This is a genomic window from Paenibacillus qinlingensis, from assembly GCF_031455095.1.
Lineage (GTDB): Bacteria > Bacillota > Bacilli > Paenibacillales > NBRC-103111 > Paenibacillus_E > Paenibacillus_E qinlingensis_A.
In genome coordinates this window covers 1,210,556-1,268,226 of record NZ_JAVDSB010000001.1, presented here as the reverse complement: position 1 = coordinate 1,268,226, position 57,671 = coordinate 1,210,556, and the positions used below count along the sequence as shown (strand labels likewise).

The 57,671-nt window shown below is 44.1% G+C and carries 54 protein-coding genes, 1 pseudogene and 2 other annotated features (2 of these 57 running past the window's edge); of the genes and pseudogenes, 15 read left to right on the top strand and 40 right to left on the bottom strand.

What is annotated here, in order from left to right:
- The 3 genes from J2736_RS05770 to J2736_RS05760 all read right to left on the bottom strand — a co-directional run.
- Window positions 1-769: the 5' portion of a type 2 periplasmic-binding domain-containing protein gene (locus J2736_RS05770; RefSeq protein ID WP_310224321.1), read on the bottom strand. The gene continues 854 nt to the left of window position 1, outside the view; the window shows 769 of its 1,623 coding nt (coding positions 1-769); its start codon is at window positions 767-769; its stop codon lies off the left edge, out of view.
- Between the two features lie 132 nt (window positions 770-901).
- Window positions 902-1,789, bottom strand: coding sequence for a carbohydrate ABC transporter permease (locus J2736_RS05765; RefSeq protein WP_310224319.1), 888 nt, complete (start codon window positions 1,787-1,789; stop codon window positions 902-904).
- Between the two features lie 16 nt (window positions 1,790-1,805).
- A complete protein-coding gene (locus J2736_RS05760) occupies window positions 1,806-2,735 on the bottom strand; it encodes an ABC transporter permease (RefSeq protein ID WP_310224317.1) in 930 nt (309 codons plus the stop codon).
- Between the two features lie 186 nt (window positions 2,736-2,921).
- Between J2736_RS05760 and J2736_RS05755 the strand changes: the two genes are divergently transcribed.
- The 3 genes from J2736_RS05755 (at window position 2,922) to J2736_RS05745 (ending at window position 5,627) form a co-directional block, all read left to right on the top strand.
- The gene (locus tag J2736_RS05755) at window positions 2,922-4,307 is read left to right on the top strand and encodes an extracellular solute-binding protein (protein WP_310224315.1); all 1,386 of its coding nucleotides are present in this window, start codon (window positions 2,922-2,924) and stop codon (window positions 4,305-4,307) included.
- A gap of 160 nt (window positions 4,308-4,467) precedes the next feature.
- Window positions 4,468-4,611: an N-acetylmuramoyl-L-alanine amidase gene (locus J2736_RS05750; RefSeq protein ID WP_310224312.1), complete on the top strand. Its 144-nt coding sequence runs from the start codon at window positions 4,468-4,470 to the stop codon at window positions 4,609-4,611.
- A gap of 14 nt (window positions 4,612-4,625) precedes the next feature.
- Entirely contained in the window at window positions 4,626-5,627 is a 1,002-nt protein-coding gene (locus J2736_RS05745; RefSeq protein ID WP_310224310.1) for a metallophosphoesterase family protein, read from the top strand.
- A gap of 92 nt (window positions 5,628-5,719) precedes the next feature.
- On the opposite strand, the gene J2736_RS05740 is transcribed toward J2736_RS05745, so the two are convergent.
- The 6 genes from J2736_RS05740 to J2736_RS05715 form a co-directional block, all read right to left on the bottom strand.
- On the bottom strand, window positions 5,720-7,060 hold the full coding sequence (locus tag J2736_RS05740; RefSeq protein WP_310224308.1) for a sugar phosphate nucleotidyltransferase: 1,341 nt from the start codon (window positions 7,058-7,060) through the stop codon (window positions 5,720-5,722).
- A 37-nt stretch (window positions 7,061-7,097) separates the two neighbouring features.
- Window positions 7,098-7,901 carry a DUF6492 family protein gene (locus tag J2736_RS05735; protein ID WP_310224307.1) on the bottom strand — a complete coding sequence of 268 codons (804 nt, stop codon included), beginning with the start codon at window positions 7,899-7,901 and terminating at the stop codon, window positions 7,098-7,100.
- A gap of 122 nt (window positions 7,902-8,023) precedes the next feature.
- Window positions 8,024-9,115, bottom strand: a complete 1,092-nt coding sequence (locus J2736_RS05730) for a toxic anion resistance protein (RefSeq protein ID WP_310224306.1) — start codon at window positions 9,113-9,115, stop codon at window positions 8,024-8,026.
- Between the two features lie 15 nt (window positions 9,116-9,130).
- The gene (locus J2736_RS05725) at window positions 9,131-9,790 is read right to left on the bottom strand and encodes a hypothetical protein (RefSeq protein ID WP_310224304.1); all 660 of its coding nucleotides are present in this window, start codon (window positions 9,788-9,790) and stop codon (window positions 9,131-9,133) included.
- 119 nt (window positions 9,791-9,909) lie between these two features.
- Complete coding sequence (locus tag J2736_RS05720) at window positions 9,910-10,518, bottom strand: LysE/ArgO family amino acid transporter (RefSeq protein ID WP_310224302.1); 609 nt, start codon at window positions 10,516-10,518, stop codon at window positions 9,910-9,912.
- Window positions 10,519-10,557: 39 nt separating this feature from the next.
- Window positions 10,558-11,433 (bottom strand): DUF3221 domain-containing protein, encoded by an 876-nt coding sequence (locus J2736_RS05715; RefSeq protein ID WP_310224300.1) that lies wholly within the window; start codon window positions 11,431-11,433, stop codon window positions 10,558-10,560.
- A 154-nt stretch (window positions 11,434-11,587) separates the two neighbouring features.
- On the opposite strand from J2736_RS05715, the gene J2736_RS05710 reads away from it, so the two are divergent.
- Complete coding sequence (locus J2736_RS05710; RefSeq protein WP_310224298.1) at window positions 11,588-12,016, top strand: DUF1801 domain-containing protein; 429 nt, start codon at window positions 11,588-11,590, stop codon at window positions 12,014-12,016.
- A 40-nt stretch (window positions 12,017-12,056) separates the two neighbouring features.
- Here the strand turns inward: J2736_RS05710 and asd are convergent, their stop codons facing one another.
- The 3 genes from asd to J2736_RS05695 form a co-directional block, all read right to left on the bottom strand.
- A complete protein-coding gene (gene asd / locus J2736_RS05705) occupies window positions 12,057-13,142 on the bottom strand; it encodes an aspartate-semialdehyde dehydrogenase (protein WP_310224297.1) in 1,086 nt (361 codons plus the stop codon).
- 154 nt (window positions 13,143-13,296) lie between these two features.
- Window positions 13,297-13,559, bottom strand: a binding site (T-box leader).
- Window positions 13,560-13,620: 61 nt separating this feature from the next.
- Complete coding sequence (locus J2736_RS05700) at window positions 13,621-14,898, bottom strand: L-cysteine desulfidase family protein (RefSeq protein ID WP_310224296.1); 1,278 nt, start codon at window positions 14,896-14,898, stop codon at window positions 13,621-13,623.
- A gap of 152 nt (window positions 14,899-15,050) precedes the next feature.
- Window positions 15,051-15,359: a hypothetical protein gene (locus tag J2736_RS05695; protein ID WP_310224295.1), complete on the bottom strand. Its 309-nt coding sequence runs from the start codon at window positions 15,357-15,359 to the stop codon at window positions 15,051-15,053.
- 160 nt (window positions 15,360-15,519) lie between these two features.
- On the opposite strand from J2736_RS05695, the gene J2736_RS05690 reads away from it, so the two are divergent.
- The gene (locus J2736_RS05690) at window positions 15,520-16,644 is read left to right on the top strand and encodes a stalk domain-containing protein (RefSeq protein WP_310224294.1); all 1,125 of its coding nucleotides are present in this window, start codon (window positions 15,520-15,522) and stop codon (window positions 16,642-16,644) included.
- Window positions 16,645-16,743: 99 nt separating this feature from the next.
- Here the strand turns inward: J2736_RS05690 and J2736_RS05685 are convergent, their stop codons facing one another.
- From J2736_RS05685 to J2736_RS05660, 6 genes are all read right to left on the bottom strand, one after another.
- Window positions 16,744-17,295 carry a VanZ family protein gene (locus J2736_RS05685; protein WP_310224292.1) on the bottom strand — a complete coding sequence of 184 codons (552 nt, stop codon included), beginning with the start codon at window positions 17,293-17,295 and terminating at the stop codon, window positions 16,744-16,746.
- A gap of 39 nt (window positions 17,296-17,334) precedes the next feature.
- Window positions 17,335-18,201, bottom strand: coding sequence for a M15 family metallopeptidase (locus J2736_RS05680; protein ID WP_310224290.1), 867 nt, complete (start codon window positions 18,199-18,201; stop codon window positions 17,335-17,337).
- A 95-nt stretch (window positions 18,202-18,296) separates the two neighbouring features.
- The gene (locus J2736_RS05675) at window positions 18,297-19,385 is read right to left on the bottom strand and encodes a HAMP domain-containing sensor histidine kinase (protein ID WP_310224289.1); all 1,089 of its coding nucleotides are present in this window, start codon (window positions 19,383-19,385) and stop codon (window positions 18,297-18,299) included.
- Window positions 19,378-20,073 (bottom strand): response regulator transcription factor, encoded by a 696-nt coding sequence (locus J2736_RS05670; RefSeq protein ID WP_310224287.1) that lies wholly within the window; start codon window positions 20,071-20,073, stop codon window positions 19,378-19,380. The genes J2736_RS05675 and J2736_RS05670 overlap by 8 nt, the downstream gene beginning before the upstream one ends.
- A gap of 135 nt (window positions 20,074-20,208) precedes the next feature.
- Complete coding sequence (nasC, locus tag J2736_RS05665; RefSeq protein WP_310225224.1) at window positions 20,209-22,344, bottom strand: assimilatory nitrate reductase catalytic subunit NasC; 2,136 nt, start codon at window positions 22,342-22,344, stop codon at window positions 20,209-20,211.
- A 221-nt stretch (window positions 22,345-22,565) separates the two neighbouring features.
- Window positions 22,566-24,719, bottom strand: a complete 2,154-nt coding sequence (locus J2736_RS05660; RefSeq protein ID WP_310224285.1) for an alpha-galactosidase — start codon at window positions 24,717-24,719, stop codon at window positions 22,566-22,568.
- 155 nt (window positions 24,720-24,874) lie between these two features.
- Between J2736_RS05660 and J2736_RS05655 the strand changes: the two genes are divergently transcribed.
- Window positions 24,875-25,702 carry a helix-turn-helix transcriptional regulator gene (locus tag J2736_RS05655; RefSeq protein ID WP_310224284.1) on the top strand — a complete coding sequence of 276 codons (828 nt, stop codon included), beginning with the start codon at window positions 24,875-24,877 and terminating at the stop codon, window positions 25,700-25,702.
- A 12-nt stretch (window positions 25,703-25,714) separates the two neighbouring features.
- Here J2736_RS05655 and J2736_RS05650 read toward each other — a convergent pair whose 3' ends face one another.
- On the bottom strand, window positions 25,715-27,217 hold the full coding sequence (locus J2736_RS05650; RefSeq protein WP_310224282.1) for a hypothetical protein: 1,503 nt from the start codon (window positions 27,215-27,217) through the stop codon (window positions 25,715-25,717).
- Window positions 27,218-27,688: 471 nt separating this feature from the next.
- Here J2736_RS05650 and J2736_RS05645 point away from each other — a divergent pair, with 471 nt between their 5' ends.
- Window positions 27,689-27,814 (top strand): hypothetical protein, encoded by a 126-nt coding sequence (locus tag J2736_RS05645; RefSeq protein ID WP_310224280.1) that lies wholly within the window; start codon window positions 27,689-27,691, stop codon window positions 27,812-27,814.
- Window positions 27,815-27,842: 28 nt separating this feature from the next.
- Here the strand turns inward: J2736_RS05645 and J2736_RS05640 are convergent, their stop codons facing one another.
- Window positions 27,843-30,413: a chondroitinase-B domain-containing protein gene (locus J2736_RS05640; protein ID WP_310224278.1), complete on the bottom strand. Its 2,571-nt coding sequence runs from the start codon at window positions 30,411-30,413 to the stop codon at window positions 27,843-27,845.
- Between the two features lie 366 nt (window positions 30,414-30,779).
- On the opposite strand from J2736_RS05640, the gene J2736_RS05635 reads away from it, so the two are divergent.
- The 3 genes from J2736_RS05635 (at window position 30,780) to J2736_RS05625 (ending at window position 33,374) form a co-directional block, all read left to right on the top strand.
- Complete coding sequence (locus tag J2736_RS05635; protein WP_310224276.1) at window positions 30,780-31,208, top strand: DUF1641 domain-containing protein; 429 nt, start codon at window positions 30,780-30,782, stop codon at window positions 31,206-31,208.
- 21 nt (window positions 31,209-31,229) lie between these two features.
- Window positions 31,230-32,411, top strand: a complete 1,182-nt coding sequence (locus J2736_RS05630) for an NAD(P)/FAD-dependent oxidoreductase (RefSeq protein WP_310224274.1) — start codon at window positions 31,230-31,232, stop codon at window positions 32,409-32,411.
- 117 nt (window positions 32,412-32,528) lie between these two features.
- Complete coding sequence (locus tag J2736_RS05625; protein WP_310224272.1) at window positions 32,529-33,374, top strand: helix-turn-helix domain-containing protein; 846 nt, start codon at window positions 32,529-32,531, stop codon at window positions 33,372-33,374.
- Between the two features lie 44 nt (window positions 33,375-33,418).
- Here J2736_RS05625 and J2736_RS05620 read toward each other — a convergent pair whose 3' ends face one another.
- The 7 genes and pseudogenes from J2736_RS05620 to J2736_RS05590 all read right to left on the bottom strand — a co-directional run bounded on the left by J2736_RS05620 (window position 33,419) and on the right by J2736_RS05590 (window position 41,261).
- Window positions 33,419-35,248 carry a rhamnogalacturonan lyase gene (locus tag J2736_RS05620; protein ID WP_310225223.1) on the bottom strand — a complete coding sequence of 610 codons (1,830 nt, stop codon included), beginning with the start codon at window positions 35,246-35,248 and terminating at the stop codon, window positions 33,419-33,421.
- A 197-nt stretch (window positions 35,249-35,445) separates the two neighbouring features.
- Window positions 35,446-36,423: an aminoglycoside phosphotransferase family protein gene (locus J2736_RS05615; protein WP_310224270.1), complete on the bottom strand. Its 978-nt coding sequence runs from the start codon at window positions 36,421-36,423 to the stop codon at window positions 35,446-35,448.
- Between the two features lie 276 nt (window positions 36,424-36,699).
- A pseudogene (locus J2736_RS05610) lies at window positions 36,700-37,122 on the bottom strand (solute carrier family 23 protein); the annotation flags it as partial.
- 35 nt (window positions 37,123-37,157) lie between these two features.
- Entirely contained in the window at window positions 37,158-38,291 is a 1,134-nt protein-coding gene (locus J2736_RS05605; protein WP_310224267.1) for a GerAB/ArcD/ProY family transporter, read from the bottom strand.
- 33 nt (window positions 38,292-38,324) lie between these two features.
- Window positions 38,325-38,534 (bottom strand): hypothetical protein, encoded by a 210-nt coding sequence (locus J2736_RS05600; protein WP_310224265.1) that lies wholly within the window; start codon window positions 38,532-38,534, stop codon window positions 38,325-38,327.
- 25 nt (window positions 38,535-38,559) lie between these two features.
- Complete coding sequence (locus tag J2736_RS05595; protein WP_310224263.1) at window positions 38,560-39,741, bottom strand: Ger(x)C family spore germination protein; 1,182 nt, start codon at window positions 39,739-39,741, stop codon at window positions 38,560-38,562.
- Window positions 39,742-39,758: 17 nt separating this feature from the next.
- Entirely contained in the window at window positions 39,759-41,261 is a 1,503-nt protein-coding gene (locus J2736_RS05590; RefSeq protein ID WP_310224262.1) for a spore germination protein, read from the bottom strand.
- Between the two features lie 259 nt (window positions 41,262-41,520).
- Between J2736_RS05590 and J2736_RS05585 the strand changes: the two genes are divergently transcribed.
- Window positions 41,521-41,739 (top strand): hypothetical protein, encoded by a 219-nt coding sequence (locus J2736_RS05585; RefSeq protein ID WP_310224260.1) that lies wholly within the window; start codon window positions 41,521-41,523, stop codon window positions 41,737-41,739.
- A 19-nt stretch (window positions 41,740-41,758) separates the two neighbouring features.
- Here J2736_RS05585 and J2736_RS05580 read toward each other — a convergent pair whose 3' ends face one another.
- From J2736_RS05580 to J2736_RS05560, 5 genes are all read right to left on the bottom strand, one after another.
- Entirely contained in the window at window positions 41,759-42,775 is a 1,017-nt protein-coding gene (locus J2736_RS05580; RefSeq protein WP_310224258.1) for a Gfo/Idh/MocA family protein, read from the bottom strand.
- A 135-nt stretch (window positions 42,776-42,910) separates the two neighbouring features.
- Window positions 42,911-43,519: a class I SAM-dependent methyltransferase gene (locus J2736_RS05575; protein WP_310224256.1), complete on the bottom strand. Its 609-nt coding sequence runs from the start codon at window positions 43,517-43,519 to the stop codon at window positions 42,911-42,913.
- Between the two features lie 128 nt (window positions 43,520-43,647).
- Window positions 43,648-43,830 (bottom strand): twin-arginine translocase TatA/TatE family subunit, encoded by a 183-nt coding sequence (locus J2736_RS05570; RefSeq protein WP_310224254.1) that lies wholly within the window; start codon window positions 43,828-43,830, stop codon window positions 43,648-43,650.
- A gap of 35 nt (window positions 43,831-43,865) precedes the next feature.
- Window positions 43,866-45,074: a ZIP family metal transporter gene (locus tag J2736_RS05565; protein WP_310224252.1), complete on the bottom strand. Its 1,209-nt coding sequence runs from the start codon at window positions 45,072-45,074 to the stop codon at window positions 43,866-43,868.
- A gap of 20 nt (window positions 45,075-45,094) precedes the next feature.
- The gene (locus tag J2736_RS05560; RefSeq protein WP_310224250.1) at window positions 45,095-46,144 is read right to left on the bottom strand and encodes a multicopper oxidase domain-containing protein; all 1,050 of its coding nucleotides are present in this window, start codon (window positions 46,142-46,144) and stop codon (window positions 45,095-45,097) included.
- Window positions 46,145-46,478: 334 nt separating this feature from the next.
- Between J2736_RS05560 and J2736_RS05555 the strand changes: the two genes are divergently transcribed.
- Both J2736_RS05555 and J2736_RS05550 read left to right on the top strand, forming a co-directional pair.
- Window positions 46,479-46,652, top strand: coding sequence for a hypothetical protein (locus tag J2736_RS05555; protein ID WP_310224247.1), 174 nt, complete (start codon window positions 46,479-46,481; stop codon window positions 46,650-46,652).
- A gap of 85 nt (window positions 46,653-46,737) precedes the next feature.
- Window positions 46,738-47,070 carry a hypothetical protein gene (locus J2736_RS05550; RefSeq protein ID WP_310224245.1) on the top strand — a complete coding sequence of 111 codons (333 nt, stop codon included), beginning with the start codon at window positions 46,738-46,740 and terminating at the stop codon, window positions 47,068-47,070.
- A 64-nt stretch (window positions 47,071-47,134) separates the two neighbouring features.
- On the opposite strand, the gene J2736_RS05545 is transcribed toward J2736_RS05550, so the two are convergent.
- The 6 genes from J2736_RS05545 to J2736_RS05520 all read right to left on the bottom strand — a co-directional run bounded on the left by J2736_RS05545 (window position 47,135) and on the right by J2736_RS05520 (window position 53,781).
- The gene (locus J2736_RS05545) at window positions 47,135-48,373 is read right to left on the bottom strand and encodes a CapA family protein (protein ID WP_310224243.1); all 1,239 of its coding nucleotides are present in this window, start codon (window positions 48,371-48,373) and stop codon (window positions 47,135-47,137) included.
- A 97-nt stretch (window positions 48,374-48,470) separates the two neighbouring features.
- A complete protein-coding gene (gene argS, locus J2736_RS05540) occupies window positions 48,471-50,183 on the bottom strand; it encodes an arginine--tRNA ligase (RefSeq protein ID WP_310224241.1) in 1,713 nt (570 codons plus the stop codon).
- Window positions 50,184-50,233: 50 nt separating this feature from the next.
- Window positions 50,234-50,453 (bottom strand) — a binding site (T-box leader).
- Between the two features lie 50 nt (window positions 50,454-50,503).
- Window positions 50,504-51,916 (bottom strand): hypothetical protein, encoded by a 1,413-nt coding sequence (locus J2736_RS05535; protein ID WP_310224240.1) that lies wholly within the window; start codon window positions 51,914-51,916, stop codon window positions 50,504-50,506.
- Window positions 51,909-52,412, bottom strand: coding sequence for a sigma-70 family RNA polymerase sigma factor (locus J2736_RS05530; protein WP_310225221.1), 504 nt, complete (start codon window positions 52,410-52,412; stop codon window positions 51,909-51,911). Before J2736_RS05530 ends, J2736_RS05535 begins: the two co-directional genes overlap by 8 nt.
- A 204-nt stretch (window positions 52,413-52,616) precedes the next feature.
- Window positions 52,617-53,105, bottom strand: a complete 489-nt coding sequence (locus J2736_RS05525; RefSeq protein ID WP_310224237.1) for an NUDIX hydrolase — start codon at window positions 53,103-53,105, stop codon at window positions 52,617-52,619.
- A 22-nt stretch (window positions 53,106-53,127) separates the two neighbouring features.
- On the bottom strand, window positions 53,128-53,781 hold the full coding sequence (locus J2736_RS05520; protein ID WP_310224235.1) for a hypothetical protein: 654 nt from the start codon (window positions 53,779-53,781) through the stop codon (window positions 53,128-53,130).
- An 84-nt stretch (window positions 53,782-53,865) separates the two neighbouring features.
- On the opposite strand from J2736_RS05520, the gene J2736_RS05515 reads away from it, so the two are divergent.
- The gene (locus J2736_RS05515; protein ID WP_310225219.1) at window positions 53,866-54,975 is read left to right on the top strand and encodes an AbrB family transcriptional regulator; all 1,110 of its coding nucleotides are present in this window, start codon (window positions 53,866-53,868) and stop codon (window positions 54,973-54,975) included.
- A 23-nt stretch (window positions 54,976-54,998) separates the two neighbouring features.
- On the opposite strand, the gene J2736_RS05510 is transcribed toward J2736_RS05515, so the two are convergent.
- On the bottom strand, window positions 54,999-55,547 hold the full coding sequence (locus tag J2736_RS05510) for a GNAT family N-acetyltransferase (RefSeq protein WP_310224233.1): 549 nt from the start codon (window positions 55,545-55,547) through the stop codon (window positions 54,999-55,001).
- Window positions 55,537-56,250 (bottom strand): aspartate/glutamate racemase family protein, encoded by a 714-nt coding sequence (locus J2736_RS05505; protein ID WP_310224231.1) that lies wholly within the window; start codon window positions 56,248-56,250, stop codon window positions 55,537-55,539. Before J2736_RS05505 ends, J2736_RS05510 begins: the two co-directional genes overlap by 11 nt.
- A gap of 192 nt (window positions 56,251-56,442) precedes the next feature.
- Between J2736_RS05505 and J2736_RS05500 the strand changes: the two genes are divergently transcribed.
- Window positions 56,443-57,671, top strand: the 5' portion of a protein-coding gene (locus J2736_RS05500; RefSeq protein WP_310224229.1) for a beta propeller repeat protein. It continues 1,408 nt past the right edge of the window; only the first 1,229 of its 2,637 coding nucleotides appear in the window; it begins with the start codon at window positions 56,443-56,445; its stop codon lies off the right edge, out of view.

The window sequence follows — 57,671 nt, the reverse complement described above, 5'->3', positions numbered from 1 at the left end:
CATATTCACCATTCTTTTGATCGTACCAAAGATCGATGCCTAGGCCATTTTTATACCATTCCGGGAATTGCTTCGACACCCCGACACCGCTGCCGGTCGTAGTGAAACCGTACGTGTCATTTTTACCATTGCCATCTGGATCGTTAAACGTAAATGCTTTCATGACATTGATCATTTCGTCATAATTCGTCGGCACCTTCAAACCGACCTTATCCAGCCAGTCTTTACGCACATAATAGGATTGATACAGCTGTTTCTCATAAGGTACGGGAGCACGCATGAAGACATCTTGCACTTGATAGCGTTGAATAATTTCAGGGGTTACCCACTTGTAATAGTTAGGCATCGTTTGTGGATTCACATAAGGGGTCAGATCGGCGACCGCTTTATCAAGAATAAATTGATTCGTTTGCGCGCCGTCGGCTTGGAACATATCTGGGGTTGCGCCTGACGTGATTTTCAAGTTGATTTTCGTCTTCATATCTTCACCAGGAACGCCATACTCCATATTGAGCTTGACATTGAACTTTTGTTCAATGGCCTGGCGAATATAATCTTTGTCCGCCGATGGCAATGATACATCATTGGTTGGAACGTAAGTTAACCAATTCAACGTCATCGGTGGTGCTTTCGTAGGTGCAGCAGTTGCAGGTGCCGCAGAGGCGGCTGTTGAAGCCGACGGTGATGGTGTTGTTTCATCTTTCGAACAAGCACTTAATACGACCAAACTTGCGACTACGCCGAATGCTACCTGTTTACGCATGTTCATGCAAACGACCTCCCATTTGTACTCGATTCATTCACAAAATTACACCGTTTGAAATTGTGACTGATAGGCAGCTAGACAAGGCATCACTCCTTTCATGGGTGTTGCATTTTTCATCGAGTAGGTTACAAGCCGCTACCCTTTGATGGAACCGACTAGCATTCCTTTTATGAAATATTTTTGGATAAACGGATAGATCGCCAGTAACGGCAGTGTCGTCACCACAACCGTCGCCATGCGAATGGTGTCTGGTGGCAATGTTTGAATAACCGAAGGATTCGTGTTCAACTCTTGGCTTACACTGGAGGTCACGATCATGTTGCGGAGAATGACTTGAATCGGATACAAATGCCTGTCGGATAAATACAAGATGGCATTGAAATATGAATTCCATTGGATAACGCCATAAAACAATCCAATTGTAACAATAATCGGCATTGATAATGGGATGACAAGTTGGAATAACGTTCGGATATCACCGCACCCATCCACTCTCGCTGATTCTTCAACCTCTGATGGGAAATTAATGAAATACGTACGCATGATAAACATGTAAAACGGTGAAACAAGTGTTGGGATAATGAGTGACCATACCGAATTAATTAATCCCATTCCCTTGACGACGAGATACGTAGGAACAATACCACCGTTAAACAACATCGTGAACACGATCGCGAGCAGAAAAAATCTGGCGCCAGGCACTTCCTTTTTAGAAAGAGGATATGCCAAACAAGTGGTGACTAGCAGACTCAGGAATGTACCGACGATCGTAATAAATACTGAAATCTTCAGAGCATCAGGCACGAGCTTGCTGCTGAATATCGCTTTATAGGCTTGCAGCGTCAATTCATCTGGAAAAAGAACGAAGCCGCCATTACGTATCAGTTCTTTATATGGGGTAATAGATTCAATAAATACGAAGTACAACGGGATGATCGCAGTTAAGCACCCGATGGTAAGAATGGAATAAATGCTAACATCAATGACGCGATCCGACTTGGTCTTATGTACTGCATAGGACACATGTTCCACCCCCTTTTTAATAGATGCCTGAACCACCAAATTTTTTGGCGATACGGTTAGCGCCAATGACGAGCACAAATCCAATAACTGATTTAAAGACGCCCATCGCAGCAGGTACGCTAAAGTCGCTCTGCTCAACGAGTCGACGGAAGATCCACGTATCCAAAATATCGCCCACATTCGTTACCCGTGCATTGAGGAACACATAAATTTGATCGAAGCCTGCATCTAAAATCGAACCAAGCCGCAAGATGAGCAGCAGGATGAATACTTCGCGGACGCCTGGCAGTGTAACGTGCCATATTTGTTTCCAGCGACCTGCCCCATCCACAACCGCAGCTTCATACAGCTCTGGATTAATTGTGGCAAGTGCAGCTAAGAAGAAGATTGCACCGAAACCTGTATTCCGCCAAATGTCAGTGAGAATAATAAGCGGCCGGAAGAAGTCCGAATTGGCAAGCACATTGAGTTCTCCCCACCCCATATTCTGATAAAAAGTGGTGAAAAGCCCAGTGCCTGGAGAGAAAAAGGAGTATACCAGACCGTAAACGATAACCCACGATAGGAAGTAAGGTCCATAGGTGATGGTCTGTACGATTTTTTTGAACCAGCCAACGCGAATTTCATTAAGAAGTAAGGCGAGAATTAAGTCAGGAAGTAGATTAAAGACGAGTCGGTAGACACTGATGAGGAGTGTGTTGGTCATGAGGCGAAGGAAGTCAGGTGATTGAAAGATAGTTTCGAAGTTGCGCCAACCGACCCAGGGACTATCCCAGATTCCTTTGGTGACGCTGTAATCTTTGAATGCGACAAGCAAGCCTGCCATCGGGATATACCGGAAGATGAGGAAGTACAGGAGGCCTGGGGCCATTAACAGGTAAAACCACCGATAGCGATATACTTTTCGAATAACACGATTTGACTTTATACTGGCAATGTAAGCCATGTGGTCACCCCCCCGTTTACAATCTCATTATATTTTCAAAGACAAAAAAATACAAGTACTATACATGTTTAAATCATGTCTTTAAATTGACTAAAACCCTGATGTCGTCCCACTTTTTTTATGTTGTATATTTTCCAAATATTGTTTAGAATACATACAACTGCGCAAATAGGTGGCGAATCCGATATGAGAAAAAAGGACCAATATATTTATTCTTCTTTAACCGACATCCTTCGGGAACAAATTCTTTCTGGCTTTATCAAGAAGGATGAGTTCCTGATGTCCGAGAACGAGTTAAGCAAATATTACGAGCTTAGCCGCAGCTCTGTTCGTAAATCGCTTGACCTTCTGCTGAAGGAAGGGCTTGTTGTAAAGAAGGCCGGACTCGGCACTTTCGTCTCGCCTAACGTTACCGTTCAGAAATCGAAGCGGAAAGTACTGCGTATTTTGACCATTACGCCCTCTTACTTTGTCGATCATTGCTTGCCGTTCATTTGCCAAACGTTCGAACAACAGCACCCCGACGTTGACATTAAACTGCTAAGCTTTCCCATCGCTCAATTCTGGGAATCCTTGAATAGGTGCATTGAAATGGGCATTCAGCCGGACATCTGCATCATTACAGACGGGATTTTTCAAGAACTCAAATCGATGGATGATTTCGTTAGTTTAGATCGTATCATGGAGCCTGAATTAACCAGTGTGTACCCCAATCTGCTTAACGGATTTCGAAAGGACGGCAATGTGAAGGCGATACCTGTGACATTTTCGAGCATTTGTCTTGCCTATAATCCACGCATGTTCGACAAATATAACGTTGCTCCACCGGGTCCAGGCTGGAATAAAGAGGCCTTTATTCAGACGGCTGGTCAGCTGACTTTTGATACAAATGAGGACGGCATTATCGATAATTATGGCTTTTCGCTGCCTTCAACGCTTAACCGTTGGAATGTGATTGCCATGCAGAACGGGGTTGACTACAACAAGCCGAACAAGCAAGCATTGTTAGATACGCTCACGTTCATGCACGATATGATTTATCGCAAACGGAGCGCCCTGCTCTCCCATCTGCAGCTGCATCGCGTAGCGTTCCAGAGTGAGCAAGTCGCCATGATGCTGACGACGACGATCGAGCTGGCTGGGTTTGGCGAAAAGCTCCCCTTCGAGCCCAAGTTTGCACCGATGGCGTTTGGCGATACGCCCAAAACGCTGCTCATCGCCAATGCGCTGATGGTTCATGCCGCCAGTACGGAGCGTGAGTTGGCCATACAGTTTCTGCAAACAGCTTGTCATCCGGATGTACAAGACAAAATTGGCAAGTCCCGCTTCCTTTCGGTGCTGCATCCCATTAATGAGCGGCACTGGGATCGCCAGGATTTGGAGTCGCTCCATATCTCGGACGGGCAATTGCGTGAAGCTTACTACCAGCATGAAACGATCACGAATAATCAAAGAATGTTGGAAGTGAACAATGAATTGATGCTCTACTGGGAAGGCATGGAGTCAGCCGAACAGTGTGCTCAGCGTCTGTATAAGCTGTTATCACCTCGCAAGAAAAATGCAGTTAGATAAGTGAAACGCAAGCCTAGATTCCATTAGGCTTGCGTTTTTTGTTAGGATGCCAGGCAGATCAGACGTGTTAAGTAAAATGTGCGCCTTACTCATTTCGGACAGCCATAGTTCAACATATCCTAGTACTAGTTGGACAACCTGAGTGCAGGAGGCGTTGCGCGTGTTAAGCTCCGAAGATGCGAATAAAATAATTGAAACTTTTTTGAGCCCAATGTGGTTTTTCGTCACCTCACAAGAAGACAAGGATGAAATTCACCGACTGGCCAATGCATTACGATTGGCTTCTGGTCAGCCGCAAAATTAAGGGGGAGGTCATGAATGCTGCGCAAAAATGATGCTGACACAATCATAGAATTATTTCTACAACCACGATTAAAGTTCCTCCAATCCCAATCGGATCGTAATGAAATACTCCGCCTAGCTGATGAGCTCAGAAAAGCGGCTGTTGTCTCTCCACGGCTAAGTTTCTCTGTCCTCAGTGATATTCATATTCAATATTGGGATACCAAAGCTCAGACAAAATTTGATGCTGCTTTAACAGATCTACGCCAATTGAACCCAAGTTTAGATGCACTTGTGATTAATGGAGACCTTGGCGATGGGCGTCCCAATGACTATGCCATGATCACTTCCATTTTGCAAAAGCATTCGCTGCCAAACCAGGTCATCTTTACGATGGGCAACCATGATTATTACAAAGCCTACTACAACGCTGCCGGTGATTGGGCGCCAGCTACATTCCCCAATGGCGAATCGGAGCAAGCTTCTATCGCTCGCTTCCTGTCTTTCGCAAACGTATCCACCATGTATTACGATCGATGGATTCAAGGCTATCACTTTATATTTCTAGGTTCTGAACAATATCGGCAATCGAATCCAGCCAATAACGAAGATGCCTGGTTGTCTGTGGCGCAATTAAGCTGGCTGCAAAGTAAGCTGGAAGAGAACTATGTGTCCCATAAGCCTCTGTTTGTTTTTCTGCATCAACCATCTCAAGGTACTGTTTCTGGCAGCCTAGCACGAGGTATTGTTCAGCATGACGAATTGAAACGTATATTAACTAACTACCCGGAAGTCATCTTCTTCACCGGTCACACGCATTGGGAATTGTCGTTATCGACCACGCTTGTACGGGATGATTTTACAATGGTTAATAGTTCATCCGTAAGCTACCCCTATAACAGCAATGACGAGCTAATTCAAGAAAACCGATCGGAGGGCTTAGTTATCGATGTGTATGATGATCGCGTGCACATTCGGGGCCGAAATTTCCAAGGGCAAACATGGATACAAGAGGCAGAATTCAGGGTAAGTCTTTGACAGTCTTGGCTACATCATTCCCTATCACTTCTTTAAGGTTAACGATGACAAAGACCTGCTCACTTCAACAAGTGGCAGGTCCTTTTCCCATTTTACCATACAACAGAAAATCGTATAATATCCTCATCTGTAAGGTCATTCCCCAACCATACTTCCATCAACACCAGATCCGTAACTGCCTTAATCCCATGTTTACTGTTCGCTGGAATTTGCAAAACATCACCTGACACAAGTCTAGAGAGTTTGTCCTCCATAAGAATTTCCGCACAGCCAGATAAAATGGTTAGGCATTCTTGTCGATGGTTGTGCAAATGATAACTGGTCATCTTTCCATGGGAGAGCTTCACGATTTTAACCATGCTTTCTCTCCCGTGTTCTTCTTCCTTTTCATATTTCAAAACTTGATAAGACCCCCATCTTTTCTCCCCCTGCATGGGAAACGGTGATGTTTGCGTGAGTCTTTCCTTGATCCTGTGAGCGTTATCTTTGTTCGCAATCAAAATACCGTCTGCGTTAGCCGCGACGATCATATTCGAGATACCGATGATTTCAATCGGATAAGGTAGTTCATTAATGAGATGTGTATTCACGGAATCATCCGAAATTCGACCTGCTCCGATCAGGCTGTCAAAATGGGGGGTTAATGCCTTCCAGTTGCCGACATCATGCCATTCCCCCTCATACTCCATGACGATGGTGTGTGGATTACGCTCAACAACTTCACGATCGAAGCTTGTGTTGATTACTTGCTCGTAATTGGCCAGCCATGACTCCACTTGGGCCGCATATCCATTATCCTTCAAGTAGCTCAGCATGAACCTTAAAGGGAAGACAAATACCCCGCAGTTCCATAAAGCTCGATGTTTAATGAGATCTGCTGCCGCTTCTTCATTCGGTTTTTCAACGAAATGACGAACAACTGCAAAATCATCGGTATCCGCTGTATAATCAGGTACGATATAACCAAACTGATCAGAAGGCCTATTAGGTTTAGAACCAATAAGTACTAAATTTGTCTTGGAACGCGAAATGAGCTCAGGAATGCGATGCAACCGTTGAAAAAATGTCGAATCCACATACGTGTCCACAGGCAGTATGCATATCGTTTCATCTGAAGGTACTTGCATCTTCTCCGATAGATAGGTAACCGATAACGCGACTGCCGCAAAAGTCCCTCTTTTGAAAGGTTCACTAATGATGGGAATGTGCTCGCCAACATACGTACGCGTAATCTCTACTTGACTATGATGGGTGACAATACAAGTGGATGGCAACAAACCCACTTCATCCAATTGTCGGCATATACGCTCAATCATCGATTCTTTATTACCATCTTTGGATTTCAAAAGCTTAAGAAAAACTTTGGAGCGAATTTCGTTGGATAAAGGCCATAGTCTTTTTCCAGATCCCCCGCACAATAGTACAATACGCAAGCCAAATACTCCCTTCTTGGGACATCACACTTCTCCCTTATTTCGTATATCCTTTCCGCTTATGAAGCGAAATGGAGCGATAACTTTTAGCTAAGGCTGACATCCTAGAGGAGGTAATTTGTGAATCACGCACATGTAAGCTAATATTTCGTGCAGGCTTCAAAATCATCTTGTGCGGTTGCGTTGAATAAAGAAAATTGCCGTACGTTTCAAATTCTGAGAAGGCAAATTGCTTGGATTTATTCATACTTTTCATAATGGCAGAATACCAGCTGCGTTTGTGCTTGGCCTCAATGGCTTGTTTCAACTGCTTGACTTTCGTTTTCTCGAACAGCATGTAATGCGTAACGAAGGACAATCGCGCCGAGCGATTTCTTCCCATTAATTTTTTATACGTCTTAAAATATTCGGGTTGACTCCAATCCCGGCAGTAGAATACGGTCTTGTTGCCCACGCGAAAGACATGAGGTCGAATAAGAACCGTATCTGCATCAATAACCATATAGTACTTAGAGGAACACAACGTATCTCCGTTCAATTTAAGCAACTGTTGATACAGCCAACCGGTACGATCCCATGTTTTGGATTGATAATGGATATCCTTCTTCGTGATGGGAAGAACCGTATCTTCATGAACGAATCGACAACCTTTTCTCGAACAAAGCTCGATAATACGTTTTTTCATCGGAGCCACTATGATGATTTCACCAATGGGGTGCTTAAGATATTTTCGTATACTGTCAATAACGAGGGGGAGCGTTCCCAAGTCTTTCTCAATCGCTGGGATTAGCACATCCATTTGGGGGCTTTGACTAAGCTCTTCTTTTATTTGCACGAACATGCCATCATCTCCAATATTCAAACGTTTGGATTATCATATGTCAGGAGAATGAAATGGCATGGGTTAAGCGAAAAAAGCCGCCAAGGATCGAATCCCTGACAGCTTTCTTACCACGATATGTTTTATTCCAAAAGACCGCCTAGCTCAGACGCTTTAATTTCTGCATTCGTTTTCGTGCCAGGCGTCAATCCTAATCTTTGCGTCATTTGCTGACTAATGCTGCCCAGTCGTTGCGTGTGTTCCGTCGCCGATTGAATGATTGTCCGATTCGATTGCTCGAAGAGATCCAATGCAGCAAAAAGATCGTTCATCCCTCTTTCAATGGAGTCCATCTGCAAGCCTGGCTTACCTAGCAAGTCATTCGTACGTTGCGTCGTTTCTTTCAACAAACGCGAATTCTCTTCAAACATTTTGTTCAATGTCGAGTTCGCACTATTGACGGCTTCAATCGTTTGTACTTGATCCTCAATGGCCATTGAGATCATCGCAGACACCGTAAGTAGATTCTGCGTTTTATCAATCGTCGCATCCACTGCATCAATAAGTTTATCGTTGTTATCATTGATGATATCCGTTCCTGCGATTGCTTGTTGGTACAGAATGACCATCTCTTGGAAGGACTGAATGCGTGTCACAACCTTACGAAGTCCTCTTTCCAAATGGGTTTTGCGGTGTTCATTCTCCGGTTTAGCAATTTCCACTTCGAAAAGCTGCTTTAAATTCTCGCCCATCGCAATTCGCATTTGCAAATTGTAGACGGATTCAATGGAATTTTTCTTCAGCGTCTTCATGTAGGCCATGTTCTCTTCCAACGTTTCTTTCCCATTACGCAAGGATTGAACGATCGCATTTACGTTTGTTTTCACGGACTGATACTTATAAATATAGTTCTTAAGTGGCGTCTTCTTCATCATTTTCTCGAAAAAGCCAAGTTGCTTGCTCTTGCTTAAGGAGTCGATTTCGCCGCGCAGCTTCAAGATGTTATTCTGCACCTCTGAGCGTTTGCCGGACATCAATTCATTGACGGGACGTTCGAGCATCGCAAGGGATTGTCCAGCTTGTTCCATCGTTTTGGAACCCATACGACCAATGGAATCCATTAACGTTTCCAGTTCCATCGTATCTGTCGAAGAGACTTTCTCAAGCAATTGCTTGGCTTCTTGTTCAACCTTCTGCAAATCCGTTGATTTTAATTGCACCAATTGTGTTGTCATGATCCCCTGCCTCCTTTAATCTTGTGAACGATAGCGCTGTTGGATTAATTCCATCCGAGTCTGTAATTCTATTAAATCTTTTTGTTCGATCGTTTCTACATAATCCGTGAGCTTGGAGTTAATATCCTTGATTCCTGTAAGCAAGAGTCGACGATTTAAGCGTTTCGCTTCCCCGCCCAGCTTCAGAAAGGGATTAATCGCCCCGTTTAAATCCTTAAAAATCAATCTTTGTATGTTATGATTCATATTTGCATCATTAAGTTCTTTCAATTGTGGAATCAATCGCCCTACCCTGGAGAGTAAGCTAAGCGTCTTCTCCACGATTTCATCATCCAGCGTATTCTTCTGCCCCTCTGAAATCATCGTCTCTTCAATGACATGAATGTATTCCGAAATAGGTCCCCAAAAAGGATCTTGTTCCGTGATACGCTCATCCACATTCGCAGAAACGGCACTCGGTTCAGGAGTCGGATTCGGTGATGTTTCGGTAATAGCTCCGGGAGACGTTGTTCCCTTTAAGGTCTTGGGAGATCGTTGTAGAACAAGAATTGTCCCAAAAGTCAAAGCTGCTGGCACTAATAAATTAACGGCTTCCGGTAAGAAACCAGTCGTAATAAGACTGACGACATATCCTGCAAGAGAGATGCCTGCTGCGACTTTGAATTGCTTTTGCATGAATCTTCACACCCCTGTTCGATCGTGTTACCCACTAAAATCATATATCCCCCAGCAGTTGATGTCAATTTATAGGAGCAAATTCGCACACTGGCATTCTTCCTATATGACCATTTTAATTAGATTAGCTGGGTGATTAAATAAATGGATGTACCCCACATAATGAGCGCAGATGCTTTATTCAGATACGTGATAAAGGTGCGAGATTGATCTAATCTTCCAACTTGCCTCCCCATGAGAGCAAGTGCAATAAACCAAATCCATGACACCCCGATGCACGCTACCGCAAAAACTAATTTTTCCGTCCCCGAATAGTGGATTGAGCTCGTTCCAATGACACCAATCGTATCTAAGATCGCATGGGGATTCAATAACGAAACCGATGCCGCAAAAGCAATTTGCCTCTTCGGAGAAAGTGCCGCTTCTTCAGACGCGCTAGATGCCGGTTTACTTTTCCAAGTAAGAATCCCCATATATATTAGAAACACGATCCCTAGTGCGAACAGGATGATCTTAATAGCGGGAATCGTAACGATAACAACGGATACACCTAGAATGGCTAATGAAATGAGTACCGTATCACAAAGAGCAGCAGTTAGCACGACGGGTAGTGCTCGAATAAAATTCGGTTGTGTCACACCTTGATTAAATACGAAAACATTCTGAACACCTAATGGCAGAATCAGACCTGCGGATAAAAGAATTCCTTGTACTATCGCTGTAAGCATGATGTTTTTCTCCTAACTACAGATCATAAACGATTTAAATTAGTTCGTAATAACAACTTTCGTCACCATTTTTTCCGGGCCGATCTCATATCCTGCAAACCAAAGCTTAACATGGTCGCCTTCTTTCATTGTCGCAGCCTCAATCAACACGCCGTCTTTCCACACTTGTGTAAACGGAAACATGCGATATTTCACCCCATCGACGTCTAGCATTCTCTCCAGATTTACACCTTCGCCTGAAGTGGTTACGCTCGTAACCTTGCCACTTAGATCGCCGAGGCCATCGTCCAATGTGTTAATCTGGAGGCGTAAACCTGTTGTTTGACCCGGATAGCTCGTCAGCATCATCCCTTCACTCCACACGGTGACGGATGATCCGATTTGCATGTCAGTTACGTTAAACTTTTTACCTTCATACATAATAACAGCATCATCTGACATGGCATACCAAGTTGCATCCGGCATTTTCTTCTCTTGGTTTATGAATTTATCCGTCTTGACAACTAGGAACCTTCCCTTACCATCAATCGCGGTGATTTTCCCTTTTGTGCCGGATTGTTCATCAATGGCGTAGACCGTTATATTCAGTGGAAACTCAGCGCCGACCGCTTTAAAAATCGCTTGTTTGAATTTCGACTTCTCCGCGTCCGACAACGTCTTATCATGTTCGCCTACGCGGCGCACTTCTAGAAACACTCCCTTGTCCGTGCCATAAGTGGACTGAGGTTTGACTTGATGCTTCTCAAAGACGGCTTCTAACGTGATCAGCTGACTCGCATATTTTTGTAAATCTTCTATTGAAAATGATTGCGCCTTTTTAGGTGACGCCTGCTGATTACCGCAACCACTAATTAGGACAGTAACTAGCATCATACAACAAATCAGAGGAAACCAATATCTTCTTTTATCCATCATGATAGACCTCCTCTTTCTTCCACCTATGTTCACGGAATCCGTGTGGTATGTATTAGACGATGAATCGCTTCGTAAGGTTTCTATTACCATCCCATTTTTGGTAAAATAAACATAGCTAGTCAGCATTGGAGGAAATCGATAAGGAGTGTTTTCAATGGCATATGAAGCAAAAATGAAAATAACAGATAACAGTGTCATCGAGTTTATTGAAAATGTGGAAAGCCCAAAGAAACGTGAAGATGCTTATCGTTTATTGGATATTTTTGTAGAAGCAACAGGTTTAGAAGCTAAAATGTGGGGCCCCAGTATCATTGGTTTTGGCAGTTACCATTACAAATATGCGTCCGGTCATGAGGGCGATGCGCCTCTCGTTGGTTTTTCACCGCGAAAAGCCAAGATCAGCTTGTATGTAACAACAGGCGATACGGAACGCGAGGCATTATTAAAGGACTTCGGCAAGCATGAAGCCGCAAAAGCCTGCGTTTACATCAATAAAGTCGCAGATATCAATACCGATATATTAAAAGATTTGATAACCCAATCGGTCTCATTTCTCCAGGAACGTTACCCAAGCCAGGGATAAATATAAACAGCAAGCATACAAGATGCTTGCTGTTTTGATGTTATTTCGGTTGAATGTAACCTTCTGCTTTCAGCAATTCAGCGATAAGAACCGCACCACCTGCTGCTCCGCGCAATGTGTTATGGGACAATCCAACAAATTTATAATCAAACAAGGAATCCTCACGTAAACGTCCTGCGGAAACGCCCATACCGCGTTCAATTTCACGATCAAGCTTCGTTTGAGGTCTATTGTCTTCTTCGAAGTAAGTGATGAACTGTTTCGGTGCGCTTGGCAAGTTCAGCTCTTGCGGACGACCTTTGTAGTTCTGCCAGCGAGATAGGATTTCTTCTCTCGTAGGTTTTTTCTCGAACGAGGCGAATACGGTAGCAAGATGTCCATCTGTTACGGGAACGCGGATACATTGCGTAGTAATCAACGGTGAGCTCGCTTTAATGATTTCATTATTTGCGATGCTTCCCCAGATACGCAGCGGCTCTTGCTCACTTTTCTCTTCTTCTCCACCAATATACGGGATCACGTTATCCAACATTTCCGGCCAATCTGTGAAGTTTTTACCCGCACCAGAGATCGCTTGATACGTGGAAGCAACAACATTGGTCGGTTTGAAGTCTAACAAGGCATGAAGGGCTGGTACATAGCTTTGAATGGAACAGTTGGGTTTAACGGCGATAAAACCAGTCGATGTACCCAAACGTTTTCTCTGTGCGGCAATGATCTCAATGTGACCTGGATTCACTTCTGGAATGACCATCGGAATGTCCGGTGTCCAGCGGTGAGCTGAGTTATTCGAAATAACAGGCGTACCCGTTTTGGCGTATGCTTCTTCTAGCGCCTTGATTTCATCCTTTTTCATATCTACCGCACAAAAAATAAAATCAACCCCAGTGGCAACTTCCTCCACTTTTGAAGCATCTTGAACGATGATCTGTTTCACGTTTTCCGGAATTGGCGTAGACAATTTCCATCTGCTTTTCACAGATTCCTCATATGTTTTACCCGCTGAGCTGCTGCTTGCTGCAATCGCAGTCACTTCAAACCATGGGTGCTGATCCAACAATTCAACGAATCTCTGGCCAACCATGCCAGTTCCTCCGACAATACCTACTTTTAATTTTCTCGACATCCTGTATCACAAATCCTTTCACATTCGTATAAGGTAGTAAAGCATCTTAATAGTAAATTCAATGCATCTGATATTGTGTGCCAAATGTTGCAGCACCTGCGTAAAGTTTCTTACGCGATAACAAAAAAATCCCACCCCCAAGACTATTGCCAGTCTTAGGGACGAGATTAATATCCTCGTGGTACCACCCAGTTTCACCGGTATGTCGCCATACCAGCCTCTTCAAGTACGACATGCCAATTGCATGCGTATACTTTAGCTCTATAACAGGAGCTCCTGTCACACCATCCCCGAGAAATTCAGTTCCGATGTGCTGCTCTGAGGCTTTGTTCAATAAAGTTCTCTTTACTCCTTTTCAGCTAACGGAGCTCTCTGTGAAAGATTTCATTTATTTACTCATCTCTTCAACGCATTTGTTATTGCGATTATATTATCAAATAACCAGAGGTACGTAAACAATAATTTTCAAATAAATGAATTATTCTTTATTCAACATCATTTCAAGAACGAGTTTATCCATCTCGGAAGTCGCTTCATTGCCGATCCGACAGAAGTTGTCGATCGTTTTCTCGGCATCATTTTCGATAAATCCATTCGTAGACGAAATGGTCATCCCTTTAGAAGCAAGCAAGGCAGATTGCACCGCAGCACTCGTACATGTTGCTACTTTCATCGCGCAGCCACCTTTAGCGCCATCACACATCATCCCTGTTACATTCCCGAGCATGTTTTGGATTGCTGCTTTAATTTCGTTCTTCCCACCGCCGAGTATATACGTAATTCCGCAGCTCGCTCCAGTACCTGATACGGTAACACCACATAAAGCGGACAACCGTCCAAACTTGGATTTGATGTGAATAGTGACTAAGTGACTTAAAGCAACCGCACGAATGAGCTTATCTTCCGCAGCACCGAGTTTCTCCGCCGCCGCGATAACGGGATTCGTCGCTGCGATACCTTGGTTACCGCTTCCCGAATTCGCCATGACAGGCATGCTAGAACCAGCCATACGAGCATCTGATCCAGCAGCTGCAAGCGCCATTGCATGAGAGATCAAATCATCGGACAGAATCCCCTTCTGCACATTCTCTTTAATCGTTCTGCCCACCTCAAGACCATAGGCATGCGTCAATCCGTCTAATCCAGCCTTACGATTCAATTCAATACTTTGTTTAACCAATTGGAGCTCGGTAAGGTCAACTGTATTCACGAAATCAACGATACCCTCGATCGTAAGCTCGCCTCGTTCCTCTTTGGAACTCTTGAAACTCGCATTCGCGCAGCCTCCCGATTCAACGACCTTCCCATCCACCTCGATCAGGGTAATATTCGTGTGATTATCCGTGATGACGACTTTGGCGTAACTGTCCTCCGTGTTAACGACGACCTCAATATAGAGCTTTCTGGACGTATCTGCTAAGTGAACGACCGAAACACCGCGTTCAACCATGTCCTGCGCTGCTGTAACATCTTCTGGTTGAATATCAGCAAGAACCTCTAATTGTTTCTCCGCATTACCTGCAAGCGCGCCAAGCGCAGCTACAAAATCAATCCCCGTCAGATTCGTACCAGGAATCCCAACTGCCAGAGCGTTCTTAATGATCCCTGCACTCGCAAGAACGGTAACCTTCTCAATGGGACCCTTCATATAACTTCGTGCCTTCGCGGCAGCCAAAGCGATCGCTACTGGCTCTGTGCAGCCAAGCGCGACGACGAGTTCCGTTCTCAATATGTTAATGAATGTATGCATTTGCATGTGACGACCCCCTACACACCCAAGTAATCTATTTCTTTCAAATGCTAATCTAACGTACATCTAGCTTGTCACCTACGACCAGCTACGTTCAACTACTACTATAGCGTATATGTATGAGGAGAGTATGTTGAAAATATTAGAACTTTTCAATACTAACCTTCCGCAACATCGGCTCCGAGTTCACTTGCAACCTCTAACATTTTAGGAATCACAGCTTCATTCGTGCCCGAAACATACAAATCCCCCTGATAATGACGGAATGGAATTGTAATCTCCCCATAGCTCCACATGAAAAAATCCCCTTCAATCGACATGCTAGTGGCACCAGTCACGGTATAAACCGATGAATAGGTGAAATCCGGTTGTGTTGCAAAGTACTGTTTACATTCTTCTAATGAAATCGATGTTTCGGCTTGTTCATTTTGTTGAAAAGCTCTTGTAATGCGATAACGCTGACTCATAATACGACCTCCGTGATTATATACTTTCATCTTTGCCTATGCAGCACTAATATCTACGCCAAGTCCGTATGGACTCAAAGTATTAGATAACTTACGAATAGTCTTATGATAGGCCAAAACGAGAAGAAAGCCAACTAGAGACAATGGAGTGTGCTAACAAATGGGAAAATGGAAAGCAGGAACCGTTGGGTTCCTATGTGGAGCCTTATTTTTTTCAGGGCTCTCTTATGCGGCTAATGATCCAACCGGTATCAACGTTTATTTTCGAAAGCTGCAGTATTATTTCGATGGAGAGATGAAGCAACCTCCGCAAGATCTTCAAGGCTTCATTTACAAAAATACAACCTATGTACCTCTTCGTTTTCTTACCGAATCGTTAGGGAAACCCGTGGGATGGGATGATGCGACAAGCTCCATTTATGTAGGGGACAAGCCTCAGAACAATTCAGCCCTGCAAGTATTCCCGAAGAATAATCCTTGGAATACAGACATCTCCGCCTTCCCTGTTCACCAGAAATCACAGCAATATCTCAAAGCGATTGGCTTGAATACGAGTATACATGCCGATTTCGGCACGGAATGGGAAGGGGCACCGATTGGGATTCCTTACACGATTGTAAGCGGCGATCAACCGAAAGTAAACGTAACGTTTACGGATTATGGCGATGAAAGTGACGTTGGCCCTTATCCCATTCCAGCAAATGCGCCCATCGAAGGCGGACCGAACGGCGACGGTGACCGTCATGTCATCGTTGTCGATAAAGACAATGCTATGCTCTACGAATTGTTCAATGCACGACCCACGTCATCTGGATGGCAGGCTTCCAACGGTGCGAAGTGGGATTTGAACTCCAATACGCTTCGACCTAAATATTGGACATCCGCTGACGCGGCAGGCTTGCCGATCTTCCCCGGGCTTGTCCGCTATGATGAAGCAAGCTCAGGAGAAATCAACCACGCCCTGCGTTTCACAGTACAGAAGACGCAACGTGGATTCATTGCTCCAGCTACACATTTTGCTTCAAACAGCACGGATTCGAATCTTCCGCCTATGGGCCTCCGACTCCGACTTCGCGATGATTTCGATATATCAAGCTACTCGGCAACGAATCAAGCGATCTTACGAGCAATGAAGAAATACGGCATGATTGTCGCTGATAACGGCAGTTCTCTCTTTGTAAGCGGCGCACCTGATCCGAAGTGGGATGATGATGACCTCCATAAACTCGGGAAGATCAAAGGCAGTGATTTCGAGGTTGTAGATACAGGTCCAATAGAACAATAATGACACATACGTGAACGCAAATAGGCTGATCTCAAGTAGCACTCTCCACTTGAACATCAGCCTATTTCAATTTCAATCTCACTCTCCCATTTCACCATCTTACGTTATGTTGCTTTCTTTGGTCAGCATTATGCTCATGCTTTGCATATCAATCATACGTAACACACGATCTTTTAATGTTAGTCCTAACTTTAAACCACAATATCCAACTAATCCGCCAAGTACATTAAGAATAAGATCATCCACATCAAAGCTCCCCATGGAAAGAACAACTTGCAGACTCTCCAAACTTAAACTTACCCCCAAAGAGCGAATGAACACACCTGAGAATGAAATCTTCTTGGACCCTGACGTTAGCAACAGAAACATACCATATGGCATAAATACGGCGATATTCCCAAACAAATTGATAAGATCATGCTGGGATAGGCGTTGTAGATTAGCCGTTATTGAAACGAATGGCTGAAAGTTCGCAAACGCCAAGCGATTTTGGATATAGATAGGATTCTCTAAATTTCGCTGAAGCTGCTGCCACACAAAGGGAAGATCGATCGAACTGAATTTAAACAAGATGATTTTGAACAGGACATACATATACAAAGCGAACAAAGCCGGCAGCAACATCTCGTGCCATACCTTCCACTTTTTCATAGCGCAAACTCACTCTCCTAAAATTTAAATAGTGTTACCTCAAGGCAGTACCGTGACGATGATGCCATCCATGTTATTGCCAGACAAGGTATAAGAACGATTGTTAGGCACTTGAATGGTACTATTCTGGGTGATCGGATGATACGAAATCTCGTAGATCTTCCCTTTCACCTTCGTAGTGATGTTCTTTTGTTGTTTCAAATAGGCCAAATACTCTTCCAACGATAAATTCATTTGCTTCATAATCACACTGTGTGGTAACCCCACATAACGAAAATGCCAAGGTTCAAATTGGATGCCCGTAATTGCCGTTTTATCCTTGGGATAGCGCAAAATAAACCCATAATCCGCCGCATTTCGAATCAACCATTCCCCTTCATCTGATTGACTCATTTCGCCTTGCGTAGAACCAATATCAAGTCCCAAACCTAAGTTATGTTCACTATGTCCCGCGGGCAACGCGTAATTAGCCCCCATATCTTTGTATAGCTGACTCTGTTCTTTATTGTCACGGTAGCCACTGTTAATCATGAAATGACGAACCCCATCTTTGGCAGCTGCTTGGATCATCGTCGTAAAAGATTCAACAACAGTTCGCGACAATCGCACCGTATTATCTAAGATCCCGAATCCTTTAACGAGCTCTTTATTTTCAAAAAGGTTAAGAATATCCGGCTGCATCCCCCCTGAATGAATCGGATAATCGTTATTAATCAGAACCAGACTTCCTTGATATATCTGATCTTTCGTCACTTTTATAGTTAGACCTTTCCCGGGGGAAGTCGCCGCGTAGGCGGTATTGACGACTTGCGATTGTTCCACTTTTTCTCGAGGCGCTTTGTGCTGCTGGTAGGCTTCATAACCTAGTAATGCGACAATAACAAACCAAAAAACCCACTTCTTCATAACTCGTTTCCCTCCTAAACCTTGCTTGCATTTAGAATAAAGAAAACAGTTTAAATTAGAAGTGGGACAAACATAAAATTTTTCTTAAATTCATTTTAGTAAAGTGGCAATCTCACTTCAAATAGTGTCCGAATCACATCGCTTTGAACCGCAATTGTTCCTTGATGCTGTTCAACAATGTTCTTCGCAATAAACAAGCCGAGTCCCGTACTGCCCCCCTGATGGGTGCGAGCTTGGTCGCCTGTATAAAACATTTCAAAGAGATGCGGAAGTTCATCTGCAGGTATGCAATTGCCATAGTTGATCACTTGAACTACCGCTTCTTCCCCTTCAAGATAGCCGTTAATATCCACAAAATGACCATCTTTCCCATACCGATCCGCATTCGTCAACAGATTTTCAAACACACGAGCTAGCAGTTCCCCGTCTGCCGATATTTCCATGTGCGGTGAAAGATTGACTCTGCTGATCAAATTGCTCTTTTCAAAAACAGGGTACAATTCCTCATTGAGTTGAATGAGCAGCTCGCTTAAATTGATAGGCTTCTTCTCGACACTTAACATGCCATATTTCATCCGTGTAATTTCAAATAGTTCATCAATCAGCTTCTCTAAGCGTTGCGATTTATTAAAAGCAATGGTCGTATAATGGATCATTTGTTCCCTCGATAACTGCTCGTCCTGAAGAATAAAATCCAAATAACCAATAACCGAAGTAAGCGGCGTACGTAGATCATGCGCTAAGTTCAGAACGAGCTGATCCTTACTGCTTTCGGCAAAATCCCCACGTGCGACGGCTTGCTGTAATTTCTCACTCGCCATATTAATATCATCCGCAATATCCTTGAATTCATCATTAGAATCAATATGAATACGACTATGAAAGTCACCGCCGGCTAGTCGATGAATTCCCGTTGAAATCACATTAAAATAGGTGGCATAACGCTTCGTCAAGAAGAAGAAACATAAAATAGAAAGCGGTACAAACACCATCAAGAAAAAGTTTAAATCGCCAATCGTGTTCACAAAATGACGCAATTTAGCTACAGGATCTTCCCTGCGAACGCCTGAGTAATATAGCTTCAACACGCGATAAAGAATAAAAGTAAAAGTGCCGGACATCAGCAAGCTGAGCCCCAACAAACCGATCATCTTTGATCGAAAGCTGCGCAATAGATTAGCCATTGAATGTATATCCCACACCCCATACGGTTTTAATTAACTTATTTTTGTTCACATCTTCACCTAGTTTTTTGCGTAGTGTGCGGATATGGACCATAACGGTGTTACCACTTTCATAGTACGCTTCCCCCCATACATGTCCAAAAATATGCTCCGCGCTAAACACCTTCTTCGGGTGACTCGCTAACAGATACAGAATATCAAATTCTTTCGGAGTCAGCTCGATCTTCTCCCCATAGAGGAGCACAGATCTTTGATCCACATCAATCGTCACGCCTCCCGCTTCCAAGACAGGACTACTAACAGCTGCAGGTTGGTTCAGTTGCATGGACCGCCGGAGCTGTGCATTCACGCGAGCAACTAATTCCATCGGATTAAAGGGTTTCGTCATATAGTCAACTGCACCCATGACCAAACCTGTTATCTTATCCAAGTCAGAGGATTTGGCACTCAAAAAAATAATCGGTAACGAATACCGTTCACGAATTTGCCGCGTCACTTCATAGCCATCCATCTTCGGCATCATAATATCTAGAATCGCCAGATCAATCGCGTGAGACTCAATCGCTTGAATGGCCTCTTTCCCTTCGGATACTTTGATGAGATGGTACCCTTCTTTTTCTAAATGTAACGCAACCAAATCGGCGATTTCCGCCTCATCATCTGCAATTAATATTGTCGTTCGTTTCATCCTTATCCCGCTCCTAAAATGTAAGATCATTCCTATTATACCCGATTCTGAAAAAGGGTTCATAGCTGAACGTTACACAAATGCAAAAAAGCCTAGCTCATCACGATAAGTTCGATGAGTTCGGCTTTCTTCTTTTTACGCATACTCCGTTACTAATGGACTTACTCCTACAGCACAAACCTTAAAACCAGGCATTTTGCAGGTTGGATCAAGTGCATCATTCGTTAATTTGTTGACGTTTTGCGTATCTCCCCAATGCATAGGCACAAAAACCGTGTCTTCGCGGATAGCATCGCTGAACCGGCTGCGCACATAAATGTCGCCACGCTTGGACGTCAACTTGACTAGTGTGGCATCCTCAATGCAGTACTTTTTCGCGGTTTTGGGATGGATCTCCATGAACGACTCCACTTCACGCGCGGCCAAAGATGGACTTTTACGTGTCTGCACACCTGTCAGATAATGCGTAAGCACGCGACCCGTGGTTAAATACAAAGGAAATTCTGCACTAACCTGCTCCTTAGGTAAATGATTCTCTACCGTCGTGAATAGCGCTTTACCAGCTGGCAGTGGAAACGAAGCATCAAATAACCGCTTAACACCTGGGTGCGCCACTTCTGGACAAGGCCAATAGACGCCTTCATCTTGCCGTAAGCGATCGTAGGTAATGCCGTAGTAATCTGCGGTCCCTCCCCGACTTGCAAGGCGAAGCTCGTTAAAGACAGCTTCGACATCCCCAAATGAGAAGAATTGACCCCTCCCGAGCTTCTCAGCTAGTTCACAGAGGACTTGCCAATCATGCTTCGTTTCACCAGGCGCAGGACGACCCTGTTCTCGCAATAACACGCGACCTTCGAGATTCGTTAAGGTCCCTGCGTTCTCAAGATATGCGGTTACTGGCAAAAGCAGATCAGCTAGCTGTGCTGTTTCAGAGATGAGGAAGTCAGCAACGACGAGAAAATCAAGCTTCTTCAGCCCTTCTTCAACGAAGTTCGCGTTCGGATTCGAGACGAGTGGATTCGATCCCATAACGAATAACGCACGGATCTCCTGCTCGTGGACCTTCTCCATCATTTCGTAAGCAGACACTCCCTTGCCTGGCAGCTCGCTTGGATCGATGCCCCATACATTCGCGATATAAGCGCGATCTTCTGGATTCTCGATCAACCGATAGCCAGGCAGTTGGTCGGCTTTTTGCCCATGTTCCCTGCCACCTTGCCCGTTGCCCTGACCTGTGACAGCACCATAGCCGCAGCCAGGTTTGCCTATTTTACCTGTAAGCAGTACGAGATTCAGGAAGTTTCGAACGGCCATATGGCCATCCGTTTGTTGCTCCACGCCTCTTGCCGTAAAAACCATACCCGTATTCGCTTTCCCATAACTCAGCGCCGCTTTACGAATGAGCTCAGCGGAAACGCCTGTTAATTGGGCAATTTCACCCATATCAAGCTCATCTAGATGAGCTTTCAATTCCGCGAATCCTGTTGTCCTTCGTTCAACAAATTGTTCATCAACCAGGCCTTCCTCAAGCAGGACCTTGAGTATACCATTGGCTAAAGTCGCATCCATCCCTGGCCTCACACGCAAATGAATATCAGCTATACGTGTCGTACCCGTTTCTCTGGGATCGATGGCAATGATTACCGCACCTTTTTCTTTCGCTCTTGTAAAATAAGGCATGAGTGTCGGTTGACACTCCGCAATATTCGTACCCGCAAGCAAGATACAGTCGGCCAATTCAATATCGGACAATGGGTTGGTTAACCCACGGTCAATCCCAAATACTTTAACACCTGCTGACGCAGCCGCCGACATACAAAATCGGCCATTATAATCAATATACTTCGTCTGCAGTGCAACGCGAGCGAATTTTCCTAGTACATACGCAGATTCATTCGTTAGCGAACCACCGCCATATAAGCCCACCGTGTGATTGCCATAGGTTTGGCGAAGTGCACCGAACTTGTTTACGATAAGCTCATACGCTTCCGCCCATGAAATCCGTTCGAACTGACCATTTCGCTTCACCATGGGGTGAAGCAGCCGTTCGCCAGTAAGAACGTGTTGGTAGGCCTTCATTCCTTTGATACACAAGCGTCCTTCGGATGCCAGATTCGGCTTTGGTACAACGGAATAAACGGGGCGTCCGTTCGTTATATCCTTTTTTTCAATCACTTGCATTTTACACTGCACACTGCAAAATGGGCATTGTGTATCTATGACATGCAAGGCATCAGGAATGACTTGGTCTTGCTCAATTTGTATATGCATAGGCTCACCTTGCCAAAGCAGCTGTGGGCTGCGGATTTTCTTGCTGCTTTTCCGTACCTTTATCATTTACCATAATAGCACGATTGGTCTCCATACCACTATTCCAATCAATTAGGGGCACAAAAACTGTTTGAGAAAAACGGTTATCAGCTAAAAGGTTCCCCTCATGACAAGAGGTCAACCCTTGTTCGTACGATCACGAACGGGTCAACCTCTTTTTTTTATGTAGGTAATATATCGTATCGATATATAGAAAACGTGAATGGTGCTGGTCGAGTTACCACATAATCTCCTTGCGGGGTCGACTCCCATTGCCGAGGCTGAAGCGTTGAATGGCTAATTACTTCATCCTTTACATCCATTCGAATCAACTCCGTTACTTGCACAACACCCTGCACATTCCATAGTTTAATGGCTGTCGTATCCGCTTCATGAAGCTCACGTATGATCAGCAGATAACCGTGAGTAGGTCCACAAATACTCTGCAGCCCCGTCCAACTCGCACCATTGGGTTCCTCCCCAATTGGCAACACATGTCCAGCTACAATGTCAGAATGATAGGGCTTTAAAGCTTGAATGAAGTCGGTTAAACTTGCCATTTGTGTATCCTCAAGACTGTTCAGTTCCATCCATGCCAATGGATTAGCGAATGCAACTGTGGCGAAAGCATAGACTTGCCCGCAAGCAGCAGGAGCTAATGGATCTTCCGCATACTTCTCCTTATTGCGATTGACGTTCAAAAACTCCATTTGCAATCTCGAAGTCGGCATGTAAGGCGCGAGCAACCATAAATTACGCAGTGTCCAATGAGGGTAATAATTGCGCCAATCGGTGTAACGATTTTCTAAGAATATGCTGCCGTATTGCGTTTGTCCAAAGTATCCTAACCGCTTCTGAGCCGTTGTATCGATGTTGAAATCAACGTGTCCCTGCGTTGCAGCCAAAACATAACGCATCATCATGAGTAATCGCCTCTCGCCGAGTTTGGAGCGAATCTCAATGCCATCTAATTTAAAAGCACAAATCTGATACTTCCTATAGAGGTGCAATAGCGTAGCGACATCCTTTTCCCAATTAATATAGTCATTCTTCGCATCGGGTGAGAACCATAAGCCTAAACCAATCCCTAGTTCTCTGGCTAACGCAACAATTGGTATAAGTCCGTTTGGAAATCTGTCCGGATGCACCTCCCAGAAGTCCCCATCACCGCTATAATAATCGCTCCACAGTCCCCCATTCCCCTTCGTTGCGGCATTTACGGAATTGACCGTAACCCCCTTCTGCCATCCATCATCAATTTGCAAAATGCTTAAACCCAGCTCCGCAGCTGCATGCAGCTCACGGATCAGAAAGGTCTCATTTATGGCACCATCTTTCGATCGATCCCCCCACGTGTTGCTCATCATGAAGCTATCCCTAGCCGTATGATGCCTACGAAGATTGCGATGATAACTATGCAGCAAATCATAGCCCCCAATGGTAGTCCCATCATAAACACCAATCGTAATTCCGTAGGAGGTGAGTTCTTCCTTTTGCGCGAGATCTTCTTGCTGGATTCCCGTCCCCATCATGCTCAAACTCTTTCCGCGGAAATGAAAATCCATACGAGTATGTTGATAATTACCCAACGATGTTGGCCCTTCTTTGATCACTAACAATCCACTGTGCTGAAGCGTCCGTTTCAAGAACAACAGATTACCGGGTAAACGTCGTTTTTCATTCACATATAGCAAGCCTGTGTCACGACTTACTAAATTATTGTTCGTATCGGTTTGATCCAGGAATTGCATCGTTTCCCATCGACTATGGAGATCCCGAAGTTCCAAGTGATCGCAACTATCTTCTATGTCACTAATTTTTTGCTTATTATTCGTATCTAATCGAAGCAAAGATCGTGTATCCATCCCATTTTCAGAGTAATCCGCCTTCGTCCAGGCTAGGTATGGCTTAACTTGTTGTGTCAATTCAGTTTCATTAGCACGGATATCATATTCGGGAATCACGGTGATTTCATGTCGAACGAATGCAGCATCTGGATAAAGTTTTATCGTTAAACGGTACAGCGTTTGTTGAACCTGATTGTACATATCTACATTCGTTTGTAAGTAGGGGCGCGAAATGCCAAAATCATCACCCACTAAGGTTGATAGGTAAATGGTTTCTGGCTGCTGATCAGCCGACCATCCAGGAAGCTGGAACATCGGCGTATTCGTTTCGTTTGCGAGCCATTCCCCCCCTTTGTTTTTATCCAAAATAGAGATACTGACTGGCCAACCTTGGCTAAAAGACCATTTCCGTTCAATTTTGGCATTACCGACATGCAAGGAAGTCCCTTCCAGATGAACATAACAATCCAACCATTCCTTCAACAACATCGTCTCAGCGACCTCCAATATGGTAATATATTATCTATTAGAGATATTATATATCTAATAAATCACAGAAAATATAGTAACATTTTGAACATGGGTGGTAATATATTGTGCATAAATCTTATGGTTTTAGATATACAGGAGGTAGCGATCGGCACTTGTATAAACTCATTTCGATCGGGCACAGCTCGGTGAGTGACGAGAACTATCGATGGGATGGTCTTAAGCGCGGCGGCCAAGGAATCATCTTTCAATACACTTTAAAAGGTGCAGGGAAACTTCGTATTGGGAATGAGGGGTACACCGTTCCGAAAGGACACGCATTCATCGTCGCCATTCCAAGCGATCATGAATATGCATTCGATGCGTCTAGCGGAGAACCTTGGGAGTTCATTTGGATTCGATTCGAGGGTGTCAAGGAGGATTGGTTGCGACATGATTTACTTCAACCATACGGACCTGTTCTAGAATTAGAGTCCGATACGGCTCCAATCCATCTTCTTTGGCGATTGTATACCGATACAGCTGAGAACAAGTTGAATGACCGATTTGACCTTTCGCTTCGGATCTATGAATGGTTGTTGGCCCTTCAGCGCTGCTTCATAGAAGGGGGAGCCCCCTCACAATTGGACATCCCCCCACCTTACAAGCGCGTTGCTGCATATATTCAGAAACATCTCGCCGAAGACCTTACCTTAGATCAGTTAGCGGATATCGCTGAGTTGGATAAGTACTATTTATGCAAAATGTTTCCTCTCTACTACCGAGTTACACCGATGGATTATGTTCGAAACCGACGAATCGAACAGGCAGCTGAGCTCTTGCGAGACCCTGGATTATCCATCACGGTCATTGCTGCACTTTGCGGATACAGCAGTCTGAGTTACTTCGGCAAAGTATTTCATAAGATGGTCGGCATGTCTCCCCTTGCCTTTCGACATTCCGAAATAAGCGAGAGCGATGACTATTTACGTTTCTTGGAGTGAGCTTACTTCTTTTCACAAATCATTTCCGGCAGATACGTAAACCCATTGTCCGTCCGCGCTGCTGCCAACCAAGTAATAGTCACCAGGACTAAGCTTTGCAATAACGGCCTCTTTTTGATCATCGACATTGTAACTGTATAGGGACAAAGTAGAATTGGTATTAAAGTCCCTATTCTTGAATGACACAAAGCGATGTGTTCCTTTTTGCCAAAAACGTGGTTGTAAATCGGCTGGCAGGGTGATCTTCTCGTTTTCATGATACATCACACCATTACCGTTGTAATAATAACGATATGTCCCGTCGTCTGAAGCCACAAAACCACTCCAACCATGTTCGCTAACTGGCGATTTCCACGCCTCAAACATGCCACTGCTCCACGAATAGCGGAACTCCTGACTTTCATGTGACTCTTCATTTATCATATACGTATACACATACCTGCCATCATCTTGAAATTGAATGGGTATTTTCGTAGAGCTAACTTGGTTATCTGGTATTTGACCTATGAGTTTTTTGGGGAGATTCACGATTCTTTTCGTTTCCAAGTGATAGATAACAAAATCCAAATCCGTTTCTTGCTTTTCTTGACCGAGCGCCAGAATCAGATTCTTACGATCTAGACTAAATGAGGCCCCATGGACATAGCCCGGCACGTGAATGTCTAGTTCCGTATCACTGCGCGGAATCTCAACTCCGTTCATAGGCTGCTCATAGAAAAATCCTCGTGTGTCCGCGACAAAATCGCCTTTCCCTTTATATTGAATCATGAGAGGTACAGGATACGTCTTCATTTCATTAAGACCAATGTTATATACCGAATGGGACAGCGGTAATGTCGCATCACATTCGCAGTAGTCGAGGAATTGCGTAGCTAGCATAAAATCGGCATTATTCAATGCCTGCATCTGATAGGGTTCATTGAACTTACTGATCTTTTCCATTCGTCCATCTTCGACGGAGATACGCCATAATTGTTGAGGTTTTTGAATATAGGTCTGAAATGTAGGGGTATCTCTCAGCGTTTTACCAGAACTGGTTACTGCTCCATTCAAATCAACTGTATAGCCATGTGTTGGATACGGATTGGTAACGAGACCTTTTACAGAGACAGTGAGGTTTAACTCCCTTTCATTTTGCCAATTGAATACGACGTCTATTTGTGGACTAGGATCTCCACTCATCGTGATAGCTTTACGTAATGATTCCTCTACAGATTGGCGATTCATCCCTTCACCAAATGTAATAGCGAATGTTTGCGGTGTGTCCGCGACAATTGTCTCAATGGGTGCATGTAAGTAACCTCTTGGCTCCAAACGAATACGGACCGCTTGCTCAGGGACTCCCGCGATTGGTTTGACTTCATTTGGCTTGGAAGTTGGTGATCCGGTAGGCATTTCAACCGGTTTCACATTCTCCTTAGCAGGTGATACAGGTACAGCCTTTTCTTCATTTTCACAGCCGATGATCAAACTAAGGATAAAAATTGCGTAAACCAGCCTTTTCCCATTCTTCAAAACAAACCACCTCTACATCCAATGTATGCCATTTTAGTTAGACGTATGGTGCTCCGCTTTTGTTGTGCAAGTAAGCTAATATTGGAAAAAATTCTATGGAACACGTCGGGAACAAAAAGATCACTTTCCATAAAAAAGTAGGAGCTAAGCGGTCTTTCTCGCTTAGCTCCTACTTTTCGTGGAAGACGTGAAGCAGTAACTTTTAACTTCCTAGGTATTCATGTACGCAAAAAAATTGTGCTCAAGGGAGTAGTCTCCGCTGACAGTTGATTGTTTGCGCACAATAATTGGCAAAAATTGTGCTCAAGGGAGTCGTCTCCGCTAACAGTTGATTGATTGCGCACAATAATTGTGCTCAAGAGAGTCGTCGTCGCTGACAGTTGATTGTTTGCGCACAATAATTGTGCTCAAGGGAGTCGTCGCCACTGACGGTTGATTGCTTGCGAACAAAAATTGTGCTCAAGGGAGTCGTTGCCACTGACGGTTGATTGCTTGCGAACAAAAATTGTGCTCAAGGAGTCGTCGCAGCTGACGGTTGATTGCTTGCGCACAGAAATTGTGCTCAAGGGAGTCGTCGCAGCTGATGATTGCGTCTAGATCACCTTTTCAGACAGCCTCTCTCTCTCTAAGGCGCTAGCGGTCCTACTTGTGCCGTTGTCAACGGCACTTGGACGACTGAACTTGTTGCGTATTCATCCGCGCCTACATCATTTGTTCCTGAACGGCTTTGACCATCCATATCCGTCGTAACAAACGTATAAGAACCTGCAGAAGCATTGATCGCGGGGCTTGAACTAGATAGCTTCTGTAAGCCTCCTGACGTCGTTAACAATGGATTCACGTTATTGATTTCAGCCGATGTTCTAGCCACATTGCTTAATGTGGAACCGAACCCAATGTTGCCTTGAAATGTGGTATTGCTCGTTTTCACCTGATTAAATAACGTACCTGTCGTGTTTTTCACGATATTGTTGGCAATGATGCTGTCTACAGGCGCTTGGGAGTAGTTTCCGCCAATCACGATCCCGGTTGTACTGTTGACAATCGTGTTGTTAACAATCTGCGCGCGGTACACTCTCCAGTGCTTGCTTAAATCGGAGCTCGTGTACGAATTCCCATTCGTACCTCCATCAAAATCCCCGCCGTCTACGTTAATCGCATCCGAGTAGCCACTGCCCGTTAGGTTTTCAAAATAATTATTGAACACTTTGTGATCATTCGCGTACAGACGGATACCGCCGATGCCTGACTTCACTCCATCTCCTAGGAAGAAGTTGCCGTAGAAGCTCTGAGCATGACCATGCCGTGATGAGAGCACGCCTTGCGAGTTGCGGAACGTATTGTACCGAACGGTGTTGTTACCGCTTTTCACAGAGATATATTCGGGATCACCGTCACAGTTTTCAAACAAATTATATTGAATCGTTGCATAGGCGTTTGACATGGACAGTGTACTGACGCCTAATCGTATAGCTTCCATTTCATTCGTTGCACGAGGACCGATGTCATGGAAGTAGTTGTACTCAATCGTATCGTACTGCGAGATTTGGGTCGAAGATCCGTCCACTGTAATAAAGTTACCCAAGTCATGCTTAGGCCCGAATTCATTATGATCAATACGGTTATGATGGCTGTTGGCTCCACCAATGTACACCCATTTCAATGAATTCCCGTTTTCAGTAATGGCAAACGTATTGCGGGTTACGCGTACGTTGTTGCTTTGATCTAACTTGACCGCTGTGTTGCCAGTATTCGTGAATTTCAAGCCTTCAATCGTGACATAGGAAGAATTAGATACGATAAAATATGCGCTGCCCGATATAATAGCCTGCCCGGTGTTGGCCGCTTTAATCGTAATCGGATTTGAGGCTGTTCCATTTTTGCCGCTGATACTGAAGTTCCCTCCATTGGTATAGGTACCATTGGCAAGTACAATCGTTGTCCCAGCTGTCGCACTGCTAATCGCAGACGTTAGTTGCGCCGATGTTGACACATTGACAACTGTACCGCCTCCACCAGCTTGGGTTGTTGCTGAAGCTGTACTGCTCGCTGCAGATGTATTACCTGCCGCATCCTTGGCTCTAATCGTATAAGAATACGAAGTGGATGGGCTCAAGCCGGAATCGCTGTACATAGTTTTAGAAGTAGATCCCACAAGTGAGCCAGCACGATAGATATCGTAGCCTGTCACGCCGACATTGTCGGTCGAAGCTGTCCAGCTCAAATTAATTTGACTGCTTGACACCGCGGTAGCTGCTAATCCAGTAGGCACTGATGGCGCTAGTGTATCACTAGACCCCGCTTGCGTTGTAGCGCTTGCTGTACTGCTCGCTGCAGATGTATTGCCTGCCGCATCCTTAGCTCTTATCGTATAAGAATACGATGTGGATGGGCTCAAGCCGGAATCGCTGTACGTAGTTGTAGCGGTAGATCCCACAAGAGAGCCAGCACGATAGATATCGTAGCCTGTCACGCCGACATTGTCAGTCGAGGCTGTCCAGCTCAAATTAATTTGGCTGCTGGAAGCTGCGGTAGCTGCTAATCCAGTAGGCACTGATGGCGCTTGTGTATCACTGGCCGCACTGTCTGTTACCGAAACATCGTCATACTCAGCGACACCATTGGCATAAAAGCCTGGTACACCGTTCGTTAAGCTGCTATCCGTCCCTTGAACCAATAAGGTTCCATTCACATAGCCTTTGACCGAAGTTCCATTCACTTCTAGCTGCAAATTATAAAAAGTGGAGGTATTCGCCGTGAAAGGAACCTGTTGAATTGTCGATGTGGAACCGCTTACTTTTTTATTCAGAAGTAAATTCCCATTATATAAAATCAGGAAATAGTAGTTATTACTATTCGTATAACGAGCTACGATCCCATTACGAACACTAGTTGATCCCACTTTTACTTTGGCCGAATACGTATAATTCGTCCAAGATGACGTTCCATTCGTCATAATATACGTATTGGAAGTGGATGACGTTTGGGTAGCTACCTTACTTCCATCCGTAGCAATGCTCCAAGTCCCATTACCGGAAGCGTTCGTCCATCCACCGGATGGGAAACTGCTGTAGGCTTCAAAATTATCACTTAACAATGTCTCCGCGAAGGCGGGTGTAGCAAGCGGCAGTAAGGAGAATGAAAGCATACAACTAAGAGCCAAAGGAATGATCTTTTTCGACTTGTCAATTTTCATGTACGTTTGCTCCTTAAGTTTTAATATTCGTTCCTTGAAAATTAATAATTACGAGCCTCCTCTTATGTATGCGCTTTCTAGATGTCAAAGCCTATTGCCTTGTTACGTCCATGGGTCTGTCCTTCTCCTTCTCAACTCCTTTTGCACATCTAAAATTAGCTTGTACTTGATCCAATAAATGCCAATCCAACTAACAACTTCATTATAAAATCAATCCATATCCCTTAGACAGGGATTATTCTAGGTCAAGTTGTGTTTTATATAGGATTTGTTCACCAATTTGAAATATCTGCCTTTATAAATTTATTGTCAAAAGGTGTAGAATAATGTAATACGTTTTTTTCTACGCAAAGGAGGAGTTGTCATATGTCACAGACATCAGTTCAAGAAGTAGCAGCAACACTTGCTGCTGAACCCAAAACATTAGACGTACTTGACCAATTATTAAAGCCTGAGGTTCAAGAATCTCTTTCTATTCTGGTCGATAATCTTCCTAAGTTAGCTGAGATGGTTACAATGCTAACGAAGGCGTACGACTTCGCGCAAAATGTGGCGACAGACAAAGTACTCATCAACGATTTTGCCCAAGGAATTGGCGAATTCGTGAAACCCGTACAAGAAAAAGCAAAAAACATCGCATCAGCTGCAATTGAAGCTGGCGAACGCTCACAAGCTGACGTAGGAACGACCATCGGTCTTTTCGGTATGTTGAAAATGCTGAAAGACCCTGAAGTGCAAAAAACACTTCGTTTTGCACAAGCATTCTTGAACGTACTCGCTGAACGAAAAAATTAATCCGGACAAGGGATGATAACGATGGCTAAACAAATATTAATTCTTGGTGGCGGTTACGGCGGTCTATTGACTGCATTAACAGCACGTAAACATTTGACAGCTTCAGAAGCTAACATTACGATCATCAATAAATTCTCAACGCACCAAATCATTACTGAATTACACAGATTAGCTGGTGGTACGATCCAAGAGCAAGCCGTTGCGCTTCCTCTTCAAAAACTTCTTGGAGACAAGAACGTAAATATCGTAGTTGACACCATTTCTGAGATTAAACCAAATGAGAAAAAAGTACTTACAAACAGCGGTGCTGTACATACGTACGATGCGCTGGTTGTAGCTCTAGGCAGCGAAACGAATTACTTTGGTATTCCTGGTTTGGAAGCGAACAGCATGATTCTGAAATCCGCAGCAGATGCTAACCGCATTCGTGCGCATGTCGAAGCTCGCTTGGACGCTTACAAAGCATCTGGCAATAAAGCTGATGCAACGATTGTTGTTGGCGGCGGCGGCTTAACAGGTGTTGAGCTTGTAGGTGAATTTGCAGATAAACTTCCTGAAGTATGCCGTGCGAAAGGTATTGACTTCAAGGATGTTTCCATCTATTGTGTAGAAGCTGGCCCTGCTGTTCTACCTGTATTCCCACAAGTACTTATTGAGCGCGCAGTAACAAGCCTTGAGAAGCGTGGCGTGACATTCTTAACAGGTGTTGCAATCACAGAAGCTACAGCCAATACTGTATCTCTGAAAAGTGGACAAACGATCGAGGCTGGTACGATTATTTGGACTGGCGGCGTGAAAGGCAACGCTGTTGTCGGCAGCTGTGGTATCGCGGAAGATCGCGGTCGTGCTACTGTAACATCAACGCTGCAATCCACAAGCCATGCTGATATTTTCTTAGCTGGAGATTGCGCAGTTGTCTTCCCTGAAGGCAGTGAAAGACCTTACCCACCTACTGCTCAGCTTGCTTGGCAAATGGGTGAAACGGTAGGTTATAACTTGTCCGTTCAACTAAAAGGCGGCGTAATGGATAAATTCGTTCCTGTTTTCTCCGGTACACTGGGCAGCCTCGGACGCAAAGACGGCGTTGGCACCATTGGCGGAAAAAATACACAGCTCAAGGGCTTACCTGCAACACTTATGAAAGAAGCGAGCAACGTTCGCTACTTGTCACATATTCATGGTCTTTTCGCATTAGCTTATTAATTTCTCAAAGATGTCTCACTGCCTTATGGCTTGTGGGGCATCTTTTTTATTCCCCATTTATTTCCCAATAAAATCCTTTATACTAAGAATGAACTGGGAAATGGAGGCGTCCACCGAATGACTGATTTCATATCCTTTTCTGCCAAAGAAAATCTGATCACAATCCCTGGAAAGCTGATATCAGGCCATTATCGACAATCTTATGGCTACCAAGTTAAACGGTCCAACGGGACGAAAGATTATTATCTCACCTTGACGTTACAAGGAATCGGCCTTTTCAACAACGGGAAAGAAACCTATCCTTGTCAACAGAATGAAGTGACGATCATCACGCCAGGTACCCCTCATTTCTATGGAACACCAGAGAATACTCTCTGGGAATTTTATTGGTGTCATTTTGTACCGCAGAAAGAATGGTTACCGCTCTTACAGCTGCCAGAGGCAATTAAAGGAATCCGACTTGCCCGTTTAGGTGACGATAAGGAGTTGTTTCGGTTAAGAAATGCTTTTGCCCAATTACTTCAATATAACGAAGAAGTTAATTCCTTTGCAGAACGATTGGCCATGAACGCGTTAGAACAAATCCTCCTGCTGCTATCCAAAAGTGCTATGCAAACCGAATACCCGCTCGATTCCCGCGTCAAGCTTACCTTAGCGTTAATTGCAGAACATTATAACCAGCCTTATACCGTATCTGATTTGGCTGCTGCCGTTAATTTATCCCCATCTAGATTCGCTCACCTCTTCAAAACGCAAACCGGTGAATCCGTTATGGACATGTTAAACAAAACACGACTTCGACAAGCTAGAAAACTCATAGAAACAACCTCATTGCCTATGGCCGAAGTTGCCGAAGAAGTCGGTTTCAATCATCCCTTCTATTTTTCAAGGCAGTTTTCCGCTTTTTATGGGACTTCACCTGCTGCTTTCCGAAAGCGCATTCAACAAATGAGATTGGAATAAAAAAGAAACGCTGGCGTTAACCCAACGTTTCTAACAGATGCTTCTTATGGCGTAGTATAGATATTCGGCTGTGTAGGCGTTGCCATGCCTGTTCCAAGATAATAACTTGTGTGCGGCGGTTGGTTGTATGCCACGTTCTGCCAGGCGATATCCAGACGGTACAAAGGATCATGCATTAACGTCCAAAGACGCGTACTTGTCACATACGGTGTTGCGTAAATACGTAAAGCTGTACTATCTGATTTCCGCCAAATGACCTCTTCACGCCAGTCGCCTAGAAGATCGGCTTGCAAGCTTGGATTCCCTTTCGTGTAGTTATTCGAACTGGTTCCTGTTGCCGTTAATAAAGTCGTTGTATTGAGACTGGTGTAATTCCATTTATCAATACGTCCAACGCCGTTCGTGCCATCCCAATTGTGATCAAGAAGCTCACGAGAAACATCGCCGTCCCACCAGATACCGAAGTTAATGGAAGAAGGGATCGTCGAACTGATTTTGGTACCGTTGATTTGATACAGCCCGACTCCGTTACTTGCCCACACTTCTTCGCCAGCGTATCGCGGGTCAATATCAGCTGACATTCCTCTTCCCGTATCAGCGGCTGTATTCACGCCCCACTTGATGGCGCCTGTTCCAGCATTCCAGACAGCTGCGCCATAGGCAGCGCTAGTGCTTTCCATGACTTTGAACACTTCGAGACCAGCGCTGTTTGGATCCAAATCGCCTACATGAAGAGCATCGCCATGACCTAAAGCTGTGTTGTATTTCTTAGCGCCATTGTCATCGATTGTCATCGCCCCATAGACGATTTCATCCTTGCCATCACCATCAACGTCCGCTGCTGTTAAGTTGTGGTTCCCTTGCCCTGCATAGGCCGAGTTACCAGAAGTGTTGCTGTCAAATGTCCATAATTTAGATAATGTTCCACCACGCCAATTGTACGCCACTAGAACGGTTCTCGTGTAATAACCACGTGCCATGACAATACTCGGCTTTTGCCCATCCAAATAGGCAACCGTTGCTAGGAACCGATCTACCCGATTTCCGTATGTATCGCCCCAATCTCCGACTGTGCCACGCGGAGGATCATAGCTCGTTGAAGTCAATGCTTTCCCTGTCGTCCCTTCAAATATGGTCAAGAATTCAGAACCACTCAGCACCCTTCCCACACTGTTGCGATAATCCACAGTTGAACTGCCGATCACGACGCCAGTGCCGTCCTTCGTTCCATCCGCTGTTTTCATCGCGATCTCGGCTTTGCCATCCCCATCTAAATCGTAGACCATGAATTGCGTATAGTGCGCGCCAGCCCGAATATTTTTACCCATACTAATTCGCCATAACCGCGTGCCGTTCAGTTTATAGGCATCGACAAATACTTCACCTGTATAGCCATCTTGGGAATTGTCTTTCGCATTCGTTGGATCCCATTTCAAAATAATTTCATACTGACCGTCACCATCCATATCACCAACGCTCGCATCATTGGCCGTATAGGTATAGCTGACACCGTCTGGTGTCGTTCCACCTGCTGGTTTCTGCAACGGTACATCCAAATAGTTGTTCGCCCATGGAGTAGCGGCAGCAGATGCGGCTTGCTCTACACCACCTACTACAGCCTTAATCGTATAGCTTGAGCTTGTTGTCCCGGTGTCGTCCTGATAGTTCGTGCTCGTCGTAATGGGTGTAGCATTAAGCTTCACACCATTCCGATACACATTGAATGATGTACTTGCTGCCTCCGTTCCCAACAGTCTCCAACTGACGAGGACACCTGTGCTCACCTTAACGGCGACTAAGCCGCGGTCTAGCTTCTCCATCTGTCTGGCTACGGCCGCATGTGCGGAAGGCGCTGGGATCCCGAATGAAGTCATGAGGAGCGAGCCCAACGTAATGATGCATACTGATTTGATAAGCTGCTTTGCGTTTTTCAGCATTTCTACAACCTCCATGTCATCAAAAGTATTTACTGGAATGTTCGCGCTTACATTTCATTCGTTCCTCATTATAACTTGAAATTATCTTAGTTATAATGCAGACAATGGCTAACTTCCTGCACAATACTGCTACTTTATTTTCTATAAGCCTCAAGCAAATAAACGGCCTTATCCTGCTCTTTCTGGAGCAAATCCTTGATTTGTTCCCCAGTCATTCGACTGAATTTGCCCCATAAGAGATTCCGGCATACATTGTGCGGAAATGCCAGATCTAGATACATGAATTTCATTTCATGTGACGTCAGTCCATTTTGCGCTAAATAAGCTCGCATCACTTTCTTAAAAACTAGCGGATTCCAGCCTGATGTTTTTTTTACTATGGCATATAGAAGTCGATTCAAATCCCTTGAAGGAACATCGAATCTAACAAATTCCCAATCCAAGATATAAATATCTTGGGACTCCGCTTGTACGATATTTTGAAGATGAAAATCATTGTGACTTACGACTAGTTGAGGTTGATTCTCCTTCCAGGCACGAGAACAAGCGCTTATCTGCTCTTGGACATACTTGCCTGTTGCTATACTAAAATCTATATAGGATAGCACAGCCAATCGCCATGGTTCATCACTTTGCAAGCTTTCATTCTTCCATCTTTCTAAATAGCAAAGAGCTTCCTCGTATTCACGCTCCCACCTGGCCGATCCATGATAGATAGGGCCAATTGAGGCAGGATATTCTTTCGAAATCATATGGATACTTCCCAATAATGCGGCTAATTTAACCGCTTTATCTACTGTTGTGAGCGGATACGCAACACCGCAAATCCATTGTTGAAGAACATATAAATTGCCTTTATATCTCATGTAATTCTGTGCCTCATCGGTAGGATACACGAATGGAATGTGAATACCTCGACTCCTGAGAAAGTCCTCGACATCAAGCATATGGCGTAATCGGTACTCGTCCATCCGCATCCTTTTCAAAATAAACAGACCTTCGTCTGCAGTAATTTTCACGACAAAAGCCCGCGATGTATGCCGTATGAGCTCAACTCGCTCTATCGTCAAACTGTACGTTAGCGCAACGGCCTTAAGAAGTCCTTTCCCCATCTGCACCACTCTCTCAACATCGTAGTTCCTGATAGTTTATGTCCCTTGTCCAAATTGGTTTGGATGCAAGCGGAGTTGAGAATGCCTGATTGAGAGACGATAGAAACACAAAAAAGCAGAACGCCGCAGCGCCTGCTTCAGCTATTTATGTTTCATAGATTAGTGTGTGAAAAAGACAATCTGTATAAAAAATAACACCGCAAAAAGATAGAAAATAGGATGTACATCCTTCCTTTTCCCCCGGATGAGCTTGAGAATCGGATATACGATAAAGCCAAATGTGATAAACAGTCCTATACCAGCGGTGATTGCGTGTTTGAGACTGGTAGGAATAGCGTCGAGTAACACATAACGAAATGATGTGAGCGACAGTACGATGAACAGAATGCCAGCCATAAACACAGCACCTAGTGCTACTTGCCATGTCACGCCATTGCCTCCCACCACCGTAAATGCGAAATATGCATTCAATCCCATGCCTGGCGCAAGAACGATCGGATAATTCGCGAACAGCGCCATGATGAGCGTGGCTGCTATACTGGCAAGCACAGTGGCCATGAATACCCCATGGAAGTCCATCCCTGTTGTACTTAAAATCCCTGGATTCACAATGACGATATAGACCATTGTAAGAAATGTCGTAACACCGGCCATCAGCTCTGTGGATACGGAAGTCCCTCGTTCTTTCATTTTGAACAGTTGATCCATGGTTGTCCTCCTAAAATTAGGAATCGTTAAGTTATCTCAATGTCTTCATTGATCCTTTTCTGTTTATCTCGACGATCATAGATACCAAATAAGATGAGCACTATAGCGGGAATCACGATACAAAAAGTAAGGTCAAACCAAGTATAGTAAGACTCCAATATGGCATTATATTGGGTAATATTTGGCGTGCCTGCAACGGTTCCAACGAGTAGCAGCATACTTATTGGTATAGTCAGCATATGACTCTGCTTCAACTGAAATAGTTCTGCAAGACCTGAGGTCAGTGCGAAGAAGATAAGTAACGTTTTGTAAAAAACCGATATGAACCACAGAAATGCCATAACGGCCTCTAGCCTCTCCAGGAAGTGTCCAATTGTTATTTTCTGCGCGAGTACGAAGGTCGGATAAAATTTCGTCTCCATTAAATTCGGCCCTAACACAAGGACACACAGAATGACAATAACAAATAAAATGGCACCACCGATCGCGTAACCGGTTAAGATTGGTTTGGTTAGTGCTGTGGAACCAGTAACATTGGGTACTAACATGAGAAGCACAACCATTTCTGAAAATGCAGTTGCAAAAGCCATTATAGCCCCCCGCCAAATCGGTCCTATTCCTTCAACTGCTATGGGGCGCAAGTTGGCAAAATCCACTTGAGGCAGGAGTAAAACGAAGAGTATGAGAAATAACAGGATGAACACGGGAAATAACAGTTCCCCCATCCGAGCAAATGCTTCAACACCATACCTGTAAGCGATAATAATAACCAAAATAAATACAGCAATGATCGCATTAATGGGTGTTTCTGGCATCAATTGCGTTGTCATAAACTGACTCATCTCACTTAACAACGTTAGCAAACACATATAGAATTCGAATAGAAATAATAAGACGATCAGACTGCCAATCCAAACACCTACATGTAGTCTAATTAGATTAAAAAGTCTCCGCCTGCGAAGTATGTTCGCAATACCAGCAAAGATACATCCTGTTAGGAACCCAAGAAAGATGGCTAATAACACCGACAACCATGCATCTTGTTTCGCTGCTGTAGCAAGGATGGTCGGCATAATGAGAATTGAATCTCCAATAACGCCAAGAATGATCAGGATCGTAAATTGGCGCACAGAAATGGTAGCATTGTCAAATGTACTCATTTGGACCCTCCTTTTCTCTGCATCCAAACTAATTTAAACAGTCCATCCGTACATCCATTCAATGATTTTGAATGGATTTGGTAAAATAACTTCTAAGGTTAGCAAGACATACGAACTGCTTGCTAGCAACAGGAGTAGGATGAAAATAAAAAATTCACGTTTATGATTTTGTCGTAATAGCTTTGGTGCTTCTAACCAGAACGTACCCGCAACTAAAGCAAGAACAGTAAGTACAGACGCCATTCACGAACAAGTCCTTTCTCATAGCCTAATGCATGGTTGAATTTCCAATTGTCCCTATTTTCCTGATGAAAAATTCCATCTCGTAGTTAACTTTTGTTTGAAGAAACATGTCATCATTCCATGTATCTTTAACTTTTTTCCAATATGCAGGCTGATCCTTACCGAGTTGACTTCCAAAACCGATGATATCCGACTTCATTGTCTTCGCACGTGAAACGACTGCCTCTACATGCGACTGTATGATTTGTTTGGACTCATTTTCCAGACGTTGAATCACTTGAGGGTCCGTCAGATCGATATCTCTGCATTGTCTCCCAACGATATTCGCTTCCGTTCGTATGGCCACATTCATCTCAGGCTTCCCATTCCGTACGCTTGCCTTCAATTTGGCTTCCGAGGATGTCACTTCAATAGCCGTATATTTCTGCTCACCGCAAGGAATCTCGATAGATGTGCTATCCAAATTGTTTGTTATGTCTGTATAACCTTTACTTTCCAGCTCATCTAGCCAGCCAATTAATTTGTCTTCTTTGAAAGCCGCGATTCCGTTGTAACGGAATCTACTAGGCGGAAGAAAATACTCTACATTCTTTTTCGAGTCACTCATTGCTGGGTCACCGATTATTCGTATACCTGTTATCGCTAGTTCGAAACCATTGCCAGACAGCCTATTCAACGTTTCATCCATCGTCATTGCAACTGTCGGAGCCCATGACTTCTGTGAAGTTTGCAAGGATTGTTGCATACTATAACTCGATAATTTCTCAACAGGGGTGAATAATTTCAACACATTCTCCGCCATCGTTCCTCTTGCAACAACGAGATTAAAATCCATGCGTAATTCATTATCTCGGATTGAATTATCAAGGAAATCTTTTATCCCTCGCCTCGCCAATTCCTCGCCAATAACATACAATTGCAAATGTCCCATATAGACCTTCCGAGGCGCTTCCGCTGTCAATGACCTTGCTGCCTCAAATAAAGTCTTCCCTTTCCCCTGGTAGAGCGTGCTAGGCGGGCGATCCCCCCCTTTTTTCTGGGCGGATATTTCACTTGGATTTACGACTTGAAAAGACACCAAATACTCCCCATCCTTCCAATCAACACCGATTCCAAGGACGATAAGCAGCTCATTTAATTCACGTCTGCTCCAACAACCAGTTAGCATAAGTAAGCAAAGAAGCATAATAGTTAATTTATATTTCATCCTAATACGCCTCCTTGCTACTGCTTTCGTATTCTATCACTGCCTTCATCGAGTGATGTCTCAGGACGTTGAAACATAAGCCATCTTGGTAAACGAAGCAGCGTATCCTCTAAATCTGCTTTGCGGTAGGGTGAAAATGGAGACATAAAAGGCTCCCCGAAAGAACGAAGAGCACACAAATGAAGCAATAACACAAACATCCCCATGGCAATCCCGAATAACCCAAAACTTGCCGCTGCCCCCATAAATACAAACCGAAGTAGACGTACTGGAATAGACATGCTATACGATGGCAACGTAAAGGTAGAAATGGCCGTTACTGAAACCACAATAACCATGGCTGCCGAGACGATTCCCGCTTCTACCGCAGCTTGTCCGATGACAAGAGTGCCAACGACAGATACCGCTTGTCCAATGGCACGCGGCATGCGAAGACCCGCTTCTCGCAGAATTTCAAAAGTCACTTCCATGACAAGCGCTTCAACAAAAGCAGGTAATGGCACCCCCTCACGTTGGGCAGCTAAGCCGATTAGCAACGAAGCCGGCAGCATATCACGATGAAAAGTCGTAATCGCGATATAGATTGAAGGCAATAACAAAGAGATGAATACTGTGCTAAATCGAAGTAGACGTAGGAGACTTGCATAGTAGGCTCGTTGGTAGTAGTCCTCTGCTGATTGAAAGAAAGTCACGAGTTGCGTAGGTACTAACAAAATATTAGGCGTTCCATCTACGATAATCGCTACTTTCCCCTCTAATAACTGGGCGGCCGTGCTGTCTGGAAGTTCAGAATTATAGACAGTTGGAAATAGCGAAAATTTATTATCTTCGATCAATTCTTCGATATAACCGCTGTCCAGAATACTATCGATATCAATTGCTCTTAATTTAGACCGAACGAGATTGATTACCGATGGCTTAGCGATCCCATTCATGTACATGATGGTTACGTCCGTTTTCGTTATTCGACCGATGGAGATCGTCTCCATCCATAGTCTTGGATCTTTTATTTTACGTCTAATTAACGCAGTATTCGTGCGAAGTGTCTCTGTAAAGCTTTCCCTCGGACCACGTATGGACGTCTGATTGGTGGATTCAGTCACATCACGTCCCTTCCATTGACGAATGTCCGCGCGATAGGCGTGATTTTGCCCATTAAATAAAATAATAGCCTCACCTGAAAGTAAATTTTCATACAGACTTGCCATATCTGCTACGGTTTCAATGCAGCCTAATCCTGTTAACAGTTCTTTGGCAAGTGTTTCTGTATCCAATTGCTCTCTATACGCTTCATGAGGGGCATCCCTTAACATCATTTTTAATACATCCAAAATATACGTATTAATGGCCGTCGTATCCGAAAGCCCATCGATATACACAACCGCTGCCGCTATTGTCAGGGTACCTTCCTCTTGAATTTCGCGGATGACAACATCATCACTGCCGCCTAAATCCACCATGATCCGTTCTAGGTTTGTTTCAATACTAGGGTCAATAGGAATCGTTACATCATCTGGCATGATGTGGGTCCCTCCTTCTACTCATCCCTTTCCCATTATGACCATTTGGGCAGGGGGATAAACCGGATTGAACGAGTACCCTTACACTGAATAGACAGAAAAAAGCCGTTCCCAATGGGAACGGCTTCGAATTATTTACTAATAGGAGAACTTCACTCGTTTATTTCGCATGTCATTACTAATGGCGAATATACTCAAGTAATAACTGAACAAAGTAACGTGTTCGTACAATGAAAACATAGAAGGAGATGTGAATCTCATGTTGCTGACATTAACATCGGATGGCGATCTATTTGCCGCCGCCCTATCCCAAACAACGGTATCTGTCTGGCAAACCGACGAGCATGGCGTTTACAGCGAAGTGGATCGCGGCATCATCGAAGAATTCACCAGAATCTCAATCCGAATGAGTACGATTTCCGATGAAATTGCCTTTTACTTCCGTGATGACGGGACTTTGTTCCGCGCTGAAACTTAGCTCCCTGCTATCGCTCAGGTTACTGATAACTTATTCTCTTCCCAGATCTGGACGATTCATAAATATCCATAACCAGATTGAACGCCTTGAACCCTTCAGGTCCATTTAAACCATAGCTGCGGTTATGCAGGAGATGGTCATAGAAATCTGCAATCTGCGTGCCATGGCTAATTCCCCAGTAGGATTTGGCTCCCAAATTTGTTGCTTCTGGAGACGTTAATATGGATTGCTCACCATCCACTACGCGATATAGGGTATCACCTGCGAGTACTAATTTGCCTTTTTCGAAGACAAGCTCGATTTCAGGCGGGGAGTTGACCCCATACGAATTCGTTGCATAAAAGACAGCTGTAGCCCCGTTCTGATACGTCAAATGCGCATGTACGGTATCTTCAACTTCAATAATGCCCTCCAGGGAGTCTGTCGACATCGTCCCTTTCACACTTGACACCTCGCCACCAATCCACTGCAGTAGATCTAAGGTATGAATGGACTGGTTAATGAGGACTCCACCACCTTCTGTTGCCCATTTCCCTTTCCATTCCGTTTGATAATAGGAAGCATCTCTGCACCATGTAACAATGCCTTTCAGACAAAGCAATTTTCCGAGTTCTCCCGAATCGACAGTTTGTTTCATAAGGATGGAGGCAGGGTTATATCGATTTTGGAAAATAACACCTAATTGCACATTCGGATTTGCTTCCGCTGCATGTAACATCGTGATTGCAGCTTCTTTCGTTTCAGCCATTGGCTTCTCCGTCAGAACATGCTTGCCAGCGTTAAGTGCATCAACAGCCATTGGCGCGTGCAAATAATGCGCTGTACATATATGAACGACGTCAATGTCTGGATTCTTCAACATTTCGAGATAATCCGTGTAATAACGGCATTGATACGCTTCTGCTGTTTGCGCGGCTAACTCGGCATTCGTGTCTACAACTGCTACTAATTTGGCCGTTGGTATTTCTGAAATTGCTTTTAAATGTACGCTTGAAATCGCTCCGCAACCAATAAGTGCAATGCCAATCTGTTTCATGGGAAACCTCTTTTCTGCATAAATAGAATAGTACTGCATGATGGTGCTACTGTATATATTAGAGGTTCGCTCATCAAACAGTAATTCCTTTAGGGTCGTGCATGCGGAAATTGACTACTTATTGCTTTATCATGACTATTCTGGGCGTGGTGTCAACGCGATCTCCCATAGCATCTTCTTGTTGGTATACCTGTCCATTTCATACTCCGCAATATGCACGTACGACCACATGTCCCCATCAAAAAAATGTTCAATTTCACCCCTATCAAAAAACCTTCTATACAGCTCATCGCCTTCTCTTATATTTACGATTTCACTGGTTGAATTCAATCTCACTAACAGAAGACCATCTTGCTTAAGCACACTATGGAGATCTCGAATGATTCTATGCGTCGTATCCTCGTCAAAATAATGAATACTTAAATCAGCGATCAGAACTTGTACGGTTCCTTTGTTGAAAGGAAGCCCCGTTGTCATATCCAAACAGCGTGTTCGAATGTCAGGCAGGAAGGATTGCAGTTTCATCAGCGCCTCTTCAGAGATATCGCAAGCAATCGGGGACAAGCCATGCTCGAATAAATATTGGGTATTATTCCCGACACCGCAGCCTAGATCAACAATCAATGTTTCGCTGCTATACGCTGATAGATATGGCTCCCAATATTTGTCCAACCAATTATCGTATGTAGGCGTAGCTTCTAATCTTTGATACGTTTCATTCCAGTATTGTTCGAGTGATTTCATCTCGTTACCTCACCCACCTATCACCAATTGTACAGCCCAACCTTAAGGCAACCTCAAGAAAAATCCAAGTTTGAGTTAAAAACACAAAAAGGTATGCAAGAAGCACACCTTTTTGTTGCTAACAGTCATTACTGCTCTTTCTGCTTATCTTTCGAATCTTCCTCTTCTAGTAACCCTTTCGTTCCTTGTCTAAATTCCTTAATTGTCGTACCGAAAGCACGGCCTAATTGCGGAAGTTTTGTTGGGCCGAATAAGAGTAATGCAACACCTACGATCACAATAAGTCCCGGAATGCCAATACCTGATAACATAGGAATCACCTACCTTTCATTTAGAATAGATGCATTTAAAATTTTACCATGAATGCCGTCGCATACATAATTAATATTCCTGCTGTAACGCCACTGAAGTTTAACCAAGAGACAGGGGATAGTCCTTTCTTCTCCGATTCTCGAAGAATCATTTTGGAAATGACATAAATGACCTGGAGAATTGCACCCGCTCCGATACCGAAGAACAGTGCTGCTAAGGCATCGTTAAATATGAAACCACCGGCCCATGTACCAATAATGGCTGGACCACCCGCGATCAGAGCTAATTTGACAAACGTCTGCCACGTTGGACGATCTTTCAATAACGGTGCTGCAATCCCCACACCCTCAGTAATGTTGTGCAGGGTAAAGCCAATGATGAGGAACGTACCTAACGCTGCCTCCCCCACAGCAAATGCAGAGCCTATTGCAAGACCTTCACCGAAATTGTGCAGCCCGATCCCAGTTGCAATTTTGTTCGCTACGCGTTTACCCACATAAACTTCATTGTTAAGTTTACGTTCATTCGACTGATCTACGGCAATTAAGAAGAGACAGCTCAGCAAGGCTCCAAACCAGACCAAACCAGATCCTTGAAAAACACCAGGTGCTTCTGCAGCCATTTCAAACCCTTCACCGAAGGTATCAATAACTAGGAAGAACAATAAGCCTACGGTCAAAGCAAGAATAGCGTGCATACCTCTTACTGAGAATCTACGTAGAAATGGGTACCATAGTAAGCCGAGTCCTACAGGAATTACGCCAACGTAGAAGCCAATCAGCGCATATTGCCCGACTAACTTGCCATTCGGCTCAGGTGTTGCTGCCGCAGCTGCGACTTCACCAATGAAGATTAGTCCGTTCGAGGTGATGAATTTCACTTCATGTGGATCACCTTGAACCCATGGGTATGGAATATGAACCATGCCTTGTTCAAATCTTTTGAGCGTGTCGCTAGGTGAAAAGGAGGCATTCCAGAAGGCGCCATCCACGACCACTTGCGCAATGGTAATATCTTCAGGCCCTGAATTTAAGACTCTTACTTGTATGCCATCATCGTTCAATGTAATTTTCTCAATATTCAGGACTTCAATTGGCGCAGCAGGCTCATTCTCAACTCCTGTGCCTACTTTAACAATAGTCGTTATGATTGCAAATAACAAGATTAGCGGAAGAATGCCCCACAGGATCGCTTTCCATTTGGATGAAGAAGATTTATTCGTAGTTTGTTCATTAATACTCATTACGTTCGCCGCCCCCCTTCTTATTCAGCAATGAAGAATCCCATCCAGCCTAATTCTGCGAATTCGCTTTGATGTGCATGGAACATGTATCGTCCTGGTGAAGGAAAAACAATTTCTAGAATACCTCGTTCTCCCTGGCACTGCATGATGGTATCGGTATACGCAGGTCGTGCTTCAGGATCTGCTCCTGTTGCGTAATAATTAAAAAAGTTCGCGTGCAAATGAAACGAATTAATTAAATCGAATTCCGTCAAGTTACTTAAGTAAATACGAACGAGTTCTCCAGCTTTCACTTTAATGGGTTCTTGCTGATAAGCAAAAGCGTATCCATTCACGGTATAGATTTCATTTTCCCCGTCGAGGTCCAGGTCGTATCCATTCATGAGCATGTTGAATTCCTTGGCTGCTGTTCTTGGCTTCTTCGGATCAATGATGAAATTACCATAAAGTCCTTTATGAATATGTCTGGCAAGTGGTGCGACGTGGCAATGATAGACATGCATACCAGCAGGTTTTGCTTCGAATTCGTAAATAAATGAATCACCTGAGGGCACAGCTTCCAGTCCATCCATATTCGTCGGATGCATGCCGTGGAAGTGAATGGAATGCGGATGCATAGTTCCATTCGTAAACTTCACTCGGAGTACATCCCCTTCTGTACAACGAATAGTCGGGCCAGGGATCGTTCCATTAAATGTCCATCCGGGAAACTTGATTCCTTTGGCGATTTCCACATTCGTTTCAAAAGCTGTAATCTCATATTCTCTAAGTGTTCTACCATCTGGGAGCTTACTTACCTTGCCATAATCAAAAGCAGTAAGCGCATGCTGCGCTGCTTTGAACCCTTCCGTCACTTCGGTGCTTGGGACATAACCATGCTTCATCCCCTCATGCAATTGTTCTTTCATGGCATGGTGAATATCATGCTTATCCTGTGCTAGCGCGACTGGTGGTTTGCCGAAAAGAGAGGAAGGATTTAACAGCGCACTCCCAATTAATGCAAAAGCTCCTGTCGTCCCTAACTTCAACAAATTACGCCTAGATAGCTTATTGTCTGGTTTCTGAAACATCGCTTTGACCTCCTATTTTAAATTGCTTGTTTACAATAGTTTTTACCTAGGGAAACATTTAAGACGAAAATAAAGTTTCCAGTGGGACAAAAAGTTTACCAAAGGAAACACCGTGTTTTTAACTATATGCTGAAAGCGTCAGAAAGTAAACCTATTTGTTAAAAATTTCTTTTGCATCCTTTGACGCAACCCTTTTTTAAGGCTGATTTCGACAAAACTAGTAGAATTCTTACCGACATTCTGACAAATATTTTCGCCTGATGACGATATAATGAAGATAGTTAACCGTGAAAATTTTACGCTAGTTGTACTAACACTTAGGAGGATGATCGACATGGACGAGCAGTTTATTAAACGATTACACACGCTTAATCGCCGAGATTCATTAAGGTCTTTGCTGCTCATCGAAGGTGTTCGACTGACTCTCCGTCGTAAAAAGAAAGTTAGCTTATTTAAAAGAATTTTTCAGCGCAAAAAACAAACCGTCATTGCAAAAGGTTGGAAATAGCTCGTCACCAACCCTACTGCATGAAATTTATAGCGTCTTTTCTCGCATAACGTCCCCTTTTATAGTAGAATAATGACTCAGCTACATGAAATGGATACGGGGTGTAAGAATGGCCATTAGTTTTACCAAATCAATTGTTAGTCAATTGAAAAAAGACATTACTGAGCTTGAAAATAAAATAGTAAATGAGAAGAAAAAGAAAGATAAAGCCCAAGCGAAGATGAAACAAGTTCAACGGGATATGAAATTAAGTCAGTCCCACAGTGACTTGAGCAGTAAAATGTCTCGTGTGAGCAAGCTAACGGAAGAAATAAAAACAAGCGAGCGGCTGCAAAAAGATTTCGCCAAGGAATTAGCTGCGAAGAACACTTCATTGAAACAAAATCTCGCCAAAGAACTCAAACAAGATAGCATCTAATCGGTACTCACCGTAAAGCAAAACACCGCCCTGTTTCGTAAATAAACAGGAGCGGTGTTTTTGGCTACTCTTTTGGGGAAGTAATCATGTGAAGCTCGGGAATGTACGTTTTCATATGTTTCATTATCATTTGGTAGTTAGAACTTGCCTGCGGGAGTTGATCATTGGTCAACCTGTCCATTGAAAGTATTTGAAACTGTTTGCCTTGTTGGCTATACGTATACGTCGGAAGAAAGCTGGGATTACTAAACTCAATCTGCTTGGTCTTACTCGTAGTTGTTTTTACGACTTCTACGGTAGCCATGCCACCTACTTGCTTATACAAGTTAATTTGAGCAGATAGAAAGTTCCCTAGTGAATAGATGACAAAAGTTCGGTGCCCATTCTTCCCTTCAACCCAAGCGGGAGGCTGCAGAACATGTGGATGATTCCCTATCAGGATATGTACACCCATATCTGCTAGTTGATGTGCAAGAGCCGTTTGATTCTTGTCAGGAAGACGCTGATACTCATTCCCCCAATGCATCGCAACGACTATGACATCTGCCAATGGTTTCGCCTGCTCCACATCCGAGCGAATTTGCCTGTCATCAATCCGGTTAACCAGAAAGGGTTTGCCTGCTGGCGTTGAAATCCCATTCGTGCCATACGTGTAGCTTAAAAAGGCGAATGTAATCCCATTTTTCGTAAGCGTTCTTAGGTTGTCACGGTCATTCTGAGATTTGAATGCACCGGTATAAGGAATCCCAAGGGTATCCCAATAAGAGAGTGCACTTTGAATCACCTTTTCGCCCCGATCCAGCGCATGATTGTTAGCGATTGTCACAACATCTACTCCAGTATATTTCAGTGCATCGCCAATTTCATGAGGACTATTAAAGGTTGGATAACTGGAAAGCCTCATTTCCTTACCGCCAATCATCGTCTCTTGGTTAGCAACAAGGATATCTGGCGCTTGCAGCAAGGCTTTTACCCCTTCAAAAATAGGCTTAAAGTTATACGTCCCATCTTTCTGCTTAGCATCTAGATAAACCTTATCATGGATGAGGATATCTCCGATCGCGCCTAACGTCACTTTTGAGATTTGTTTTTGCTGCTGTGGTTGAGTTTGCTGTTGTAGTGGTTGGGGCTCTTGCTCTGCAGTAGCATGCAATTGCGAAATAGGCGGCGGAGCTGTCTCTGTCCGAGCAGGAAGTGGACTGCTTTTCACCTCCATACCTGTATCTTTCGGTGTCAACGAGCTGCCTACGCATCCACTTGCCAAAATGAGTGTTGAAACGATCGCTGCCATGCGCTTTATCACGACAAACCAGCTCCTTAAGTGTCAACCTTATCTTTTCCCGTAGTATTCCCCCCTTAAAAATCTCTCATGAATGAGGATTATTACCATTTCCCATCCTTTATATTTCATTTGGCGCTTGCAGCCCAATCAGCTTTAATCCATTGCGTAACGTCGTTTGAACGCTTGTAACCAAGGCTAAACGCGCCTCACGCACATGTTTTTCCTCTACAAGAATGTAACACGTATGGTAAAAGCGGTTGAACGCTTGTGCAAGATCAATAAGATAACGGGAAATAATCGACGGCTCCAGCTTCACCATAGCTTGCTCGATTCGTTCGGTGAACAGGTAGAGCATTTTGATAACTGCAACGGCTTCTTTTTCTAGTAAATAGGACCCATCTACATTGGAAGTTAGGAAGTCATGACCGAATCCCATCTGTGCTTTCTTCAACAAACTGCATGTTCTTGCATACGTGTATTGAACATAAGGTCCCGTTTCACCATCAAAGTTAAGGGCATCTTCCCACGAAAAATCAATATCTTTAATGCGATTGGCACTCAAATCATTAAAAATCACAGCCCCAATCCCCACTTGCACAGCTACTTCTTCTTTATTCGGCAATCCTGGATTTCTAGCTTCTATGACTTCTTTAATTTTTTGGACAGAGAGCTCCAACACGTTTTCTAGTTTAATTACGTTGCCTTTACGTGTCGACAAGCCGCCTCCTTCAATGCTCACACGGCCAAACGCCACATGCTCCAGTTTGGACGCCCAGGTGTAACCCATTAGTTCAAGGACCTTAAAACATTGCTGAAAATGAAGATTTTGAGCATAATCGGTTACGTATATCAATTTAGCAAAATCATAGGTCTCCGCTCTATAAATCGCAGCTGTTAGATCACGTGTATGGTAGAGGGAGCTGCCATCTTTTTTCAGCATTAGGGCTGGCGCCATATCAAAGGCATCCAACCTAACTAACATTGCCCCCTCATCTTCTTCCAAGAGCTGATTTTCTTGTAACATCTGAATGACAGGTGCCATCTTATCATTGTAGAAGCTTTCACCTTGATAAGCATCAAATTGAACGCCAAGCAGCTTATAAATCTTCTGAAATTCTGCCATGCTGATGTCAATAAACCAGTGCCATAGAGCAAGTGCTTCTTGATCACCATGCTCCATTCTCGTAAACCAAGCACGTGCCTGATCTTCTAGTGTAGGATCCTTCTCCGCTTCCTCATGGAATTTCACATACAGATGGAGCAGCTCATCAATTGCCCCTTGATTCACAGCTTCCTTACTTCCCCATTGCTGGTAGGCAACAATCAATTTCCCGAACTGTGTCCCCCAATCACCTAAATGATTGATCCCCACACATGTATACCCAAGAAAAGCGTGAATGTGATATAGCGCATTTCCGATTACGGTGGATCTCAAATGGCCAACATGAAACGGTTTCGCGATGTTCGGGGAGGAGTAGTCAATCACGATCGTCCTGCCCTGTCCCACATTCTGAGACCCATATTGATGACCAGCATGATGTATGTGTTGAATCAAGGCTTCTGCCCAACGCTGCTTTTTTAGGAAAATATTCAAATATCCATTAACGGCTTCTATCTGGTCGATTTCCTCATCTTGCAGGGTAGCCTGCAAGTGTTCCGCAATATCTTTCGGTGACTTGCCAAGCACTTTACTCAGTCGGAAACAGGGTAAACAGAGATCCCCTTTATCGTGATTCGCTGGGTACTCCATCAGTGCAGCAAGCTCTTGTGGCTCGAAGCTGCCTAGTAACGATGACACTTTCTCAGCTACATGCAGTTTATAATTTAACATGATGTCACTCCTATCTATTTTCTGAAAATATAAAAAGCCCCCGTCTCTAAAAAAGAGACGAGAGCTGAAGATTCCCGCGGTACCACTCTAAGTGTTAAACCTTTGGTTTAACCCCTCAATTTCGTAACGGTCGTCTGACCGGATTCGCCTACTAACGTTCAGCAAACCATTTCCTGGGTCCGTTTCATTCATAACATCCGTACCGGCTTACACTGACCCGGCTCGCTGTGACTGTCTGTTAGGAATTACTGTCCCATTCATCAATATTTCATTATGAATTTTTCAATATCTTACAAGGGATCTCATCGATTGTCAAGGGGCTATTGCAGTTGAAATTCCCAGGGACCGCGAATAATGATATGCGCTTCTTTGATATAGAACGTGAATGTTGTATCTTTCACAGGAAAGTCTACAACTACATACTCCATCGCACGCGTTTGATCGTTTACTCGCCAATTAGAGCCACTTGTGTTCTTTAATTTCATATAATCCAACGTGAAGGACAAAAGCGATGAAGCCGCTTGCGCATTATACTTCATATCCAGATAGATCTTAAGCCCTCCAAATTCAGAAGCCGATGCGTTACTTGGTACTCTTTCAACTTTGGTAATATCTACAGGATAGCCACTAATCATGATGGATTTGTTGACGTCAATGATACCTTGAGCGGGAATCGGAACCGTGAATGATTCTGACTTTGGAGATTGCAGCGTTGCTAAGACCGCTGGGATTTTCAAATGATAGCTTGTCGATGACGCACCATCACGCTTAAAGCTGAATTCATTCGGATTCGGAAAATTAGGATCGCGATAATACGTAACAGCTTCTTCCTTATTCGTCGTTAGTTCGGGTTTATCCACGTAGTCATATGGTGATAAACCGTACGCTTTAATCTGCATGCCCGCAGGAGCTTGCGGAAGTAACGTGACCTTCGTAGTGTTTTGATCTGTGGATCGTAATAACGCTGTTATACTAACCTCATGATGGGTGTCTGTTACGCCAAGATCATTAATGTGATCAGCCTCTTCCACCTTTGCTAGATGAATCGGAATACTAGGCAGTTGACTATCGAGAGTCAGACGCATATTGTCGGTCACTTTGATTGACCCTTCATAATAATAAGATCCAATCCATTCATTCCCAGCACTTGAAATACTGCCATATTTAATCAAATAGGACGTTCCTTCTCCATTACTAAGCGTAAATGATCGCATAGAAGGTGTACCTGCGCTGACTAGCGTGACGTTGGTATACTGATCACCAATGGATATCCCGCGTATTTGGATATTACCCACAAGTGTTGGCGCTTCAATCGGAGACTGCAGCACATAGTGAACAAGCTGTTTCTCTGAATCTTGAACAGTAGCGAACCCAGGTAAGAACTGAAAAACCTTGTGAATTTGGGCTCTCACCACTGGCGAGCTCATGGCGAAGATTGCTATAAAAATTACGGATGCAGCACCAACAGCGATCATGCGATTTCTCATTTTGACATGACTCGCAAGCTTCTGTTTCTCCCCATCGCTACTTGTTGGCGTGGATTCCACGGTTGTTACCGGGGGCGATTGCGATAAGCCCAATTTACTATACGTTTGTGCTTTGATCCGAGCCAGCGTTTCTGCAGCAATGGGTTCATTCTCATGAATATCCAATTGACTCATAACAAAATTAGATTGATGATCATTTAATTGATCCATTTTGCGATACCATTCCTTATCAATCTTCTTATTCATGTGAGATATCCTCCTTCCAAGCGAGAATTAATTGTTCTTTCAGAGCATTTCGCGTGCGCCTCAAACGGTTTTCGACTGATTTTCGTGTTAATCCAAGGGCTGAAGCAATCATGTCCAAGGATTCATATAAGTAATATTTTTTATAAAAAATCGTACGATCAATGGAACCATAGGAATCCACGATGCGTAAAATCTCTTCGGTTTCTGCCTTCTGGATGACCGTTCGCTCCAAATTATCGCTGTTTGTCAGATCGTCATCTATCACGACAAGCTGGGGTCGATCTGTCAATTTCCGCCTGCAATCCAGCGCGCGATACTTGGTAAGCATATACATCCAGGTTTGGAGCGAGCTTCTTAACGGATCGTACTCATCAATCCTATTCCAAGCCATGATGAACACGTCACTAACACACTCCTCGACGTCCTCTCTGCTGCCATACGAATCCAGAATCCTTTGTGCAAAAAGGTACATCGTTGATCCATATCTATCCATCAAAAATTCTAAAGCTGCAGAATCTTTTATTTTCAGTCGTGTAATTAACTCCTCTTCCGATATGTGCAATCCATCACCTCATTTACTGTCTACTTAGTACTACGTAAGTTTCGAGGAAAAACCCTCACACTTCAAACCCATGCAATACTGCGCGGCAATGATGTAAAAGAATCCATTGGAACTCCAATGGATTTATTGAAACCTATTCTATTTGACTAACCAATCATCCAGCCGTTGACTTTGAGCAGGCATTTCTCCCGTCAGCAGCCAATTCACGGCTTGTAAAACAAGTGGTGAAGCATTTTCAACGGTGCATTCCGCTAACGCTACCCAACTTGCTCCCAAAGAATCTTGCCCTTCGAATAACTCCGGCTTCGCTGTTATCTGTCCACCTAGATAGTCTACAGCAAAAAATAACGCTACATGATGGATATGTGAAGTCTCTCGCTTAGATAGCGCATAGGGGACTACATAATCACAAACGCCTACTTGCTTCTTCACTTGAACCTCCACCCCAACTTCTTCTTGGATCTCTCTGTGAAGAGCTTCAATGACGGTTTCTTGAGGTTCAATTGTGCCTCCTGGAAGGTCGAATCGACCTGTATAGGGGCCGCCACTTTTATGAATCACAAGAATCTTTCCATGCCTCTCACAAATTCCGTTTACGCCCAAATGCCGATGCCACTTCTCCTCCACCTCGAACCCCCCACTTTTCAGACTATTGGTCACCTCTATAATAAGCAAACACTTGCTCAATCGGCTTAAAATACAAATGTCCATCTTCCCATGGCTGAAAATGCAGATCCATGCGGGAATCGTTCCAATTCTCAGGGGTTCCCTTCGTGTTCAAACGCCCCGCTACTTCCGGCTCCTCAATGACTTTCGGAAATTCCTGATAACCGAATAAGAGATTCTCATGCATCGCAATAATCTCATATTTATCACCATGGAAGGCACGCTCTTCTTGCAGCTGATAATGGTAGTAGATGTAACTGCTCATCATCTCTGGCTTCAAATGGGCAACTCTCCCTACCCGAGTCTCGACAGGTTCCTTCCGCAACCAGTGTTCATAGCTTGCAGGTTCATTAAAGTGGAACACGTCGATCATTAAGATCCACTTCCGAGGTTCATCATGTCCAGGCCAATCTTGTAAGAACGGGACCACAGCCCCTGCGATTTCATCGGGTAACACCTCTCTGTTTATACACTCATAATAGAGGAATAGATTTGTCCGCCAAATAAAAGCTGCAACGGTCATGAGCTCTCCTTGTTCCACTAGCTGTTGAGCTTGTTGGTTCAACACCAACGCCTTCAGGCCACTATCCTCTTGTCCTATTTGCCATTGCGCCCTATACATCCTACGTTGAATCATTAATTGCTCACCTCGCGTCGTATTTGAACACCAAATCTAACTCTGCTAAAATAAGTTCATCTCTACCAAGGGGGGAACAGACTTATTTTACTTAACTTCTACCATACTTCGCTTAAGCTGATCGTTGCCCTGATAACTGCCCTTCTAGGCGGATACGTATTTAAACTCTTACATATTCCCATTCCTTGGCTGCTCGGGCCGATGATTGCGGTATTACTAGGGTCGAATCTATTCAAAAATCGCTATGCTTGGCCTACGCCCATTAGAAACGCAGGACTCATCATCGTTGGATATACCATTGGTCTTTCGATGACGGCAGCCGCTTTGCATGAAATGGCCGTCCAGCTACCTTCCATGTTGATCATGACACTTCTTCTTATGTTGCTTTGCGCCTTACTTGCCTACTTGCTAACCAAGATGTCCAACATCAACTACAAAACGGCACTTCTTGGCAGCATTCCTGGCGGTCTCACCCAGATGGTCATCTTGGCGGAAGAAACAGAAGGCATCCAGCTAACCATTGTGACTGTATTACAAGTAATCCGACTCATGATGATTGTTGTATGCGTACCTTTGCTGGTCTTTAGCCCGCTCATGGGCAATCACAAAATCGTTGAAACGGTAATCAACAGCGTCACCACTTCGACTGCGAGCTGGGGATCGCTGATGCCGAATATTTTTCTTTTCGCCGCGGTAAGTATCGGCTGTGCACTTCTAGGAAATAAAATTAATTTCCCAACTGCGTTCTTGCTTGGGCCCGCATTCAGTACCGCGATCCTGCAACTTACCGGTATTCATGGACCCGCGCTGCCCACCCCTATCATCAATGCAGCCCAAATCATGATTGGTATCCATGTTGGACTCATGTTAAAGCCAGCTCAATTAACTCATAAGCTTCAAGTCATTTCGCTGGCGATTGGCAGCAGTGTTGTGCTTTTATTTGGATCATTCGGACTAAGTTATGTCTTTATGAAGCTCCATGCTGTATCCAAATCTACCGCCCTGCTTAGTCTAGCTCCAGGTGGCATGGATCAAATGGGGATCATCGCGCACGAAATCAATGCGAACTTATCCGTCGTTGTTGGCTACCAGTTATTTCGCACATTTTTCATATTCTTCGCTGTACCGCCGCTATTGCGCATGATATTCAAATACAGCGCTGCCAAAAGAGTCATTCGAAACACCCCCTCCTAGGAAGGATGGGGCTGTTTGGCATTTCAGTTTTTCATCCGATAGGCTTGTTCATGGTACTCCGTAATGTAGCTGAACAATTGCTTACCATCATCTTGCTGCTCTAACTCACCCAAGCTCAAGTACATCGCCCTGTACGTTTCTGGCACCCAAATGTAGGTATGTACATAGTCAGTTAACCGAAATCCAGCCTTTTCCCAGAATCGAATTCGCTCTGCATTCTCCTTGCTAGGCTCAGCCTCAACTTCAATGACGATGCCATGACAGCCTGCTGTGTCTGCCCACTTACGTATGTCTCCCATACATGCCACCCCCACTCCTTGCCCACGCTGAGCGCGGCCAACTGCGATATAATCGACGATAAGTACGTGTGCCGCTTGATTCCAAGCGGTCAACGCCATCGCAATTACGTGGGCATCTTCACGCCAGGTGTGCAGCATACAGATGCCTCTTTCGAACATGCTGCGGATGAGCGCACGATTTTTTCTTCCATGTGCTGGAAAAGCTTCCTCATAAACATGCTCCGCTTGCTCCCATAAGTCTTCATTCCAAGAAGTCGTTATTTCATAGATCATCCAATTCATACTCCCCTAATGCAAAGTCTACTGCAGACTGGGCATGAATTCTTGTTGTATCGAATAGGGGAACCGCAACATCCCCTTGCGATATTAACAACGTGATTTCTGTGCAGCCCAAAATAACAGCTTCTGCCCCATCTTGGACCAACTGATTAATAATCGTGATATAGGATTGCTTCGACTCTTCCCGAAGGATGCCCAGACATAATTCCTCATATATAATCTCGTGAACGATCTTCCGTGACACTTCATCAGGGACGATGACGTCGAGTCCATATTTTCTCACTAGATTACCTTTATAAAAATCTTGTTCCATGGTAAACGCTGTTCCCAGTAAAGCAACTTTCTTACTACCTGATTGAACAATTTTGTTCGCTGTTGCATCCGCAATATGCAGGAGAGGGATGGTAACTGCCTCTTCTACTTCTTTGGCCATCTTGTGCATGGTATTCGTGCAAATGACGATACAATCCGAACCGGCAGTCTCCAGTTTACGAGCCGTATCCACCATAATTTGGGTGGCTTCGTCCCATTTCCCTTCATGCTGGAGCGTCTTAATCTCATGAAAATCTACCGAATACATGAGACTTTTGGCCGAATGATGGCCACCTAATTGTTCCTTTACACGCTGATTAATAATTTGGTAATAAAGTAACGATGATTCCCAGCTCATTCCACCGATTAACCCAATTGTCTTCATCCATGAACCCCTCGCCATCAACTATTTCCTAATATAATAGCAGAAATTGGTCCTTTTGATAAAATGGAAAGTAGCGCTCATCTTTATGAAGGCTTATTTCTCATTGGAATATCCTTTCTTTAAAATGCAACTTTTTCCTTTTTCTGGCGTTTAATGAGTGTCACAACTTCCTAATAAAGGAGATTATCCTCAATGAGACGCAAATCGATTGTAGGATTGGCAACATTACTATGTGCGGCAATGGCGATTCTACCTCTGCCCCATTCCAACGCGCACGCGAACGATCTACCTGTTGGAACAGTCGTTGGAAGCGTGCTTACCACAGATATTCGCGCATTCGTAAATGGCAGTGCCATCCGATCGATGAATATTGACGGCAAAACGGCTATTTATGTCGAGGATTTAAGAAGTCACGGCTTTCACATCGCTTGGGAACCGAACCAGCGTCAAGTTTCCATTTTCCCAGACCCCAACGAATTGGATCCATCAAAGAACGATCCTAACCTAGGCTTTACTAATGCAGGAATTGGCGACCCAATCGCTGACGTAGTCGCAACAGATATTCACACATTTGCCTTAGGCAAAGAGATTCCTTCTTACAATGTAGAAGGCAGAACGGCCGTGTTTCTGCAGGATCTCTCGCCGCTGCTTGGCGGACTCACGTGGAACGAACAAGTACATACTGCGTCCTTCCTGTCGGATACTACCTTAGCTGCTGACCCACGGGCAGTTCAGAGTAGCAAGTACCCCTTACAGGTGGAACAGACGTCTGGCACTCGATTTACCATTTATTTCAAAGATGACGGCCTTTATGTTGGAGACTCTCGCATTGGGTTTGGCCAAGATGGCAGAGTGATGCTCTCGGTAACAAAAATGGCACAATTATTTGCTTATCAGACGGAGATGCAAGATCATGGACTTTATTTGTCTGACAAAACTTACGGATTTCGTATCACTCCGCAACAAGACACTGTTAGTTTATACTGGTTCAATGGTAAAACCAACGAGGTCAAACTCACTTTTCCAACAATAGAACGCGACGGTGAACTCTACGTATCTGAATATGATTTAAAGCAATTATTCGGTTATTCAAGTAATTGGCAATCGGAGCTAAAACAATTGGATATTGATTACTCCCATTTCGATGTGAAGGATTTCGGCGTTTCTAGGCATACGAATAACTATTTGTACACCTTAAAAGGACTGTATGTGGGGCCAAGTAGTTCGGAAATGCCGACTATATCCATGTTCGTCTCTCGGAACGGCACCAAGCTCGGAAGTAATTCTGAGACTTCATTGATGGAACAAACCTCGGCAAACGGGTCTCCTATGTATCAATTTTCCTCATCCGTGCAGCTTGATTTAGGTAACAATGACATCCAGATCGTCTACCACATTGGAAACCGAATGATATACAGTAA

Excerpts from the sequence above, each read along its gene's own strand:
- J2736_RS05760 (WP_310224317.1), bottom strand. The coding sequence starts at position 2,735 with ATGGCTTACATTGCCAGTATAAAGTCAAATCGTGTTATTCGAAAAGTA.
- J2736_RS05755 (WP_310224315.1), top strand. The coding sequence starts at position 2,922 with ATGAGAAAAAAGGACCAATATATTTATTCTTCTTTAACCGACATCCTT.
- J2736_RS05745 (WP_310224310.1), top strand. The coding sequence starts at position 4,626 with ATGCTGCGCAAAAATGATGCTGACACAATCATAGAATTATTTCTACAA.
- J2736_RS05735 (WP_310224307.1), bottom strand. The coding sequence starts at position 7,901 with ATGTTCGTGCAAATAAAAGAAGAGCTTAGTCAAAGCCCCCAAATGGAT.
- J2736_RS05730 (WP_310224306.1), bottom strand. The coding sequence starts at position 9,115 with ATGACAACACAATTGGTGCAATTAAAATCAACGGATTTGCAGAAGGTT.
- J2736_RS05725 (WP_310224304.1), bottom strand. The coding sequence starts at position 9,790 with ATGCAAAAGCAATTCAAAGTCGCAGCAGGCATCTCTCTTGCAGGATAT.
- J2736_RS05720 (WP_310224302.1), bottom strand. The coding sequence starts at position 10,518 with ATGCTTACAGCGATAGTACAAGGAATTCTTTTATCCGCAGGTCTGATT.
- J2736_RS05715 (WP_310224300.1), bottom strand. The coding sequence starts at position 11,433 with ATGATGGATAAAAGAAGATATTGGTTTCCTCTGATTTGTTGTATGATG.
- J2736_RS05710 (WP_310224298.1), top strand. The coding sequence starts at position 11,588 with ATGGCATATGAAGCAAAAATGAAAATAACAGATAACAGTGTCATCGAG.
- asd (WP_310224297.1), bottom strand. The coding sequence starts at position 13,142 with ATGTCGAGAAAATTAAAAGTAGGTATTGTCGGAGGAACTGGCATGGTT.
- J2736_RS05700 (WP_310224296.1), bottom strand. The coding sequence starts at position 14,898 with ATGCAAATGCATACATTCATTAACATATTGAGAACGGAACTCGTCGTC.
- J2736_RS05695 (WP_310224295.1), bottom strand. The coding sequence starts at position 15,359 with ATGAGTCAGCGTTATCGCATTACAAGAGCTTTTCAACAAAATGAACAA.
- J2736_RS05690 (WP_310224294.1), top strand. The coding sequence starts at position 15,520 with ATGGGAAAATGGAAAGCAGGAACCGTTGGGTTCCTATGTGGAGCCTTA.
- J2736_RS05685 (WP_310224292.1), bottom strand. The coding sequence starts at position 17,295 with ATGAAAAAGTGGAAGGTATGGCACGAGATGTTGCTGCCGGCTTTGTTC.
- J2736_RS05680 (WP_310224290.1), bottom strand. The coding sequence starts at position 18,201 with ATGAAGAAGTGGGTTTTTTGGTTTGTTATTGTCGCATTACTAGGTTAT.
- J2736_RS05675 (WP_310224289.1), bottom strand. The coding sequence starts at position 19,385 with ATGGCTAATCTATTGCGCAGCTTTCGATCAAAGATGATCGGTTTGTTG.
- J2736_RS05670 (WP_310224287.1), bottom strand. The coding sequence starts at position 20,073 with ATGAAACGAACGACAATATTAATTGCAGATGATGAGGCGGAAATCGCC.
- nasC (WP_310225224.1), bottom strand. The coding sequence starts at position 22,344 with ATGCATATACAAATTGAGCAAGACCAAGTCATTCCTGATGCCTTGCAT.
- J2736_RS05660 (WP_310224285.1), bottom strand. The coding sequence starts at position 24,719 with ATGTTGTTGAAGGAATGGTTGGATTGTTATGTTCATCTGGAAGGGACT.
- J2736_RS05640 (WP_310224278.1), bottom strand. The coding sequence starts at position 30,413 with ATGAAAATTGACAAGTCGAAAAAGATCATTCCTTTGGCTCTTAGTTGT.
- J2736_RS05635 (WP_310224276.1), top strand. The coding sequence starts at position 30,780 with ATGTCACAGACATCAGTTCAAGAAGTAGCAGCAACACTTGCTGCTGAA.
- J2736_RS05630 (WP_310224274.1), top strand. The coding sequence starts at position 31,230 with ATGGCTAAACAAATATTAATTCTTGGTGGCGGTTACGGCGGTCTATTG.
- J2736_RS05625 (WP_310224272.1), top strand. The coding sequence starts at position 32,529 with ATGACTGATTTCATATCCTTTTCTGCCAAAGAAAATCTGATCACAATC.
- J2736_RS05620 (WP_310225223.1), bottom strand. The coding sequence starts at position 35,248 with ATGACTTCATTCGGGATCCCAGCGCCTTCCGCACATGCGGCCGTAGCC.
- J2736_RS05615 (WP_310224270.1), bottom strand. The coding sequence starts at position 36,423 with ATGGGGAAAGGACTTCTTAAGGCCGTTGCGCTAACGTACAGTTTGACG.
- J2736_RS05605 (WP_310224267.1), bottom strand. The coding sequence starts at position 38,291 with ATGAGTACATTTGACAATGCTACCATTTCTGTGCGCCAATTTACGATC.
- J2736_RS05600 (WP_310224265.1), bottom strand. The coding sequence starts at position 38,534 with ATGGCGTCTGTACTTACTGTTCTTGCTTTAGTTGCGGGTACGTTCTGG.
- J2736_RS05595 (WP_310224263.1), bottom strand. The coding sequence starts at position 39,741 with ATGAAATATAAATTAACTATTATGCTTCTTTGCTTACTTATGCTAACT.
- J2736_RS05590 (WP_310224262.1), bottom strand. The coding sequence starts at position 41,261 with ATGCCAGATGATGTAACGATTCCTATTGACCCTAGTATTGAAACAAAC.
- J2736_RS05585 (WP_310224260.1), top strand. The coding sequence starts at position 41,521 with ATGTTGCTGACATTAACATCGGATGGCGATCTATTTGCCGCCGCCCTA.
- J2736_RS05580 (WP_310224258.1), bottom strand. The coding sequence starts at position 42,775 with ATGAAACAGATTGGCATTGCACTTATTGGTTGCGGAGCGATTTCAAGC.
- J2736_RS05575 (WP_310224256.1), bottom strand. The coding sequence starts at position 43,519 with ATGAAATCACTCGAACAATACTGGAATGAAACGTATCAAAGATTAGAA.
- J2736_RS05570 (WP_310224254.1), bottom strand. The coding sequence starts at position 43,830 with ATGTTATCAGGTATTGGCATTCCGGGACTTATTGTGATCGTAGGTGTT.
- J2736_RS05565 (WP_310224252.1), bottom strand. The coding sequence starts at position 45,074 with ATGAGTATTAATGAACAAACTACGAATAAATCTTCTTCATCCAAATGG.
- J2736_RS05560 (WP_310224250.1), bottom strand. The coding sequence starts at position 46,144 with ATGTTTCAGAAACCAGACAATAAGCTATCTAGGCGTAATTTGTTGAAG.
- J2736_RS05555 (WP_310224247.1), top strand. The coding sequence starts at position 46,479 with ATGGACGAGCAGTTTATTAAACGATTACACACGCTTAATCGCCGAGAT.
- J2736_RS05550 (WP_310224245.1), top strand. The coding sequence starts at position 46,738 with ATGAAATGGATACGGGGTGTAAGAATGGCCATTAGTTTTACCAAATCA.
- argS (WP_310224241.1), bottom strand. The coding sequence starts at position 50,183 with ATGTTAAATTATAAACTGCATGTAGCTGAGAAAGTGTCATCGTTACTA.
- J2736_RS05535 (WP_310224240.1), bottom strand. The coding sequence starts at position 51,916 with ATGAATAAGAAGATTGATAAGGAATGGTATCGCAAAATGGATCAATTA.
- J2736_RS05520 (WP_310224235.1), bottom strand. The coding sequence starts at position 53,781 with ATGATTCAACGTAGGATGTATAGGGCGCAATGGCAAATAGGACAAGAG.
- J2736_RS05510 (WP_310224233.1), bottom strand. The coding sequence starts at position 55,547 with ATGATCTATGAAATAACGACTTCTTGGAATGAAGACTTATGGGAGCAA.
- J2736_RS05505 (WP_310224231.1), bottom strand. The coding sequence starts at position 56,250 with ATGAAGACAATTGGGTTAATCGGTGGAATGAGCTGGGAATCATCGTTA.